This is a genomic window from Pseudomonas sp. GL-R-19 (assembly GCF_019956375.1).
GTDB lineage: Bacteria > Pseudomonadota > Gammaproteobacteria > Pseudomonadales > Pseudomonadaceae > Aquipseudomonas.
In genome coordinates this window covers 57672-115342 of the sequence record NZ_JAHBDJ010000055.1, presented here as the reverse complement: position 1 = coordinate 115342, position 57671 = coordinate 57672, and the positions used below count along the sequence as shown (strand labels likewise).

The 57671-nt window shown below is 59.8% G+C and carries 35 protein-coding genes and 4 tRNA genes (1 of these 39 only partly in view); 26 read left to right on the top strand and 13 right to left on the bottom strand.

Annotated elements, in window-relative coordinates:
- Positions 1 to 303: the 5' portion of a hypothetical protein gene (locus KGA83_RS23915; protein ID WP_108219146.1), read on the bottom strand. The gene continues 63 nt to the left of window position 1, outside the view; only the first 303 of its 366 coding nucleotides appear in the window; its start codon is at positions 301 to 303; its stop codon lies off the left edge, out of view.
- Between the two features lie 247 nt (positions 304 to 550).
- Here KGA83_RS23915 and KGA83_RS23910 point away from each other — a divergent pair, with 247 nt between their 5' ends.
- Positions 551 to 1369, top strand: coding sequence for a shikimate 5-dehydrogenase (locus KGA83_RS23910; protein ID WP_115948403.1), 819 nt, complete (start codon positions 551 to 553; stop codon positions 1367 to 1369).
- Between the two features lie 161 nt (positions 1370 to 1530).
- Here the strand turns inward: KGA83_RS23910 and KGA83_RS23905 are convergent, their stop codons facing one another.
- Positions 1531 to 2175 (bottom strand): YceH family protein, encoded by a 645-nt coding sequence (locus tag KGA83_RS23905; protein ID WP_108219144.1) that lies wholly within the window; start codon positions 2173 to 2175, stop codon positions 1531 to 1533.
- Positions 2176 to 2480: 305 nt separating this feature from the next.
- Here KGA83_RS23905 and KGA83_RS23900 point away from each other — a divergent pair, with 305 nt between their 5' ends.
- From KGA83_RS23900 to KGA83_RS23880, 5 genes are all read left to right on the top strand, one after another.
- Positions 2481 to 3221 carry a glycosyltransferase family 2 protein gene (locus KGA83_RS23900; protein WP_108219143.1) on the top strand — a complete coding sequence of 247 codons (741 nt, stop codon included), beginning with the start codon at positions 2481 to 2483 and terminating at the stop codon, positions 3219 to 3221.
- The gene (locus KGA83_RS23895; RefSeq protein ID WP_108219142.1) at positions 3218 to 3496 is read left to right on the top strand and encodes a lipid-A-disaccharide synthase N-terminal domain-containing protein; all 279 of its coding nucleotides are present in this window, start codon (positions 3218 to 3220) and stop codon (positions 3494 to 3496) included. The genes KGA83_RS23900 and KGA83_RS23895 overlap by 4 nt, the downstream gene beginning before the upstream one ends.
- Positions 3497 to 3499: 3 nt before the next feature.
- On the top strand, positions 3500 to 4909 hold the full coding sequence (locus KGA83_RS23890; protein ID WP_223531062.1) for an ArnT family glycosyltransferase: 1410 nt from the start codon (positions 3500 to 3502) through the stop codon (positions 4907 to 4909).
- Positions 4910 to 4971: 62 nt separating this feature from the next.
- Positions 4972 to 5298, top strand: coding sequence for an SDR family NAD(P)-dependent oxidoreductase (locus tag KGA83_RS23885; RefSeq protein ID WP_223531061.1), 327 nt, complete (start codon positions 4972 to 4974; stop codon positions 5296 to 5298).
- Positions 5299 to 5501: 203 nt separating this feature from the next.
- Entirely contained in the window at positions 5502 to 6011 is a 510-nt protein-coding gene (locus KGA83_RS23880) for a DUF1993 family protein (RefSeq protein WP_108219140.1), read from the top strand.
- A gap of 125 nt (positions 6012 to 6136) precedes the next feature.
- Here the strand turns inward: KGA83_RS23880 and sstT are convergent, their stop codons facing one another.
- Complete coding sequence (gene sstT / locus KGA83_RS23875) at positions 6137 to 7369, bottom strand: serine/threonine transporter SstT (RefSeq protein ID WP_108219139.1); 1233 nt, start codon at positions 7367 to 7369, stop codon at positions 6137 to 6139.
- 453 nt (positions 7370 to 7822) lie between these two features.
- Here sstT and KGA83_RS23870 point away from each other — a divergent pair, with 453 nt between their 5' ends.
- Positions 7823 to 8983 carry an MFS transporter gene (locus KGA83_RS23870; RefSeq protein ID WP_223531060.1) on the top strand — a complete coding sequence of 387 codons (1161 nt, stop codon included), beginning with the start codon at positions 7823 to 7825 and terminating at the stop codon, positions 8981 to 8983.
- Here KGA83_RS23870 and nhaR read toward each other — a convergent pair.
- Entirely contained in the window at positions 8970 to 9869 is a 900-nt protein-coding gene (gene nhaR, locus KGA83_RS23865) for a transcriptional activator NhaR (RefSeq protein WP_223531059.1), read from the bottom strand. The genes KGA83_RS23870 and nhaR overlap by 14 nt on opposite strands.
- 135 nt (positions 9870 to 10004) lie before the next feature.
- On the opposite strand from nhaR, the gene KGA83_RS23860 reads away from it, so the two are divergent.
- Positions 10005 to 10247 carry a hypothetical protein gene (locus KGA83_RS23860; protein ID WP_008048837.1) on the top strand — a complete coding sequence of 81 codons (243 nt, stop codon included), beginning with the start codon at positions 10005 to 10007 and terminating at the stop codon, positions 10245 to 10247.
- Positions 10248 to 10276: 29 nt separating this feature from the next.
- Positions 10277 to 11026, top strand: coding sequence for a TerC family protein (locus tag KGA83_RS23855; RefSeq protein WP_223531058.1), 750 nt, complete (start codon positions 10277 to 10279; stop codon positions 11024 to 11026).
- Positions 11027 to 11104: 78 nt separating this feature from the next.
- Here KGA83_RS23855 and KGA83_RS23850 read toward each other — a convergent pair whose 3' ends face one another.
- On the bottom strand, positions 11105 to 11272 hold the full coding sequence (locus KGA83_RS23850) for a hypothetical protein (protein ID WP_177413303.1): 168 nt from the start codon (positions 11270 to 11272) through the stop codon (positions 11105 to 11107).
- Positions 11273 to 11451: 179 nt separating this feature from the next.
- Between KGA83_RS23850 and KGA83_RS23845 the strand changes: the two genes are divergently transcribed.
- Entirely contained in the window at positions 11452 to 12186 is a 735-nt protein-coding gene (locus tag KGA83_RS23845) for a peptidase C39 family protein (protein WP_108219135.1), read from the top strand.
- 95 nt (positions 12187 to 12281) lie between these two features.
- On the top strand, positions 12282 to 12488 hold the full coding sequence (locus KGA83_RS23840; protein WP_108219134.1) for a DUF6021 family protein: 207 nt from the start codon (positions 12282 to 12284) through the stop codon (positions 12486 to 12488).
- Between the two features lie 212 nt (positions 12489 to 12700).
- Here KGA83_RS23840 and pbpG read toward each other — a convergent pair whose 3' ends face one another.
- Both pbpG and folD read right to left on the bottom strand, forming a co-directional pair.
- On the bottom strand, positions 12701 to 13639 hold the full coding sequence (gene pbpG / locus KGA83_RS23835) for a D-alanyl-D-alanine endopeptidase (protein WP_108219133.1): 939 nt from the start codon (positions 13637 to 13639) through the stop codon (positions 12701 to 12703).
- Positions 13640 to 13875: 236 nt separating this feature from the next.
- The gene (gene folD / locus KGA83_RS23830; RefSeq protein ID WP_008001570.1) at positions 13876 to 14730 is read right to left on the bottom strand and encodes a bifunctional methylenetetrahydrofolate dehydrogenase/methenyltetrahydrofolate cyclohydrolase FolD; all 855 of its coding nucleotides are present in this window, start codon (positions 14728 to 14730) and stop codon (positions 13876 to 13878) included.
- A 274-nt stretch (positions 14731 to 15004) separates the two neighbouring features.
- Here folD and KGA83_RS23825 point away from each other — a divergent pair.
- From KGA83_RS23825 to KGA83_RS23775, 11 genes are all read left to right on the top strand, one after another.
- Positions 15005 to 15081 (top strand) — tRNA-Arg (locus KGA83_RS23825).
- 32 nt (positions 15082 to 15113) lie between these two features.
- Positions 15114 to 15189 (top strand) — tRNA-His (locus KGA83_RS23820).
- 57 nt (positions 15190 to 15246) lie between these two features.
- Positions 15247 to 15331 (top strand) — tRNA-Leu (locus tag KGA83_RS23815).
- 77 nt (positions 15332 to 15408) lie between these two features.
- A tRNA-His gene (locus tag KGA83_RS23810) sits at positions 15409 to 15484 on the top strand.
- 386 nt (positions 15485 to 15870) lie between these two features.
- Positions 15871 to 17181: a trigger factor gene (gene tig / locus KGA83_RS23805; RefSeq protein ID WP_108219132.1), complete on the top strand. Its 1311-nt coding sequence runs from the start codon at positions 15871 to 15873 to the stop codon at positions 17179 to 17181.
- 93 nt (positions 17182 to 17274) lie between these two features.
- Positions 17275 to 17910 (top strand): ATP-dependent Clp endopeptidase proteolytic subunit ClpP, encoded by a 636-nt coding sequence (gene clpP, locus KGA83_RS23800; protein WP_108219131.1) that lies wholly within the window; start codon positions 17275 to 17277, stop codon positions 17908 to 17910.
- A 112-nt stretch (positions 17911 to 18022) separates the two neighbouring features.
- On the top strand, positions 18023 to 19306 hold the full coding sequence (gene clpX, locus KGA83_RS23795; protein ID WP_007982210.1) for an ATP-dependent Clp protease ATP-binding subunit ClpX: 1284 nt from the start codon (positions 18023 to 18025) through the stop codon (positions 19304 to 19306).
- Between the two features lie 161 nt (positions 19307 to 19467).
- Positions 19468 to 21864 (top strand): endopeptidase La, encoded by a 2397-nt coding sequence (gene lon / locus KGA83_RS23790; RefSeq protein ID WP_108219130.1) that lies wholly within the window; start codon positions 19468 to 19470, stop codon positions 21862 to 21864.
- A 149-nt stretch (positions 21865 to 22013) separates the two neighbouring features.
- Positions 22014 to 22286 (top strand): HU family DNA-binding protein, encoded by a 273-nt coding sequence (locus tag KGA83_RS23785; protein ID WP_002552737.1) that lies wholly within the window; start codon positions 22014 to 22016, stop codon positions 22284 to 22286.
- A 233-nt stretch (positions 22287 to 22519) separates the two neighbouring features.
- Positions 22520 to 24391 (top strand): SurA N-terminal domain-containing protein, encoded by a 1872-nt coding sequence (locus KGA83_RS23780; RefSeq protein ID WP_108219129.1) that lies wholly within the window; start codon positions 22520 to 22522, stop codon positions 24389 to 24391.
- Between the two features lie 203 nt (positions 24392 to 24594).
- Positions 24595 to 25398, top strand: coding sequence for a DUF2242 domain-containing protein (locus KGA83_RS23775; RefSeq protein ID WP_108219128.1), 804 nt, complete (start codon positions 24595 to 24597; stop codon positions 25396 to 25398).
- Positions 25399 to 25741: 343 nt separating this feature from the next.
- Here KGA83_RS23775 and KGA83_RS23770 read toward each other — a convergent pair whose 3' ends face one another.
- From KGA83_RS23770 to KGA83_RS23750, 5 genes are all read right to left on the bottom strand, one after another.
- Complete coding sequence (locus KGA83_RS23770; protein ID WP_223531057.1) at positions 25742 to 26782, bottom strand: AraC family transcriptional regulator; 1041 nt, start codon at positions 26780 to 26782, stop codon at positions 25742 to 25744.
- Between the two features lie 3 nt (positions 26783 to 26785).
- The gene (locus KGA83_RS23765) at positions 26786 to 27916 is read right to left on the bottom strand and encodes a carbon-nitrogen hydrolase family protein (RefSeq protein ID WP_108219126.1); all 1131 of its coding nucleotides are present in this window, start codon (positions 27914 to 27916) and stop codon (positions 26786 to 26788) included.
- Between the two features lie 231 nt (positions 27917 to 28147).
- A complete protein-coding gene (locus KGA83_RS23760) occupies positions 28148 to 29476 on the bottom strand; it encodes a TolC family outer membrane protein (protein WP_108219125.1) in 1329 nt (442 codons plus the stop codon).
- 1 nt (position 29477) lies between these two features.
- Complete coding sequence (locus KGA83_RS23755; protein WP_108219124.1) at positions 29478 to 30818, bottom strand: HlyD family type I secretion periplasmic adaptor subunit; 1341 nt, start codon at positions 30816 to 30818, stop codon at positions 29478 to 29480.
- Positions 30819 to 30824: 6 nt separating this feature from the next.
- Positions 30825 to 32561, bottom strand: a complete 1737-nt coding sequence (locus KGA83_RS23750; RefSeq protein ID WP_108219123.1) for a type I secretion system permease/ATPase — start codon at positions 32559 to 32561, stop codon at positions 30825 to 30827.
- Between the two features lie 669 nt (positions 32562 to 33230).
- Here KGA83_RS23750 and KGA83_RS23745 point away from each other — a divergent pair.
- Positions 33231 to 43772 carry a peroxidase family protein gene (locus KGA83_RS23745; protein WP_223531056.1) on the top strand — a complete coding sequence of 3514 codons (10542 nt, stop codon included), beginning with the start codon at positions 33231 to 33233 and terminating at the stop codon, positions 43770 to 43772.
- Positions 43773 to 43970: 198 nt separating this feature from the next.
- Here the strand turns inward: KGA83_RS23745 and KGA83_RS23740 are convergent, their stop codons facing one another.
- Positions 43971 to 44357 (bottom strand): hypothetical protein, encoded by a 387-nt coding sequence (locus KGA83_RS23740; protein WP_146176408.1) that lies wholly within the window; start codon positions 44355 to 44357, stop codon positions 43971 to 43973.
- Positions 44358 to 44873: 516 nt separating this feature from the next.
- On the opposite strand from KGA83_RS23740, the gene KGA83_RS23735 reads away from it, so the two are divergent.
- From KGA83_RS23735 to KGA83_RS23725, 3 genes are all read left to right on the top strand, one after another.
- Positions 44874 to 55511 carry a peroxidase family protein gene (locus KGA83_RS23735; protein WP_223531055.1) on the top strand — a complete coding sequence of 3546 codons (10638 nt, stop codon included), beginning with the start codon at positions 44874 to 44876 and terminating at the stop codon, positions 55509 to 55511.
- A 50-nt stretch (positions 55512 to 55561) separates the two neighbouring features.
- Positions 55562 to 56272, top strand: coding sequence for a hypothetical protein (locus tag KGA83_RS23730; RefSeq protein ID WP_317850600.1), 711 nt, complete (start codon positions 55562 to 55564; stop codon positions 56270 to 56272).
- Between the two features lie 606 nt (positions 56273 to 56878).
- Positions 56879 to 57526, top strand: a complete 648-nt coding sequence (locus KGA83_RS23725; protein WP_108219118.1) for a hypothetical protein — start codon at positions 56879 to 56881, stop codon at positions 57524 to 57526.
- Positions 57527 to 57671: the final 145 nt, after the last annotated feature.

Below are 57671 nucleotides of genomic sequence, written 5' to 3'. Positions count from 1 at the left end.
TCCGTAGTACATCGGGGCCGGGCGGTAGTAGATCGGTTGTTGCACGTAGACCGGGGCCGGCTGGTAGTAAACCGGAGGCGGTGGTGCGTAATAAACCGGCGCGGGCTGGTAGTAGACCGGTTGCGGTGCGACATAGACCGGGCGGTTGGCGTTGATCAGGGCCGAGCCGACAATGGCAGTACCGACGATCGCGCCAAACACCGCCGGGCCTTGCCAGTAATTGCCTCCACCATGGGCTTGCGCCTGTCCTGCGATAGCGAGGGCGCCGATCAGTAAGGCAACTGTGGGGACTTTACGGATCATGATAGTTCCTCGGTTCTTCAGCCCGGCGCTTGTGTCTGCAATAGACTCAAGGATTGTCGCGGGGATACTTCTAAGACAGCGTATTTCTGAAAAACAGCACGGCCGTTGAGTAAATTTTGTGTAAGGTCTGTACCGACTTTTTTACCGGCCTGTTTAAGCCCGTGTAATCAAGTTTATATGATCGATCAGAACCCGATGGAGGGCTAATCCCCGTCCATCCGAAAAGTGCATTTGAAGGAGCTTTCCCATGCAGATGAACCCCAACAAAGACACCCAGCTGTGCATGTCCCTTTCAGCGCGCCCCGGGAACTTTGGTCTGCGTTTTCATAATCATCTGTATGAACAGCTGGGCCTGAATTTTTACTACAAGGCCTTTGCCAGTCAGGACCTGCCGGGTGCCGTTGCCGGCATTCGCGCCCTGCGGATTCGGGGCTGTGGCGTGTCGATGCCGTTCAAGGAAGCCTGCATTGCCCTGGTGGATGAGCTCGACGCCTCGGCCGCCGCCATTCAATCGATCAACACCATCGTCAACACCGACGGTCATCTCAAGGCCTACAACACCGACTACATCGCCGTGGCCCAGTTGCTGGAAAAACACCAGGTGCCCAAGGACTCGACCTTTGCCTTGCGCGGCAGCGGCGGCATGGCCAAGGCCGTGGCGAGCGCCTTGCGCGATGGCGGCTATGAAAACGGCCTGATCGTGGCCCGTAACGAGCGCGCCGGTCAGGCGCTGGCGCAGTCGCTGGGGTATGAGTGGCAGGCAGAGCTGGGCAATCGTCGCCCGCAGATGCTGGTCAACGTCACCCCGATCGGCATGGCGGGAGGGCCGGAGGCCGATCAACTGGCCTTTGAGGCGGACGTGATCGAAAAAGCGGAAACTGTCTTCGATGTGGTGGCGATTCCCTCGGAAACACCGTTGATCGTGCGTGCTCGTGCCGCAGGCAAGCGGGTCATCACCGGCCTGGAAGTGATCGCGATCCAGGCACTGGAGCAATTTGTGCTCTATACCGGCGTACGGCCGACGGACGAGCAATTCCACAAGGCCGTGGCGTTTGCCCGCAGCTAGGCGATGTAGCCTCCGTAGGAGCTGGCTTGCCAGCGAAGAGGGCGGCCCATCCAACATCGATGTTGCCTGACAGGCCGCCTTCGCTGGCAAGCCAGCTCCTACAGGGGGTTGAGGTTGATCGCCGGTTTCGTGCCGGACACCAATCAATGCGGGGGCTGCGTTTACTCGAGGCGGGCCAGTCGTTCTTCCAGTGCGGCAATCCGCGCTTCCAGCTCTTCGATCCGTTCAACCGAAACCCCGCTGCTGCCACGTTCGGCCGGGTTGTTCCTTGCCGCCATGATCGCCTCGATATCCGCCGGATCACCCAGGGCGTGAGTATAACGGTCTTCGCGCTGGCCGGCCTGACGCGGAATCAGTACGGCCAGGCCCCGGGCAATCAGGCGTTCGAGTTGATGCACCACCTGTTCGGCATCTTCGAATTCATGCATGCGGCCGCTGCGGGTCAGCAGTTCATTGACGGTCTGCGGGCCGCGCAGGAACATCAGCCCGGTCAGGATGACCTGCGCCGGCACCAGTTCCAGGGCCTTGTCGACCCGGTGCTCCCAGCGATCGGCGCGGCTGCCCATCACCAGTCTGGTGAAACCGCGTCCTTCGAGGACGCGCAGGCTATGGCCGACCTGGCCTGGTGTGAGGTTCATCACCGGTTCGCGGCTGGTTTTCTGGTTGCAGGCAATCACCAGGGCATTGAGGGTCAGGGGATAGGTTTCCGGGCTGGTGGCCTGTTTCTCGATCAACGAGCCCAGAATGCGGATTTCCGTACTGTCGAGTCGCGGCTCGTCTAAAGTCGTTTCTTGCTCAGTGCTCATGGTTCTGCATCCTTACCCGATTCATGTTTTTCACTCGCGTGGATGCACTTTAGATGGGCCGGCGCCAATGGCAACCGAATTCGTTGTGTCATCAAGGGAATGATTACAAAAAGTGTATGAATTATTAACGCCATTTTTACAATTGGCCGGGCACCGTATGCGGGGTCGCGCGCGAGTGCGTCCACAGGGCGGGATATTGTTGGCGACTTCGCCCCAAATAGCTGAACCCTGCATCGAGTCGGCCGGTGTACGACACCTAAATTCGCCTCTGATAAAAGAAATCCAATAAAGGCGAGAGTGACTCCATGAGCCAAGACATTTTTGTATCCGTACTGATCCCGGCCAAGAACGAAGCGAACAACCTCAAGCCGTTGCTTGAGGAAATCCGCGTCGCATTGGCCGCTGAATCGTATGAAATCATCGTCGTCGACGATGGCAGCACCGACGCGACCCTGCATGAGTTGCGGCAGATCCGCCACGACGGCTTGAACACCCTGCGCATCCTGCATCACGAGCGCTCGCTGGGGCAGAGCACTTCGCTGTACCACGCCGCACGAGAGGCCCGCGGCCAATGGCTGGCGACCCTCGATGGCGACGGCCAGAACGACCCGGCGGACATTCCCGGCATGCTGGCGCTGGTGCGCGGCGAACCGGGCCAGGTCGACGTGCAACTGGTCGCCGGGCATCGGGTCAATCGCCGTGATACGGCGAGCAAGCGCTACGCCTCGCGGTTCGCCAACAACCTGCGCTGCCGCCTGCTCAAGGACGCCACCCCGGACACCGGTTGCGGCCTGAAGCTGATCGAGCGCGCGGCGTTCTTGCGCCTGCCGTACTTCGACCACATGCATCGCTACATTCCGGCGCTGATCCAGCGGCATAACGGCCGCATGATCGTGCACCCGGTCAATCACCGGCCGCGCACGGCCGGGGTGTCGAAATACGGCAACCTCGACCGCGCCCTGGTCGGTATTCTCGATTTGTTCGGTGTCTGGTGGCTGATCAAGCGCACACGGCTGAACACCATTGCCCAGGAGATTGAAGGATGAATCTCTCCCGCGAAGCCTTGTGGCTGATCGTCGGTTTTGCCGGCCAGATCGCCTTTACCGGGCGGTTTGTCCTGCAGTGGCTGTACAGCGAATACAAGAAGCGCAGCGTGATCCCCGTGAGCTTCTGGTACCTGAGCATCGTCGGCAGCACCTTGCTGCTTGCCTACGCCATTTATCGCGAGGACCCGGTGTTCATCGCCGGCCAGGCCTTTGGCTCCATCGTCTATTTTCGCAACTTGCAGTTGATCGCCAAAAGTAAAAGCCTGAAGGAGTAGGTTATGCGCGGATCGTTATCGACCCGAAATATTACGTTGCTCGTTGCCATTGCGCTGGCGTTGCTGTTTTTCTGGGGGCTGGGCAGCGTGCCGTTCCTCAGTGTCAACGAGGCCCGCCGCGCCGTTACCGTGCGCGAAATGCGCGAGGCAGGCAGCTGGCTGCTGCCTTACATGAACGGCGACTTGTACTTGTCCAAGCCGCCGTTTTTCTATTGGGCCGGCCTGGTTTCAACGGCGGTGCTGGGCAGCTTGTCCGAGTGGAGTGTGCGCCTGCCTTCGGCACTGGCCGCCGCCTTGTGCTGTGTGGGCACCTATCGGTACGGCGTTCGGCAGGCGGGGCGGCAGGTCGGTCTGTTCGCCGTGGTGTTCCTGGCCGCGAACGGTGCCTTCAGCCTGTTCGCACGGCGCTCGGAAATCGAGATGCTGTTGACCCTGCTGTGCTTCGGCGCACTGTTGGCGGCCTGGCAGTTCATCTTCCTGCAACGCCGGGTCTTGTGGAGTCGGCTCAGCTACGTGCTGCTGGGTTGCGCGCTGCTGACCAAAGGCCCCGTCTGCCTGTTGTGGGTGACAGCCCCGATCCTGGCTTACGCCTTGATCTACCGCGATGCCCGGGCCAAGGCTTATCTGTGCGACGGTTGGGGCTGGCTGATTGCCGTGGTGCTGGGCAGTTCCTGGTACGTGGCGGTGTCGGTGAGTCAAGGCTGGGGCATCTGGGCCTCGATCATCAGCGAAGACATCGTGAAGAAGATCGACGGGCAGGGCGCCGAGGCCTGGTATGCGTACCTGTTGTACCTGGCCGGTGACTTCTTCCCGTTCTGGCTGATCGCATTCGTGCAGCCGCGCAAGTTCTGGGCAATGATCCGCTCACGCCGCGAGGCGGGCATGTTGCTGATTTGCAGTCTGCTGCCGTTGCTGGTTTTTTCCTTGTTTACTGAAAAGCACGGCAAATACCTGTTGCCGGTTTATCCGTCGATGGCGTTGCTGCTGGCGATGCACTGGTCGGCGCTGCTCGAGGACCTGAAGGGGCGCTGGCGCACGGTCCTGGCCGTTGTGCCGTATGTGATGCTGGCCGGGTTCGTGGTGTTCTACATGTTCGTCGAGGCGCGGGTGCTGTCGCACCGGGTTGGCGGTCTTGAACAGGTGGCCACGCTGGCCAATGGGCAGCCGGGACAGAAGGCTTATACCCTCGGTGAACCGGATATCCGCCTGGTCTATTACATGGGTCGGCCGGTGGCGCCGCTGACGGTGGCGCAGTTGCAGTCCGAGTCCCGCCCGGCGGGTCTGCTGTTTGTGCAAGAACCCCTCGCACCGGAACTGCAGAACCTGGCGTCGTGCCAGGTCGGTGAAATCAACCCGTACCTCAAACCGCACCGTGCGGCGCTGCTGGTGCGCATGGGGGGAGACTGCCGCTGATCGGCTTCACGGCTGAGCAGTCAGCGCAGCACATTACCCGCTAGGACTCGGCGGGGCTGATCATGTGTCAGGTCATCGAAACCTTCGGCGACCTGAATGTGGTGGTCAACAACGCCGGCATCTGCCGCGACCGCATGTTCGCCAGCCCCAGCGAAGCCGACTGGGACGTCGTGGTGGCCGTGCACCTGAAGGGCCACTTCTGCATTTCCAGCCATGCCGTGAAGTACTGGCGTGGGCAGGTCGAGGGCGACAAGTTGTCGATCGCCGACGGCTGGCGCCGTGGTCCGCAACTGGATCGCCAGGGCCGCTGGGCGGTCGGTGAGATGGGCGATGCCGTCGCTCAACTGATGACGCAAGCGGTTCCGGCGGCCAAAGTGTACGGCAGCTGAAAAAGTCCGGTCTCGGGAGGGGCGTGCATGGCTATAATCGGCCCACGTCCCAAAGCCGATCACCTGTAGGAGCGAGCTTGCTCGCGAAGAACTCAAGCGCAGCGCGTTCATTCAGACAGGACACGTTATCGTTAACGTCCATCGCGAGCAGGCTCGCTCCTACAGATGCACATGACCCACGTTCCCTCCACACGAGACCTGCCATGACCATTTCCCTGTACGACGCTTCCATCCCTGTTCTCCAGCAAATGCTCAACGCCCTCAGCGGTGTGCTGAAAAAGGCCGAAGCCCACGCCACCGAGAAAAACATCGACCCGAACGCGTTCCTGCAAGCGCGCCTGTTCCCGGACATGTTCCCGCTGGTGCGTCAGGTGCAGATCGCCGTTGATTTCGCCAAAGGCATTTCTTCGCGTCTGGCCGAAGTCGAACTGCCGAAGTACGACGACACTGAAACCACCTTCGCTGAGCTGCAAGCACTGATCGCCAAGGTTCTGGCCTACATCGGCGAGTTCACGCCGGAGCAGATCAACGGCAAGGAAGGCATCGAGATCGTGACCCGTCCGGGCACGCCTAAAGAGAAGCGCTTCACCGGCCAGGCTTACCTGCTGACCTACGGCCTGCCGCAGTTCTTCTTCCACGTCACGACCGCTTACGCACTGCTGCGCCACAACGGCGTGGAAGTGGGCAAGCGCGACTACATGGGCGCGTTCTAAACCGTCCAGGTACTTGTAGGAGCGAGCTTGCTCGCGATGGACGTGAACGATAACGCGTAATTTCTGATTGAACGCGTTGTATTTGAGTCCATCGCGAGCAAGCTCGCTCCTACAGTGGGTGAGTGTCAGGCCAGACGCTCGGCTTTCTGCTCTTCACCCAGGCAAGCCGCCGCGGTGAACAGCACATCGGTGGACGAGTTCAGCGCGGTTTCCGCCGAGTCCTGCAATACGCCGATGATGAAACCGACCGCCACCACCTGCATGGCGATTTCGCTCGGGATGCCGAACAGACTGCACGCCAGCGGAATCAGCAACAGCGAACCACCGGCCACACCCGAAGCACCGCAGGCGCAGATCGCTGCGACGACACTCAGCAGAATCGCGGTCGGAATGTCCACGGCGATGCCCAGCGTATGCACGGCCGCCAGGCTCAGCACGGTGATGGTGATCGCCGCACCGGCCATGTTGATGGTCGCGCCCAGCGGGATCGATACCGAGTAGGTGTCTTCGTGCAGGCCCAGACGCTTGCTCAATTCCAGGTTGACCGGAATGTTCGCCGCCGAGCTACGGGTGAAGAACGCCGTGATGCCGCTCTCACGCAGGCAGGTCAGCACCAGCGGGTACGGGTTGCGACGCAGTTTCCAGAATACGATCAGCGGGTTCATCACCAGTGCCACGAACAGCATGCAGCCCAGCAGCACGGCCAGCAGGTGGGCGTAGCCGAGCAAGGCGCCGAAACCGGAGGTGGCCAGGGTCGAGGCCACCAGGCCGAAGATGCCCAGCGGGGCGAAGCTGATCACCAGGCGCACGATCACCGTCACGCCGTTGGACAGGTCGCCCAGCACTTCACGGGTGGTGTCGCCGGCGTGGCGAATGGCGATGCCCATGCCGATTGCCCACGCCAGAATGCCAATGAAATTGGCGTTCATCAGGGCGCTGACCGGATTATCGACCACGCTCAGCAACAGGCTTTGCAGCACTTCGCCAATCCCGCCCGGTGCAGTCACCGCGACGTCCTGGGTCGACAGCACCAGGCTCGACGGGAACATCATGCTGGCAACCACCGCGACCACGGCGGCGGCGAAAGTGCCCAGCAGATACAGGAACAGAATCGGACGGATGTGGGTTTCCTGACCGTGCTTGTGGTTGGCAATCGACGCCATAACCAGTACGAACACCAGAATCGGTGCGACGGCTTTCAGTGCCGAGACAAACACTTTGCCGATGAACGCCGTGGACTTCGCCACGTCAGGGGCAAACAGGGCCAGGGCAATACCGGCGATCAGGCCGATCACGATCTGCGTGACCAGGCTCAAGCGTTTCAGGCGTTGCAAGAGAGAAGGGGATGAAGCAGTCATAAAACGGCATCTCTGATTTTTTATAAGTGCATGATTTCGCCGCAGTTGCAGCAACAAGCAGGGCAGGCCGCAGACGGGAAACCGAGAGGTGAACACAGGGTGTAGAACGCCGCATTCCTTGTGGGAGCGAGCTTGCTCGCGATGACGGTGGCACAGTCGACACTTGCGTTGTCTGACAGTCCGCCATCGCGAGCAAGCTCGCTCCCACAGGTTTGCCCCTTAAATGATCGGCTTTGATCACAGGGTGTACGTTTTTCAGGGCGCGGACTTTATCACAGCGCAGGCACGATCTTTCAGACCTGTGACGAACTGCCACCATGCCATTCAACGAGATAGGCAGGTTCGTGCAACCGTGTGCGGAAACACTCTGTTAAGATTCGCCATCCTCATTTTCATGTCTGCCAGTGGGCCTTCGGGCTATCGCTGGTGTCGTCGTTTTTTCTGGAGTTCTGCATGCTGTTGCCCATTCTTCTGTTGTCTGCCGCCGGTTTCACGGTGCTGACCACGGAATTCATCATCGTTGGCCTGTTGCCGGCTATCGCCAGGGATCTGGAGGTCAGCATCCCGCAGGCTGGTTTGCTGGTGACGTTATTCGCCTTCACCGTGGCCGCGTTCGGGCCGTTCCTGACGGCATACTTCGCCCGCTTCGAGCGCCGCAAGCTGTTCATTTCGGTGCTGATAATGTTTGGCCTGGCCAACACGCTGGCGGCGCTGGCGCCGAACATCTGGGTGATGGCGTTTGCCCGGTTGATCCCGGCGCTGGGCTTGCCGGTGTTCTGGGCATTGGCCAGCGAGACGGCGGTGGACATCGTCGGGCCGGATTACGCCGGTCGCGCCATTGCCAAGATCGGTTTCGGCATTGTTTGCGCGACGGTGTTCGGGATTCCGGTGGGCACGCTGATTTCCGATGCGTTCGGTTGGCGCAGTGCCTTTGCCATTCTGGCGGTCATTGCCTTTGCCAAGGCGTTGCTGCTGTTTATCTATCTACCCAAGACCAACTTGCACCAGCATCAGGTGAGCTTCCGGTCGCAGTTCAAGATCCTGCGCAGCCCGCTGATGCTCGGTCACGTGCTGCTGTCAGTGATTGTGTTCAGCGGCATGTTCACCGCGTACACCTATCTGGCGGACATTCTTGAGCGGCTGGCCGGCTTCAACGGCACCGTGGTCGGTTGGTGCCTGATGGGCTTTGGCGCGGTCGGGTTGATCGGCAACTCCTTGGGTGGCCGGGCGGTGGACCGTCACCCGCTGATGGCGTCGATGATGTTCTGTGCGTTCATGATTGCCGGCCTGGTGGCGCTGGTGCCGAACATCCATTCGCCGCTCGGTCTGGCGGCGGCGATGGGCATCTGGGGCGTGACCCAGGCGGCGTTGTTCCTGGTCAGCCATGTGCGCCTGATGAAAGCGGCGCCCGAAGCACCAGCGTTTGCCGCATCGTTGAACATCGCGGGGGCCAACCTCGGTATTGGCCTGGGCGCGATGATCGGGGGGCGGGTGATCGACAGCGTCGGCCTGCAAGGCCTTGGCTTCGCCGCCGCCGCTTTCATTCTGGCTTCGATCCTGCTGGCCATCGCCCTGATGACCTTCAAGCCGCGCGAAGAGGTCACAGCGTTGTAAACAGCTCGCGTCGGGCACCTTCGGTAATGGCGACAATTCCGGGGTGCTTGACCTTGCGTTCCACCGAGATGGTATAGAACGACTCGCTCACCGCGTCGGTCTGGCCGATCACCTCCACGCCATATTGGCGTTGCACTTCATCGGCAATCACGCTCGGGCCGATGAAGATCCCGCTGCCGGATTGGCCGAAGGCCTGCATCAGGGCGCTGTCGTCGAACTCGCCGACAATTTTCGGCTGGACCTGCTGCTCAGCAAACCACCGTTGCAATCGGCTGCGCACCACGGTTTCCGGGCCGGGAATCAGCAGTGGCGCACCGTGCAGGTTGCGCGGAAAGTCGTGTCCATAACGTGCCGCCAGTTCCGGGGTGGCGAAGAAGCTGATCCCGCACTCACCGAGTTTCTGGCTGTAGCCCTTGATGTCCAGGTGCGACGGCATCGGGCTGTCGGAAATCACCAGGTCCAGACGCTGGATCGCCAGGTCGGCCAACAAACGTTCAAGCTTGTCTTCGCGACAGGTGATGCGCAGCGGTTCGCTCAGCTCCATGGTCGGTGCAATCAGGCGATAGACGATGGATTTTGGCACCACGTCGGCCACTCCGACACGAAACAGAATCTGCTGCTCATTGGGTTGTGCCCGCAGCATCAGTTCCAGTTCGCCGCCCAGCTGAAACATTTGCTCGGCGTAGGGCAGGGCCTGGCGTCCGGCCTCGGTCAGTTCGAGTTGCCGTCCGACGCGCCGAAACAACTCGATGCCAAAGGTCTGTTCCAGCAATGAAATCTGCCCGCTGATGGTTTGTGGCGTGAGGTTCAGTTGCTCGCAGGCGCGCACGATGCTGCCGGTCTTGGCCACCACCCAGAAGTAATGCAATTGCCGATAGTTGAGCATGGTGATCTACAGTTCGTAAAAATCGAAGTATAACCGCTGAAAATACGAATTTTCCTGAAGTGTTTGCTTCCCTAGAATGCATCGCTATCAACGGGCCATCGTTTAGGTCCCGTTCGTTCTATCGAGGAAAGCATCATGAAGCTTAAAGCCACGGCACTGTTGATCACGTCTTTACTGGTACTGGCCGGTTGCGACCAGGCCGAGAAAAGCGCGCAACAATTGATGGGCAAGGCTGCCGAAAGCGCCAAACAGGCGATTGACGATACCCACAAGGCCGCCGAGCAAGCACTCAGTGACGCCACCAGCGGGTTGATCAGCAAAAAAGAATCATCGGAAAAAGAATCGGAAAAAACCGAATCTTCCTCCCAGGAAATCTAAACCGTATTACAACGAGTCAGGACTGACCCATGGACTACCTTTTACAACTTGCCGCCAGCCCCACCGCCTGGGCCGCCCTTGCCACCCTGATCGTGATGGAAATCGTGCTCGGCATCGATAACCTGATCTTCATCTCGATCCTGACCAACAAGCTGCCCTTGCACAATCGACAGCGGGCTCGGCGCATCGGTATCGGCATGGCGCTGATCCTGCGTCTGGGCTTGCTGAGCACCATTGCGTTCATCGTCCAGTTGACCAATCCGGTGATCGAGATTCTCGGCCACGCGTTTTCCTGGAAAGACATGATCCTGATTGCCGGTGGCCTGTTCCTGTTGTGGAAGGCGACTACCGAGATCCATCACAGCATGGACCCGGCACCGGAAGATCCGAAGTCGGCGACCTCGACCGTGACCCTGGGCTTCGCTGCCGCGATCGGTCAGATCCTGATGCTGGACATGGTGTTCTCCATCGACAGCATCATTACCGCTGTCGGCATGACCGAGCATTTGCCGATCATGGTCATCGCGGTGGTGGTGTCGGTCCTGGTGATGTTGCTGGCGGCTGATCCGCTGGCCAAGTTCATCAATGACAACCCGACGGTGGTGATGTTGGCCCTGGGCTTCCTGATCATGATCGGCATGACGCTGATTGCCGAAGGCTTTGGCGCCCATGTACCGAAAGGCTACGTCTATGCGGCCATGGCATTCTCGGCTTCGATCGAGGTGTTGAACATGATGTCCCGCCGGTCCAGGCAGAAACGGGTAGCCACTGAGGCTTGACCCACGCTAAAAGAAACGGCCGCCTGAACTCCGTGGGGTGCAGGCGGCCGTTTTTGTTGGTAACGGGTAAGCGTGTTGTCAGTGAGCGTTGGCGTGCTGGCTCGGCGTCTCGTCCGCTTCTGGCGTGGGGACTGGCCGGACAGGGTTATGGTGGCGGCGGGTAATGCGCAGCACGCCCCACAGCATGGCGGCGGCTACCGCCAGCCAACCGCTAATCAACATCACAATGATCATGGTCAGGCTCATCTGTGCCTCCTCCTTGCCCTGCTGTGGGCACACGCGCTTCGCTGTCGTCCCTTCAGGGAACAGTCTAGCCGTTGCTGTATTTCAGGCTATTGACCGAAAGTCGACAGTCACCAACCAGTTCGCTCTATCGAATGCACGCGACTACCGTTTAGAGCTATACCGTAGCGGCGCGGCGACCTATGATCGACGACCAAGCCGGGAATGGGATTGCCTGGCGTCTGAACCTGAACAAGAGAGAGACGATGGTGCGGGTATTTTCTCGAATTTTGTCGACCATGCTCATAGCCGGTTGCGTGGCAAGCCTGGCGGGCTGTGCCGGTAGCGTTGCACCCGAGATCAAGCGTTTGCCGGAGCGTGTCGAACTCAGCGGCCGATTCTACCGGGGCGATGCGTATCAAAGCGGGCCACAGGTGCTGGCCAGCATGCTGTCCCAGCAGGGCATCGTGATTACCCCGGGGTTACTCGACAAACCCTTGCATTTGCCGGGGGGCGAAGCCCAGTTGCAACAGAACATGCAGAACCTGGCCCGCGAGTACGGGATGGTGGTTTATCCCCTCGACAGCAACCTGCCGGCCTTGTTGACGCAAGTCGCCGCCGGTTATCCGGTGATGGTGCGCTTTACCGAAGGCTCGGCCCTGTGGGCTGAACCGCGTTACGCCATTCTGGCCGGTTACAACCGCCAGAAGCAGACGGTCCTGCTGCGTGCCGGGATGAATCGCCGCGAGCTGATGAGCTTCGGCTCCTTCGAGTCGGCGTTCAAGGACGCCGGTGGTTGGGCCGTGCTGATCCAGAATCCGACGCAGATCCCGGCCCAGGTCGATCAACAGCGATGGCTCAAGGCCGCCAACGATCTGGCTCAGACCGGTCAGGAGCAAGCGGCTGCGAAGGCTAAAAAAGCCTTGGCCGCACAGTAAATCCGTTTGTCATCCGCCGGGCACCTTTGTCCGTCATCAGCCTCTGATTCTTAAGGGCCTGGAGCATTATTCCGGGCCGAGATCAGGAGGTGCCCATGGTTCGATCCACAACGCCCGTCGGTCCGCACTCATCTGAGCATTCATCTGGTAATGAACTGGGTTTCGATCCCGACTCCCCGGACCTTGCCGATCCACAGGTCGACCCGATCGGGCCTGCCAAGGCACCGAGGGACGTGAAACCGGGCGACAACCCCAAGGCTCCGGCCAAGCCCTATGATCCGCTGGGTAATCTCAAACCCTAGGCGCAACGACAGGCTGGCGAAAAAAAGCCCCGTTCGATCGGTAATGCTGTTGTAGGAGCGAGCTTGCTCCGGGCGGCGTTCCGACGATGGATTCAAGAGCGCCGCGTTTAGCCAGTAAACACGCGTTATCGTTAACGGCCATCGCGAGCAAGCTCGCTCCTACAAAGAACAGCATTTCGATCGATCGGGGCTTTTTGTGCGTTGCCATTACGTTACTTCGAGGCTTCAACCACGCCGCTCTGCCGCTGCTTGAGGTTCTTGTCTGCCTTGTACTGCAAGGCTACGGAAGGCACGTCCGCGCTCCTTCCGCTCTCTACCCAATTACGCATGCGCGTGGCATCGGCAAAATGGGTGTACTTGCCATAGGCGTCAAGGATCACCAAGGCCACCGGGCGGTTACTCATTCGGGTCACCAGCACCAGGCAGTGACCTGCTTCGTTGGTGAAACCGGTTTTTGTCAGCTGGATGTCCCAGTCCGGCTTGCGGACCAAATGATCGGTGTTGCGGAAACCCAGGCTGTAGTTGGGTTTACGGAACGAGACGGTTTTTTCCTTGGTCGTGCTCAGCTCGGTCAGAAGCGGGTACTTGTGCGCGGCGATCAACAGCTTGCTCAGGTCGCGAGCGGTCGACACGTTGCGCGGGGAGAGACCGGTCGGCTCGACGAAATGCGTGTTGGTCATGCCCAGTGCCCGGGCCTTTGCGTTCATTGCAGCAATGAACGCGGCATAGCCGCCCGGATAGTGGTGCGCCAGAGTCGCGGCGGCGCGGTTTTCCGAGGACATCAGGGCAATCAGCAGCATTTCCCGGCGCGGCAGTTCGCTCCGCAGCTTGACCCGGGAGAACACGCCTTTCATTTCCGGTGTGTCGCTGATGTTGACGTCGATGTATTCGTCCATGTTCTGCCGAGATTCAACCACGACCAGGCCAGTCATCAACTTGCTGACGGAAGCGATCGGCACCACCACGTCAGGATTGCTGGCATAGATGACTTTGTTGGTCTGCATGTCCAGCAGAAAGGAGCTGCCGGAAGCGAGCTTGAGTGTCTTCGTCTCTCGCGGCGCCGCGGTGGTCTCGTCAGCGCTGGCGATTGGCGTGAGGAAAGTCCCTGTAACTGCAAAAAATAGGCTCAGGATGGAAAGACGGATTTTCACGCTGGCAGACTCATAAAGGATGTTGATAAGCCGTTTTGTAACGGGCTGTTTCCTGAAAAGCGCGACATTCTGGAGTATGGCTGAATAACTGTCGATGGTTGTTCAAGTAACAGGTGAAAGTCCTGAGAACATGAAAAAAAAGTCATTTTCCGGCGGATGGTCGGTGTATTTCGCGGGCGAAAAAAACCCCGCCAGGGCGGGGTTCCTTGTCACGCTGTCAGCGTCCGTGTTGAAACTTAGCTGTGCAGGGTTTCAGCAGCGTACAGGGTGTTTTCCAGCAGGCAGGCACGAGTCATCGGGCCTACGCCGCCCGGTACCGGAGTAATCCAGCCGGCGCGGGGCAGGGCGGTTTCGTAGATCACGTCACCGACCAGCTTGCCGTCGTCCTGACGGTTGATGCCGACATCGATCACGATCGCGCCTTCCTTGATCCATTCACCCTTGACCAGGCCCGGCTTGCCGGCGGCCACGACGACCAGGTCCGCACGACCGACATGGCCGGCCAGGTCCTTGGTAAAACGGTGGGTGACCGTCACGGTGCAACCGGCCAGCAGCAGTTCCATGGCCATCGGGCGACCAACGATATTGGATGCACCGACGACCACGGCATTCATCCCGTAGAGATCGACCCCGGTGCTTTCCAGCAGGGTCATGATGCCTTTGGGGGTGCAGGGGCGCAGCAGCGGGATGCGCTGGGCCAGGCGACCGACGTTATAAGGATGGAACCCGTCGACGTCTTTATCCGGACGAATGCGCTCCAGCAATCTGGAGGCGTCCAGGTGTTCGGGAAGCGGAAGCTGGAGCAGAACGCCGTCGATTGCAGGATCGTCGTTCAGGCGATCGATCAGTTCGGTCAGCGCTTCTTGAGTGGTTTCGGAAGGCAGGTCATAAGCTTGGGATAGAAAGCCGACCTCTTCACAGTCTTTACGCTTGTGCGAGACATAAACCTGAGAGGCAGGATCGCTGCCGACCAGGATCACCGCAAGCCCGGGCGTGCGCAGGCCTTGCTGGCGACGCTCGGTGACACGTTGGGCGATCTGCTGGCGCAGGCTGGCGGCGATCGATTTGCCGTCGATTAGTTGTGCAGTCATTGCGCGTGATTAACCATCGAGAGGGGAAAAAAAGAGAACGCATTCTCGCATGTCATGCGGTGAGGGCAAAGGCGCTTGGTCTGCAAATTCCCCTAACTCCTTTAATTAAATGAATTTTTTTTAAAAAGGATTTGACGACCTTCGGGGGGCTCTATACTATTCGTCGCACTTGTCGGGCACAGCCTAGCACTGGTTAAGAAGGTTGAGCGGGATTTTGGTTCTGCGAGACTGGAAAGCACTTAGTTTGTAGTCCTCCAAGGGTACAGCTAACAAGGCGCCCGTAGCTCAGCTGGATAGAGCATCCGCCTTCTAAGCGGATGGTCGCAGGTTCGAGTCCTGCCGGGTGCGCCATTAGGCAGCTTTGGCACAAGTAACGCGATATGGTGGGCGTAGCTCAGTTGGTAGAGCACGGGATTGTGACTCCCGTTGTCGTGGGTTCGATCCCCATCGTCCACCCCATATTTCGAAAGGGCGCCAGATTAACAGTCTGGCGCCTTTGCTTTAAAGGCTTCATCCGCGGATGTGGTGGAATTGGTAGACACACTGGATTTAGGTTCCAGCGCCGCGAGGCGTAAGAGTTCGAGTCTCTTCATCCGCACCAATTAAAGCTTCACTCAGGCTGCTGGCCTGGCTGGAGCTTGATAAAGAAGTTGTTTGGCTTCTTTAACAGGCAATATGGTGGGCGTAGCTCAGTTGGTAGAGCACGGGATTGTGACTCCCGTTGTCGTGGGTTCGATCCCCATCGTCCACCCCATATTTCGAAAGGCGCCAGATTGAAAAGTCTGGCGCCTTTTTTGTTTCGGTGGCCGCAGGTTCCGGGCTGCAGGGGCAGGGCGTTTCGTCGTATTTATGTTTCTCGATGATGCCGTCCTGTCCGCCGGCCTTGCTTGCGAGATCGGCTGTCAGGGAGGTGATTGGCGATCTCTTCTATATATGGAAGGGTCGGCGCAGAGCCCTGGCGTGATTGGTAGTATTTGCCATCGGAGCGAGGTGCATTCGTGCATCCGCACCTATAAATTGCCTGCTGCGTTTTTACCCGTTTTCAGTAGGGTGACTTCTTGAGTTTGACCCACTAGAATGCATGCCCTTGATTCTGGGGTCGGAAACGGCCGGCTAACGTCTGTGCAACGAGGAATATCCATGCAAGTTTCTGTTGAAAATACTACTGCTCTTGAGCGCCGCATGAGCGTCACCGTGCCGGCTGAGCGCATCGAGAGCCAGGTCAACAAGCGTCTGCAGCAGACCGCACAAAAGGCCAAGATTGCTGGCTTCCGTCCAGGCAAAGTGCCAATGAGCGAAATCAAGCGCCGTTTCGGTGCCGACGCTCGCCAGGAAGCTGTAGGCGACGTGATCCAGTCTTCCTTCTACGAAGCTGTGGTTGAGCAGAAGCTGAACCCGGCTGGCCAGCCTTCGATCGAGCCTAAGTCCCTGGAAGCGGGCAAGGACCTGGAATACGTTGCCGTATTCGAAGTGTTCCCTGAGTTCACCGTTGCCGGTTTCGAAGGTATCACCGTCGAGCGCCTGAGCGCTGACGTGGCTGATGCCGATCTGGACAAAATGCTGGAAATCCTGCGCAAGCAGAACACCCGTTTCGAAGTGGCCGACCGCGCCGCTCAAAACGAAGACCAGCTGAACATTGACTTCGTCGGCAAGGTCGACGGTGAAGTGTTCGCTGGCGGTTCCGCCAAGGGTACTCAGCTGGTACTGGGTTCCGGCCGCATGATCCCTGGTTTCGAAGATGGCCTGGTTGGCGCTAAAGCCGGTGAAGAACGCGTTCTGAACCTGACTTTCCCAGAGGACTATCAGAACCTGGACCTGGCTGGCAAAACTGCCGAGTTCACCGTGACCGTCAACACCATTTCCGAGCCAAAGCTGCCAGAACTGACCGAAGAATTCTTCGCTCAATTCGGTATCAAGGAAACCGGTCTGGATGGCTTCCGTGCCGAAGTTCGCAAGAACATGGAGCGTGAGCTGCGTCAGGCGATCAAATCCAAGGTCAAGAATCAGGTAATGGACGGTCTGCTGGCCACCAACCCGATCGAAGTGCCAAAGGCTCTGCTGTCCAACGAAGTTGACCGTCTGCGTGTGCAGGCTGTCCAGCAGTTCGGCGGCAACATCAAGCCTGACCAGCTGCCGGCCGAGCTGTTCGAAGAGCAAGCCAAGCGCCGCGTAGTGCTGGGCCTGATCGTGGCTGAAGTGGTCAAGCAATTCGACCTCAAGCCTGACGAAACCCGCGTTCGCGAGATGATTCAGGAAATGGCTTCGGCTTATCAAGAGCCTGAGCAAGTTGTGTCCTGGTACTACAAGAACGACCAGCAACTGAACGAAGTTCGTTCGGTTGTGCTGGAAGAGCAAGTTGTGGATACTGTTCTGCAGAAAGCTAGCGTGACCGACAAATCGGTCTCTTACGAAGAAGCGGTCAAGCCGGTAGAAGCTCCACAAGCCGACTGATTGTTTTTGCGGTAAGAAGCAAACACCATAAGCCAGCCTTCGAGCTGGCTTATGCGTATTCAAGACATAACTATTTGGGAGTGACTGCAGAGCATGTTCCGTAATTCGTATATTCAGCAGAACTCTGATATCCAGGCCGCAGGCGGCCTGGTCCCGATGGTTGTCGAGCAGTCCGCTCGTGGCGAGCGCGCCTACGACATCTACTCGCGTCTCCTCAAGGAGCGAGTGATCTTTCTGGTTGGTCCGGTAGAGGACTACATGGCCAACCTGATCTGTGCGCAATTGCTGTTCCTTGAAGCGGAGAACCCGGACAAGGACATCCATCTCTACATCAACTCCCCGGGCGGTTCGGTGACGGCAGGCATGTCGATCTACGACACCATGCAGTTCATCAAGCCCAACGTGGCGACCACCTGTATCGGTCAGGCGTGCAGCATGGGCGCGTTTCTGCTGACGGCCGGTGCCGCTGGCAAGCGTTACTGCCTGCCGAACTCGCGAGTGATGATTCACCAGCCACTGGGCGGTTTCCAGGGGCAGGCGTCGGATATCGAAATCCATGCCAAGGAAATCCTCTTTATTCGTGAGCGTCTCAACACGCTGATGGCCCTGCATAGCGGGCGCACTCTTGAAGAAATCGAGCGCGATACCAACCGCGACAATTTCATGAGTGCAGAAGCCGCGCGTGAGTACGGGTTGATCGATGAAGTGATCACCCAGCGCCCTGCCTGAAATAAGCAGCTCAAAATAGGGTTGGTCGGCGGGTCCGATCACCAGCGGGCTTGAAAAAGCCCGCAATAGCCTTCATCTTGTGTTGCAAGCCTATCGGATTTGGATCGAACGAATGACTGACACCCGCAACGGCGAGGACAACGGCAAGCTGCTCTATTGCTCCTTCTGTGGCAAAAGCCAGCATGAAGTACGCAAATTGATTGCCGGCCCCTCGGTCTTTATCTGCGACGAGTGCGTCGACCTGTGCAATGACATCATCCGCGAGGAGGTGCAGGAGGCACAGGCCGAAAGCAGCGCGCATAAATTGCCTTCGCCTAAAGAAATCAGCGGCATCCTTGATCAATATGTGATTGGTCAGGAGCGTGCGAAAAAGGTTCTGGCCGTAGCGGTGTACAACCACTACAAGCGCCTGAATCAGCGTGACAAAAAGAATGACGACGTCGAACTCGGCAAGAGCAACATCCTGCTGATCGGCCCGACAGGCTCGGGTAAAACCCTGCTTGCCGAAACACTGGCCCGCTTGCTGAACGTTCCGTTCACCATCGCTGATGCAACCACCCTCACTGAGGCGGGTTACGTGGGTGAAGATGTCGAGAACATCATTCAGAAGCTGCTGCAGAAATGCGATTACGACGTGGAAAAAGCCCAGATGGGTATTGTCTACATCGATGAAATCGACAAGATTTCGCGCAAGTCTGACAACCCGTCGATCACACGGGACGTATCCGGTGAAGGCGTGCAGCAGGCCCTGCTCAAGTTGATCGAAGGCACGGTCGCTTCCGTTCCGCCTCAAGGTGGTCGCAAGCATCCGCAGCAGGAATTCCTTCAGGTCGACACCCGTAACATTCTGTTCATCTGCGGTGGTGCGTTCTCTGGTCTGGAAAAGGTTATTCAAAACCGTTCCACCAAGGGCGGCATCGGCTTCAACGCAGAAGTGCGCAGCAAGGAAGAAGGCAAGAAAGTCGGTGAGTCCCTGCGTGAAGTCGAGCCTGACGATCTGGTCAAGTTCGGTCTGATCCCGGAATTCGTCGGTCGTCTGCCGGTACTTGCCACGCTGGACGAGCTTGACGAGGCTGCATTGATGCAGATTCTCACCGAGCCGAAAAATGCTCTGACCAAGCAGTATGCCAAGTTGTTCGAGATGGAAGGCGTTGATCTGGAATTCCGTTCCGACGCACTGAAATCGGTCGCCAAGCGTGCCCTGGAGCGTAAAACCGGTGCCCGTGGCCTGCGTTCGATTCTCGAAGGTGTATTGCTCGACACTATGTATGAAATCCCCTCGCAATCGGAGGTGAGTAAAGTAGTGATCGATGAAAGCGTGATAGAAGGCAAGTCCAAGCCACTGTATATCTACGAAAACAGTGAGCCGACCGCCAAGGCCGCGCCGGACGCTTAAGCGTCACGCAGCTTGAATAAAGAAGGGGCCTTCGGGCCCCTTTTCTTTTAGTGCGTTTTAACACTGTCTTTGCGCTTGTTTTTTTTGAAGGCAGCCCCCATCTTGGTTTCAAGTTTACTTCCATCTGTTTACGGCCTTACGGCCGCCGTAGAGGCGAAATCATGAAGACGACCATCGAATTGCCTCTCCTGCCATTGCGTGATGTCGTGGTTTATCCGCACATGGTTATCCCGCTGTTCGTGGGGCGCGAGAAATCCATCGAAGCCCTCGAGGCTGCGATGACGGGTGACAAGCAGATTCTTCTGCTGGCCCAGAGAAACCCGGCTGACGACGATCCCGGTGAAGATGCCCTGTATCGCGTAGGTACGATTGCCACCGTTCTGCAGCTGCTGAAGCTGCCTGACGGTACGGTCAAGGTTCTGGTCGAGGGTGAGCAGCGGGGCGCCATTGAGCGCTTCAGCGAAGTGGACGGCCACTGCCGTGCCGAAGTCTCCCTGATCGACGAAGTCAACGCGCCAGAGCGTGAGTCGGAAGTATTCGTACGCAGTCTGCTATCCCAGTTCGAGCAATATGTGCAGTTGGGCAAGAAAGTCCCGGCCGAAGTCCTGTCATCGCTTAACAGCATCGATGAGCCAGGCCGCCTGGTGGATACCATGGCCGCGCACATGGCCCTGAAGATCGAACAGAAGCAGGAAATCCTCGAAATCATCGATTTGTCGGCCCGGGTCGAGCACGTTCTGGCGTTGCTGGATGCCGAGATCGATCTGCTGCAAGTCGAAAAGCGCATTCGTGGTCGCGTCAAAAAGCAAATGGAACGCAGTCAGCGCGAGTACTACCTGAATGAGCAGATGAAGGCCATTCAGAAAGAGCTCGGCGACAGCGATGAAGGTCACAACGAAGTCGAAGAGCTGAAGAAGCGTATCGATGCCGCCGGCCTGCCAAAAGACGCGCTGGCCAAGGCCACGGCCGAACTGAACAAGCTCAAGCAAATGTCGCCAATGTCCGCAGAAGCGACCGTGGTGCGTTCGTACATCGACTGGCTGGTTCAGGTGCCGTGGAAGGCCCAGAGCAAAGTGCGCCTGGATCTGGCGCGTGCAGAAGACATTCTGGATGCCGACCACTATGGCCTGGAAGAAGTCAAAGAGCGCATCCTCGAATACCTCGCCGTGCAAAAACGCGTGAAGAAAATTCGTGGTCCGGTGTTGTGCCTGGTCGGTCCTCCCGGGGTGGGTAAAACGTCCCTGGCGGAGTCGATCGCTCACGCCACCAACCGCAAATTCGTGCGCATGGCCCTCGGTGGCGTGCGTGATGAGGCGGAAATTCGTGGTCATCGCCGTACTTACATCGGTTCGATGCCAGGAAGATTGATTCAAAAGATGACAAAAGTGGGTGTCCGCAATCCGCTGTTCCTGCTCGATGAAATCGACAAAATGGGCAGCGATATGCGTGGCGATCCGGCATCGGCGTTGCTGGAAGTGCTCGATCCCGAGCAGAACCACAATTTCAACGATCACTATCTGGAAGTCGATTACGACCTGTCCGATGTGATGTTCCTGTGCACCTCGAACTCGATGAATATCCCGCCGGCGCTGCTGGACCGGATGGAAGTGATCCGTCTGCCGGGCTACACCGAAGACGAGAAGATCAACATCGCCGTCAAATACCTTTCGCCAAAGCAGATTACGGCCAACGGCCTGAAGAAAGGTGAGCTGGAGTTTGACGCAGAAGCGATCCGCGACATCATCCGCTACTACACCCGTGAAGCCGGTGTGCGTGGGCTCGAGCGCCAGATTGCCAAGGTTTGCCGCAAGGCCGTCAAGGAACATGCGCTGGAAAAACGCTTCTCGGTGAAGGTCACTGCGGACGATCTGGAGCACTTCCTGGGCGTGCGCAAATTCCGCTACGGCCTGGCCGAGCAGCAGGATCAGATCGGTCAGGTGACCGGGCTGGCGTGGACTCAGGTAGGTGGCGAATTGCTGACCATCGAAGCCGCTGTCGTGCCGGGCAAGGGCCAGTTGATCAAGACCGGTTCCCTGGGTGACGTGATGGTCGAGTCGATCACCGCCGCATTGACCGTTGTTCGCAGCCGGGCGAAGAGCCTGGGCATTCCCCTGGACTTCCATGAGAAGCGCGACACGCACATCCATATGCCAGAAGGGGCGACCCCGAAAGACGGTCCTAGCGCCGGTGTGGGTATGTGCACGGCCCTGGTTTCGGCATTGACCGGCATTCCGGTGCGCGCGGATGTTGCCATGACCGGCGAAATCACGTTGCGTGGCCAGGTGCTGGCCATTGGCGGCTTGAAAGAAAAACTGCTGGCTGCCCATCGTGGCGGAATCAAGACGGTGATCATTCCTGAAGAGAATGTGCGCGATCTCAAAGAGATTCCGGACAATATCAAGCAGGATCTACAGATTAAACCGGTTAAATGGATTGACGAGGTCCTGCAAATTGCGTTGCAATACGCGCCGGAGCCCTTGCCGGACGTGGCTCCGGAGATAGTCGCGAAGGATGAGAAGCGCGACGCAGATTCTAAGGAAAGAATTAGCACGCATTAGTACGTATTTGCCTGGGGGGCTTTCTTGACAGCTTTTTAGAGCCCTTGTTATAAAGCGGCTCTTAAGTGTCTGTAGGCCATTCAGCACTCGTTTTTGCTTTCACCAAAAAAACTTAGAATCATACTCAAATAGATATAAGGGGACTTAGAGTGAACAAGTCGGAACTGATTGATGCTATCGCTGCATCCGCTGATATCCCGAAAGCTGCTGCTGGCCGTGCGCTGGACGCTGTAATCGAATCCGTCACTGGCGCTCTCAAGGCTGGCGACTCTGTTGTTCTGGTTGGTTTCGGCACTTTCTCGGTAACTGATCGTCCAGCTCGCATTGGTCGTAACCCACAGACCGGTAAGACGCTGGAAATCGCGGCAGCCAAAAAACCAGGTTTCAAAGCCGGTAAAGCACTGAAAGAAGCTGTCAACTAAGTTCTATTCAGGCTTTTACCCATCCGGGTCGGGGTCATGCCTGACTTGGCAGCGGAGCGGCAGTCCTGACTGCAGGTCGCCGGTTCAAGACACCGAGGGTCGCCAGTTCGAGTCCTCGATCCGCTCCGCCAGTTACGAGAAGGCGCATCCTCGGATGCGCCTTTCTTCTATCCGGATTCTACCCACGCTCCACGGTTGCCTAATTTTGAAGTTCAACCGTTTCTGGGGGACGCATGCTGCAGAATATCAGGGACAATTCACAAGGCTGGATTGCCAAGACTATTATCGGGGTCATCGTTGTTCTGATGGCCTTGACCGGTTTCGACGCCATTTTCAAGGCCACGTCGCACAGTAATGATGCGGCCAAGGTCAATGGCGATGAAATCAGCCAGAACGAGCTGAGCCAGGCGGTCGATATGCAACGCCGCCAGCTCATGCAACAGCTGGGCAAGGATTTCGATGCATCCTTGCTGGATGAAAAAATGTTGCGCGAATCGGCGCTCAAGGGCCTGATCGATCGCAAACTGCTGCTGCAAGGCGCAGAAAATTCGAAATTCGCTTTCTCCGAAGCGGCGCTTGATCAGGTCATCCTGCAAACACCAGAGTTTCAGGTCGATGGCAAGTTCAGCTCTGAGCGTTTCGACCAGGTGATTCGTCAACTCGGCTATAGCCGCATGCAATTCCGCCAGATGCTGGCTCAGGAAATGTTGATTGGTCAGCTGCGTGCCGGCCTGGCCGGTAGCGGTTTCGTGACCGATGCACAGGTACTGGCGTTTGCCCGTCTGGAAAAACAGACCCGCGATTTCGCTTCCCTGAACATCAAGGCCGACCCGGCGGCTGTGAAGCTGACCGACGATGAGGTCAAGGCTTATTACGACGAACACGCCAAGGAATTCATGACGCCGGATCAGGTGGTCATCGATTACCTCGAGCTGAAGAAGGCTTCCTTCTTCGACCAGGTCAGCGTCAACGACCAAGACCTGCAAGCGGCCTATCAGAAAGAAATCGCGAACCTGTCCGAGCAACGTCGGGCTGCGCACATTCTGATTGAGGTGAATGACAAGACCACCGAGGCGCAAGCCAAGGCGAAGATCGAAGAGATCCAGGCCCGTCTGGCCAAGGGTGAGAAGTTCGAGGCGCTGGCCAAGGAGTTCTCCCAGGATCCGGGGTCGGCGAACAACGGCGGTGACCTGGGTTATGCCGGTCCTGGCGTCTACGACCCGGCGTTCGAAAAAGCCCTGTATTCGTTGGCCCAGGACCAGGTCTCTGGTCCGGTTCGCACCGACTTCGGTTTCCACCTGATCAAGCTGTTGGGCGTGGAAGCTCCAGAAGTGCCAACGTTCGCCAGCCTGAAAGACAAGCTGACCCATGCTCTGAAGACCCAGCAGGTCGAGCAGCGTTTCGTCGAGGCGAGCAAGCAACTGGAAGACGCCTCGTTCGAAGCGTCCGATCTGGCTCAGCCAGCGCAGGACCTGAAACTGACCGTGCAGACGTCCAAGCCGTTCGGCCGTGAAGGCGGTGAGGGTATTACATCCAACCGTGCCGTAATCACTGCTGCGTTCAGCCCGGAAGTCCTGGATGAGGGGGCGAACAGCGCCGCCATCGAGCTCGATCCGGAAACCGTGGTCGTGTTGCGTGCCAAGGAGCACCTGAAACCTTCGCAATTGCCACTGGAAAGCGTTTCTGCCGCGATCCGTGTGCAATTGGCCAAGGAGCACGCCAGCGCCGATGCCAAGACCAAGGCTGAGGCCCTGATTGCCAGCCTGCGCGATGGCAAGACCCCGCTGGATCAGGCGATCGATGGCCAGGCCTGGAAAGTCACCAAAGCGGCGACCCGCGCTCAGGAAGGGGTTGATCCTGCGGTGCTGCAGGCGCTGTTCCGTATGGCCAAGCCTGCGGCCAAGGACAAGCCGACCTTCACCAGCGTGACGCTGGCGGATGGCAGCCTGATGATCCTGCGCCTCAATGGCGTGAACGAAGCTGCGGCGCCGACTGAAGAAGAGAAAGCACAGTATCGTCGCTACCTCGCTTCCCGCATCGGCCAGCAAGACTTTGCGGCTTACCGCAAGCAGCTGGAAAGCCAGGCGGACATCAAGCGTTACTGATGCCTGACCAGGTTTAGCGCTGCACAGGAGACCCCGGCCGAAAGGCCGGGGTCTTTTTATTTGGCCGTACGTCATTTGCCGTGGTGACTTTTCCGTAAAACCGGGGTCAATCAGCCTGTAATCGTTTTAAGACACGATCGATGCTCCGCTAAGCATCGATCTGTTGCACAATATGCCCCGAACCGTTTTCCTCAGGATGTTCAATGTTTAAATCACTTCCCATGCGGGTTGTCGGGCTGGCAGCCATGCTTGCCGCTGCGGCCGGTTGTTCATCGAACAAGGCCGCCATCTACGAGCATGAGAACTTCGACGACTCCGGAACCTTTTCCCGCAACTATCCGGTGACCGATACCCAGAGCTGTGAAGCCGCCCGTCGTGCCTTGCTCAGCCAGGGTTACATCATCACCAGCAACGATTCGAAGCTGGTCAGCGGTCACAAGAGTTTCCAGCAGACCGGCGAGAACCACATGGAGATCAGCTTCAGTGTGGTCTGTACCGATGACGGCAGCGAAGGGCACCACGCGACCGTATTCGCCAACGCCCTGCAGGATCGTTATGCACTGAAGAAGACCAACAACTCCGCCAGTCTCGGTGTGGGTGTGCTGGGCTCGGTGTCGATGCCGATCGGCTCCTCCGATGACTCGATGGTCAAGGTCGCCAGCGAAACCGTATCGTCTGCCAAGTTCTACGAGCGTTTCTTTGCGCTGGTCGAGCTGTTCCTGCCGCCAGAAGCGAAAAAGGCTGCGCACATCACCGAAAAGCCGAAAACCGATCTGGGTATGCCTGAAGCCAAGGCTGCGCCGGCACCGCTTGCACCTGTCCCGGCACCTGCTGCAGAGCCTGCGGCCTCCGAGCCGGTTACCCCGCCTCCTGAGGCGCCGCCGATCACGCCGACCGAGAGTGTAGTGCCGGCACCGTCCCCGGAAATCGTCACGCCACCGTCGAACCCGAGTGACTTGCCGCCACCGAGCGAACCCATTCCGGCGATGCCTGTCTCCGGCCAGTGAGGGTGACACCACAGGGTCGGATCAAATGCCCCGACCCTGTGATCAGCCAAAAGATTGACCCGCATCAAGCAAGACCGCTGTTCTGCGGTCTCCCGCGAAAAAACCAATGAAAAATTCCTGACCAGCTGCTACGTTTTATTCAGTAGCGACAGAGTGTCGTGTCCGCGTCATTTTTCCTTCACGCTGGCACTTTATGCTCAAGGAATGGGTCATTTATTCAGGCGTTTTTCACTACGGGTTGGGGGATTTAAAAATGGACGATTATCAAGAAGAACTGCTCGAGTACCAGGCTTTCGAACTGGACCCACTGGAGCCGGCGGAAGACGCTACCGAGTTGTAGGCATCAGGCGGATTGGCGATGGCTGCGGCGAAATTCGCCGGGTGTCTGCCCGTTCCAGCGTTTGAAGGCGCGTTGAAACGCTTCGGCTGAGGCGAAGCCCAGCAGGTAGGCGATCTCTCCGAACGCCAGTTCGGTGTCGCGTATGTAAGTCATGGCCAGGTCGCGGCGGGTGTCGTTGAGAATCGCACGAAATTGTGTGCCTTCATCGGCGAGCTTGCGGCGCAAGGTCCAGGTGGGCAGCTTCAGGCGTGTCGCCACCTCTAGCAGGTCGGGCTCCCGGCCACCATTGAGCAAGGGTCCCAGCAGCGCGATGATGCGTTCACGCAGGCTGCGGGTGCGTGTCAGTTGTTCCAGTTCCCGCTCACACAGTTGCAGCAAATGCCGCCAGGTGCTCGGGCAATGCTCGGGGTTGCGCTGGGCGAGACTGGAAAGGCTCAAGCGCAGTTGATTGTGCTCGCCGCCAAACTGAATCGGACAGTCACCCAAAACATCATAGGCCGCGCGGTAACCGGGCTCCTCGAATTCGATCTCGATACGTTCGGCGCGCAGTGGGGCAGGGCTGACACTGGATAATTGATGCAACCAGCCAGCGATGATCGAATCCACCACGAAGCGGTTGTAAGCGTTGTAGGGGCTGATCGAATAGAAGCGCAGCCAGGCGCCCTGGGCGTCTTCGTGAAAGCTTGATTGGCCCCGATAATTCGAACCATACAGGGCTTCGAATCGAATCAGGCAGCGCGCGGCTTCACGTACGGTCGGCGCCTGCGCCGCAGTGACGCCAGCGAGGCCGGCCTGGCTCAGGCGACTGAGCTGGCCCATGCGCAAGCCAAGGGCCGGGTCGTCGGTCAGTTGAATGGCACCGTGGCCCAGGCGCATGTAGCGCGGAATCGACAGCCGTGCACCGGCTTCGCTCAGGCGCGCGGCATCGAGGCCGTATTGATCGAGCAGTGGCTGCGGATCGATACCATGACTGCGCACGGCATCGGCCAGGCTATGAACAAAACCCACCGACAGATCGCCGAGGCGCATTGGCTGCGGTTTCATGGCTTACAACCAGAGGTTCAGCAAACGCGCACCCTGGGCGTTGCCGTCGGCAAAGTGCTGGCCGTTGCTGCTGAGGAAACTATGTCCGGCGCTGCCCTGATCCCAGAACTGACCTCGCAGGAACACACTTATGCCAGCGACAGCCTGACTGGCCGGTATCCGGGTCGTGAGGGTCAGGCGCTGCCAGGCCTGGCCTTCACTGACTTCTCCAGGCTTCAAGTTGACCGACGCCGGTTCCGGCGATCCCCTGTAGCCGTGCCACGGTTGTTCCCAGGTGCCACGGCCGGCGACAAAGGCCGGTACTGCAACCAACTGTGCGCTTTGGTCGTTGAGCTTGAGGTAGTTTTCCGGGTACCAGCTGTCGTGGCCGATCAGTACGCCCAGTCTTCCTGCTGGGGTATCAACGACGTTGAACGAGTGGTCGCCGTTCGCCTTGATCCCGTTCTGTACTGCGAAGAGCGGGTGCATCTGGCGCTGGGGCTGGCCGATCGGCACGCCTTCGCTGTTGAACACCACGCTGCTGTTGTACAGCGCACCGCGACCGATTTTCAGGGTGCCGTCGATGATGCTCGGTTCGGGCAGCACGATGGAGCCCGCCACCAGCGTTACGTGGAATTCCCTGGCCAGCCCTCCGAACAATGCCTGGTAGTCCCTGGCCATTGCCTTGGCTTTCATGCGCAGGTGGGCATCGTCCAGGCGGTTGCCGCCCTCGGCGCTGATCAACGCCTTGGCGAACTTCAGGGGGTTGCTCACCGCCAGCCAGTTCATGGCCTCCTTGAGAGTGCTGGCCTGATACAACTCATCCTTCTCGCCGCTGACCATCAGCCAGGTACCGATGTGTTCCGGCAACACGACGACGGTCTTGCCGTTCAACAATCCCTGGTCCCGGGCTGCCTGCAGATAGGCCGCGAGCTTGCGGTGCAGACGCTCGGGACTTTGATAATCGGTAGGAAACAGCTCGGGCTGAATGCCCAGCAGATTGCCACGGTCCGCAGGCGTACCCTGGTCGACTGCCAGGTTGATCCGCAGGTCCGAAAGGTAATGACCCACCGGCCGGTCCGCGGCCCACATCGCATAGGTCGTGAGGGCGGCGAGCAACGCCATGGAGAATGTCAGGTACAAGAGTTTGCGCATGGGGACACAGTTTACAGTCTGGAGCCGGGCGTGGCTTTTGATTTGGAACTGGATCGAGCATAAAGGGAATCAAGGGCTTAGTGGACGCGTTTCAACGTTGACTGTTTTTTCGCCGGCGGCTGCCTGTCTGCGCCGAGATGGAGCGATGAAGGGCCGGGTTAAAGGTAGGTGAGTTGACGGAGGGGAACGCCGGTCGGCCATCATTTGGCTCGACCGGCCGGCAGGTGAGCGTTATTTGGTGACCAGCAGTTCCGGGCCGAGGTACTCGTTGATCTGGTTGATATCGTCGTCGCCCAGGCTGCCCACCGATGAGGCCAGGCGCAGGCGCGACATCAAATAGCGCAACTTGGCGTCGAACAGATCGTGGCGCGCAACGAAGAGCAGCTCTTCTGCATTGAGGACGTCCGAGTTGGTGCTGGTGCCACCCTCTTTGAAGCCCTTGCGTGACGATGCCAGTGAGCGTTCGTTGGATTCCACTGCCTTCTCCAGCGCGCGAATGCGTTTGGCGCCGCTCAGGATGCCTTGATACTCACGGGTGGTTTCGGTGATGACTTCCTGTCGCGCGGCGTCGAGTTCATCCATGGCCTTATCGCTATTGGCACTGGCCTGGCGTGTCAGCGCGCTGACGCCGCCACCGCTGTACAGCGGGATATTGACTTCCAGCCCGATCGAGCCGTAGTGGTTGCGTTGATTCAACTCGGAGAGTGATTGGCTCTCACCCGCGGTGTAGCCGGCAATGAAATCCAGTGTTGGCCAGTGGCCAGCGCTGGCGCGCTTCACTTCTTCTGCTGCGAGGTCGCTGCTATAACGGCGCGCATGGATCAGCGGGCTATCGACCTGGGCTTTGACCAACCAGTCCTGCAGGTTGCTCGGTAGCAGCGGTGGTGTATCGAAGCTCGGGCGCAAGGTGGTCAGCGACTCGGGGGTTTCACCGATATATTCCTCGAGCTTGGTGCGCGCGTTGATCAGGTTGTCTTGCGCTTCGATCAGTTCGGCGTCGGCGAGGTCGCGGCGAGCGGTCGACTCGTCAATGTCGGTGACGGTGCCGGCCCCCAGCTCCATGCGCCGTTTTGCCGAGGCGAGCTGTTCTTCGAAGGCGTTCAGCTTGGACTTGGCCAGGACGATGGTTTCGCTGGCCAGGAGCACATCGAAATAGCTTTCGGCCAGGCGCACCGCGGCGTCCTGGGTTTTGGCATCGAACACCGCGACGCTGTAGTCGGCACGCTGCTGACCCTGGCGGTACTCGGCCATCTTCTGTTTGTTGAACAGCGGCTGGCGCAGGCGCACGTTGGCGCCCTTGGAGTCGTAATGGAGATCTCTGTCGACGTTGTTCTGGCTTTGGGAGCCATTGACCTTGTTGTGGTAGCCCGAGGCATTGATCTGCGGTAGCAGGCCGGCCTTGCCAATGGCGCGGTTTTCCTCGCCAGCCTCTTTTTCATGCACGGAGGCCTGGTAGATAGGGCCCTGGAACAGCAACAGATCCCAGGCTTGCTTGAGGTCCATGGCACTGGCCGGCAGGGCCAGTCCCAGCAGGCAGAAGAGCAGGCAATGACGTTCCATCTCATTGTTCCTTGAATGAGCTGTCCACACGATCGAGCATTGGTTTAAGAAGATAGCTGATCATGTTGCGTTCGCCTGTCTTGATGGTGACGCTGGCGGGCATTCCGGGGCGAATGTGATTGCTGCCGAGCAGGCCCATGCCATCGGGCGTGACTTCCACCTGGGCCAGATAGAACGGTTGCTTGCTTTCCTCGTCCATCAGGCGGTCGGCAGAGATAGTCTTCACGCGGCCGGGGATGTTGGGCGTCTTGGCATGGTTGAAGGCCGGGAAGGAAATGTCCACGGGCAGGCCGGGGACCATTTTGTCGATGGCCTGCACGGGAATCATCGCGTCGACCTGCAGCGGTTCGTTGACCGGGACGATTTCCATGATCTTGAAGCCGGGCTGAATGACCCCGCCAACGGTGGCAATGCTCAGGCCCTGGACCATGCCATCGATCGGCGACCGAATCACCGTGTGGGTCACTTCATAGTCCAGCGAGCGCAAGCGGTCGGCCAGGGTGGTGTTTTCCTTGGCGGTGTCGGTCAGTTGCGATTCGACTTCCTTCAGGTAGTCGTGCTGGCGCTGCAGGATGCGCAGCTTGATTTCGGTGGTCTGGCTACGCACGCGGGCGATGTTGTTGAGGTTCTCGGCCTGACCGGCGGAGAGGTCGGCATTGCTGCGTTCCAGCTCAAGCAGGTGGTTGCGCGGCACATAGCCTTCGGCTGTCAACACGCGGGTGCCTTGCAGTTCCTGGTTGAGGAAGTTGATCTGCGAGGCGCGGGCGCTATAGACCTGCTGCAGGCCCTTGAGCTGCACCGCCGACGCGGCCAGGTTTTCCTGCAGGATGCTGATTTCGCCAGCGAGCCCAGCACGCCGGGTGTCCAGCAGGCGCTGTTGCAGGTCCATGGCGGCCTCCAGGCGGTGATCACCCTTGAAGCGCGTGAGCAACTCGGGATCGAAGTTCACCACAGCGCGGCCGTCACGTTCCGCTTCCAGGCGGTTTTCCACGGTCTTGCTGACGATGTACTGGGCGCTGACCGCACCCTCTTCGGCAGCGGCACGCAACGAGTCGAGGCGGACCACCTCCTGACCTTTTGTCACCAGATCGCCTTCGCGAACGAGAATGGCTTCCACGGTACCGCCGCTCAGATGCTGCACGGCTTTGCGATTGTTGGTGACCTTGACCGTGCCTGTCGCGACCACGCCGGCATCCAGCGGCGCCAGCCAGGACCACAGGAGGAAGCCGCCGAAGCCGGCGAGCACCAGCCACACGCCCCATCGCGCGGGCCTGCCGACGTCCAGATCTACCATGCTCCTGGTATCGGCTTTGATTATCTCGGTGTGTTGGCTCATTTGCATGATCGGTCACTCCCGCGCTTTGACGGAGGCCAGAGGGGTCGACGCGCCTGCCGGCATCACACTGGCCTTGCGCAGCGCTGCGAATACTTCATCGCGCGTGCCGAGCATCTGCACGCCGCCGTCGCGCAGCATCAGCACCTTGTCGACGGCGCAGAGTACGTTGGGACGGTGGGAAATCAGAATGACGGTGGCGCCACGGCCCTTGAGTTCGGCCAGGGCATCGACCAGGGCCTTTTCGCCAACGTCGTCGAGGTTGGCGTTCGGTTCATCCAGCACGATCAGATTAGGTTCGCCATACAACGCCCGGGCCAAGGCAATGCGTTGCTTCTGGCCACCGGAAAGCGGGCTGCCATCGGTGCCCAGGCGGGTGTCATAACCCTGCGGAAAACGTAGGATCATCTCATGCACGCCAGTGATCTTGGCGGCGCGGATGACGGCTTCGCTGTCCACTTCGCCAAAGCGCGCAATGTTGTCGGCGATGTTGCCTTCGAACAGCTCCACGTCCTGTGGCAGGTAGCCGAGCCAAGGGCCAAGTTCGCCCTTGTTCCAGGTGAATATGTCCGCGCCATCCAGGCGCACCTTGCCCGCCTGCGCCGGCCAGACGCCAACCAGCAGGCGGGCGAGGGTGGATTTGCCCGAGGCGGATGGACCGATAATGCCAAGGCTTTCGCCGGGGACAAGGCTGAAGCCCACGCCGCGCAGAATCGTGTTGTTGGTACCGGGGGCGCCGGCATACACATTCTCCACCGCGAGCATGCCCTGCGGCCGCTGCAGCGACATGCTCGGTGGCCGGCGCGGATAGTCGTGCAGCATCTCGTTGAGCCGGCCCCAGGCCGAACGGCAGCCGAGCAGTTGCTTCCACGACGCGATGACCTGTTCCACCGGGCCCAGTGCGCGGCCGGTGAGAATCGAGCAGGCAATCATCATCCCCGGAGTGATCTTGCCTTCGATCGCCAGCAGCGCGCCAGCGCCGAGGATCAGTGACTGCAAGGTGATCCGCACGAAGCGCCCGGTGCTGCTGATCAAGGCCGCGCGGTCGGAGGCCAGCGTCTGCATTTCCAGAATGCGCAAATGGCTTTGGAACCAGCGCTTGCTGATCGACGGCAGCATGCCCATGGCCTCGATGACCTCGGCGTTGCGCAGGTTGTTGTTGGCGTATAGGGAGGAGGACAGGGCGGCCTGATTGGCTTCGGCTAGCGGCTTCTGCGTCGCCTTTTCAGTGAGATAAGCCAGACCCATCAGAATCAGCGAGCCGATCAGGGTGAGCAGTCCGAGCAACGGATGGATCAGATAGGCGACCAGCAGGTAAATCGGCGTCCACGGTGCATCGAAGAAAGCGAAGAGGGAGTTGCCGGTGACGAACTGACGAACCTGCGCGAGATCTTGCAGCGCCTGGGCCGGATTACCTCCGGCGCGGCTCAGGTTGCGCTCGAATGCAGCGGTGAAAATGCGCTGGTTGAGGTCCATGTCGAGGCAGTTGCCGACCCGGATCAGCACGCGGGTGCGGACCATTTCCAGCGTGGACATCAGCAAGAACAGACCTACCACCAGTACAGTCAACATCGCCAGGGTCGTGACGTTGCGACTGACCAGGGCTCGATCATAAACCTGCAGCATATAAACGGCTGGCGTCAACATCATGACGTTTATGACGCCGCTGAACGCTGCCAGCGAGTAAAAACTGCGGCGCAGGCGAAAAAGCGCGTCGGCCAGTTCGGAACGGATGCTCGACTGCTTGGGCATGTTGGTCCTCCCACTTCGAAAAGCCGGTTGCCCCTGAGGCGCAACAGTTAACGGTAAATGTCGTTCCGTAAACAGCTTATGGACACGCAGGCTGGTCGCTCTATGGATGGCGAGTCTTGCGAAATCGCTGCGTTGCTCCCTTATGCAGCAGCGTAGGTGGCGGCGAAACAGTTCGAAATAACATTTTGCTCTATACCTGCGCTCAACTTCCTATATGTCTTTTAAAAACAGCTAGTTGAGAGGCGTGACACCAGTCGTCTGTTTTAACGACGTAATATTGACAAAGATTTGCTATGGAACTTTAGTCTTAGTTATCGGGGGGTCCGCCCGCTGAAGCTTGCCATCGCTTTGGCAATGCAAAGCACGGTGATTCTCCCGAGAGGAGCCGAATCATGTCGTTCATTTCGTTCTTTTGCAGAGGAAAGGGACTGTCCAGGACGTTCGCCTTCACTTCCAGATTCCATGGCCCGCCCAGGGCTCGAATTCGCTCTGCCTGATCACCCGGCGAGCAACTCATTTCGCGAATTCCAGACGTGTATCCCGGGTCCCGGGTAACGCCAGCTCTCGCTAAAAAACATAACCAACAAACTGCGCAAGCCAGCACTTGACTTGGCGCGGCGGGACTTTCTCGTCCCGCGCCTTTACCCAGACATATCGAGGGCAATCCAAATGGCCAACTTTAATCAATCCGATCTTGAGTTCATTCTCCAGCAGATTTTCATCGCGGAGGCAAACTCGGCTGGTCAGTTGCTTGTCGACCTGATACCGAGTCCGGAATTCGCTTTCGGTCTGCGTACGGTCGACGGGACGTTTAACAACCTGAGTCTGCATCAGAGCGAGTTCGGCGCAGCCGACAACTTTTTTCCGCGCTTGACCACTCCAGTCTTCAGCCCGGCTGAGGCGGGCACCTCTTACACCCAGACCAGCGGCCTGGTGATCGACTCGCAGCCGCGCACCATCAGCAACCTGATCGTCAACGATACCGCCACCAACCCGGCGGCGGTCGCGGCCACGTTCGATCCCGGTCTGGATGGCATCCTCGGCACGGTTGACGATGTCTTGAAGGCTGGTGCGCAGGTCGTTACTGGAACCCGTACCGACGGCACGACGTTCCAGACCTTTTTCATTCCTAACGTGGCGCCGGACGCGGGCCTGTCCGCGCCGTTCAACTCGTGGATGACCTTCTTCGGTCAGTTCTTCGACCACGGCCTCGACCTGGTGACCAAGGGCGGCAGCGGCACGGTGTTCATCCCGCTGCAGCCGGACGATCCGTTGTTCGTTCCGGGTAGCCCGACCAACTTCATGGTGTTGACGCGGGCCACCAACCTGCCCGGGCCCGATGGCATCCTCGGCACCGCCGACGACATCCACGAGGCTTCAAACACCACCACGCCGTTCGTCGACCAGAACCAGACCTACAGCTCGCATCCCTCGCACCAGGTATTCCTGCGCGCCTATGAACTCGATGCCGCCGGCAAGCCGATGGCGACCGGCGAACTGATCACCAATCGTGACCTGGGCGCCGATGGCCTGTTCGGCACGGCCGACGACGTCGCAATCGGCGGGATGGCCACCTGGAAAGTGGTAAAAGCGCAGGCGCGCGACCTGCTTGGCATTAATCTTACCGATGCCGACTTCGACAACGTGCCGCTGCTCGCCACCGATGCCTACGGCAATTTCCTCAGGGGCCCGAACGGCTTCCCGGTGGTCATGATGAGGGGCGCGGATGGTATTGCCGATACCGCCGATGATATTCTCGTCGAGGGTAATCCTGCTGCGCCGATCAGCCTGGTCAATGCCGTGCGCACCGGCCACCAGTTCCTCATCGATATCGCCCACACCGCGGTTCCGGTGGACAGCCAGACCGGTGCGCCACTGACGGCCGATGCCGACCTCGTTGCCGGCGGCCCGGTGGCCGCTGGCTTCTACGACAACGAGCTGCTCGACGCGCACTACATCGCCGGCGACGGCCGGGTCAACGAGAACATCGGCCTGACCACCGTCCACTCCATCTTCCACTCGGAGCACAACCGGCTGGTCCAGCAGACCAAGGACACGGTCCTCGCCTCAACGGCCGCCGGCGACCTGACGTTCCTGAACCAGTGGCTGCTGACGCCCGTCACGGCTGTTCCTGCTGATCTGACGACCTTGAACTGGAACGGTGAGCGCCTGTTCCAGGCGGCGAAATTCGGCACCGAGATGCAGTATCAGCATCTGGTGTTCGAAGAGTTTGCGCGTACCGTTCAACCGCAAGTCGACGCCTTCCTGGACTTCGATGACACGATCAATCCGGCGATCGTCGCCGAGTTCGCGCACACGGTCTTTCGCCTCGGCCACTCGATGCTGACCGAGACCATCGACCGGCTGGACCCCAACTTCGTCTCCAGCGAGATCGGCCTGATTCAGGCCTTCCTCAACCCGCTGGCGTTTGCGACCAGCGGCCTGACCCCGCAGCAGGCGGCCGGCGCCATCGTCCGCGGCTTGACGCGCCAGGTCGGCAACGAGATCGATGAGTTCGTCACCGAAGCGGTGCGCAACAACTTGCTGGGCCTGCCGCTCGACCTGCCCGCCCTCAACATCGCGCGCGGCCGCGATACCGGCATCCCGTCCTTGAACGAGGCGCGCCGTGAGTTCTACGCCGGCACCGGCGACAACCAGCTGAAGCCCTACACCAGCTGGGCCGATTTGGTGCAACACCTGAAGCACCCGGAATCGCTGATCAACTTCATCGCCGCCTACGGCACGCACGCCTCCATTACCAGCGCCACCACGCTCGACGCGAAACGCGTAGCGGCCTCTCTCCTGGTGTTGGGCGGCGTCGGTGAGCCGGTGGATCGCCTGGACTTCCTCAACAGCACCGGCGTCTATGCCAACCTGGCAAATGGGGCAACCATTACCGGCGTTGATGACATCGACTTCTGGGTCGGCGGTTTGGCCGAGGAAAAAATGCCGTTCGGCGGCATGCTCGGCTCGACCTTCAACTTCGTCTTCGAGGACCAGCTTGAGAAGCTGCAGAACGGCGACCGGCTCTACTACCTGCACCGCACCCAGGGACTCAATTTCCTGAGCGAGCTCGAGAACAACTCGTTCGCCAAGATGGTGATGCTCAACACCGACGCGACCCATCTCCCGGCGCTCATCTTCTCGACCCCGACCTTTACCCTTGAGGTCGACCCGACAAGGCAGTTCAACCGGAGCGTGATTGCCGGTCCGGACGGCATAGTGGGCACCGTCGACGACCTGCCCGGCAATGCCGATCCCACTGGCGGCATCATCGTCAACGGCGTCGTGATCACGCCGCTGGTCATCCGCGACAACCCCAACACGGTTGGTCCCGATACCAACTACCTGCAGTACACCGGCGAAGACCATGTGGTGCTCGGTGGCACGGCTGGCAATGACATTCTCGTCGCTGGCGACGGCGACGACACGCTCTGGGGCGACGCCGGCAATGATCGCCTCGAAGGCGGCTATGGCAACGACGAGCTCGAGGGTGGCGATGGCGACGACATCATCACCGACATGGGCGGCGACGACGTCATCCACGGAGAGGCCGGCAACGACGTCATCCACGGCGGCAACGGCACCAATATCATCCTCGGCGGCGCCGGCAACGATTTCATCGTCACCGGCGAGGACTTTTCGGAGGTCTTCGCTGGCGCCGGCAATGACTTCATGCTTGGCAGCCGGCTGAACTTACAAATGATGGGCGGCGATGGCGACGACTGGATCGAGGTCGGGACCCAGGACGGCGCCCCCGGCGACAATTTCGCCGGTAACTTGCCACTGGCTTTGCTGGCAGAGTTGATCAGCGGCAACGACGTCTTCAGCGGTGACGGCGGCTTCGATGAAATGATCGGTGAAGGCGGCGATGACATCTTCATCGGCAGTGAGGGCCCGGACAAGATGTTGGGCATGTCCGGTTTCGACTGGGCCACCTACAAGGATGATCATTACGGCGTGACTGTGGACATGAGCCGTATCGCCTTCGAACAATCGGCCCTGTCGCCTTCAGTTGCAGGCGTGCATACCACATTCCCCCAGGTGGAAGGTCTGTCGGGGTCGGTGTTCAGCGACATGCTGACCGGCGATGATGCCGACGCGCTCACGATCGCCGCTGCCGGTGTCCAAGGCAGCGTGCTCACCAATATTGACCTCGTCGCCGGTCTGCGGGCGTTTCTTGGCGCGGCTGCAGCCGGCCCGGACGGTATCGTGGGCACGGTAGACGATCAGTTCGGCGCGGGCAACATCCTCCTCGGCGGTGGTGGCAGCGATATCATCGAAGGCCGCGGCGGTGACGACCTGATCGACGGCGACATGTGGCTGAATGTGCGCATCAGCGTACGCCAGAACCTCGACGGAACCGGGCCGGAGATCGCCACCTTCGACAGCATGGAGCCCATGATCCCGTTCATGCTCGATGGTACCTTCAACCCCGGTCAGCTCGTCATCGTCCGCGAGATCCTGACGGCTGCCCCCGCCTTTGACACGGCCTTGTTCACGGGCAACCTGCTCGACTATACCGTCACCACTGTGGGCGGAGTGACCACCGTGGCCGACAGCGTCGTCGGTCGCGACGGCACCGACCGCCTGACCAATATGGAGCGGCTGCAGTTCAACGATCAGTCGCTCACCCTGCCAGGCGGGGTCGGGCTCAACAACGACCCGGTGGGCTTGCTGACTATACTCGATGCTGCCAGCAACACCCCGGACGCTACGCCGACCACGGGTCAACTGCTGAGGGTATCGGCTGCCGACGTGACTGATGCGGACAACGTCGCTACCGGCGGTGCGATCGCCGGACCGATCGCCTTCTACTGGCAGTTCGAAGCAGTCCCGGGTACGGGCGTCTTTCAGGACATCACCCGTCTTGCAGACGGGGGCGCAGCATTGGCGCACATAACCGGGCCGACCTTCAGGGTGACCCCGGATCTCGCCGGGCTGGAATTGCGCGTCAGGGCCGTCTATAAGGATGAAAATGGCGTGCTCGAGACGGCGTTCTCTGCTCCAACCGCAGCGGTCGTAGCCGGCGTTGCTCCGCCACCGGCAGCCCCGCTGCCGGTCGAGACTCCGGTCGCCAGCACCGGTGTGCACTATATCCGGGCCGATCTGCAGTTCATTCTCGATCAGATTCAGATCGCGGAAAGGAATGCGGCCGGTGAGGATCTCCTCAGCATGCTGCCAAATGCACGGGTGCCTTTGGGCCTGCGCACGGTCGACGGGTCGTTCAACAACCTGGTGGTGGCTCAGAACGAGTTCGGTGCAGCCGACACGATCTTCCCGCGACTGGTTCCGGCGCAGTTCGATACGGCGGAGGCGGGCACCACTTACGCCCAGACCAGCGGCCTGGTGAACGACTCGCAGCCGCGCACCATCAGCAATCTGGTCGTCGACAACACCGCCACCAACCCGGCGGCGGTCGCGGCCACGTTCGATCCCGGTCTGGATGGCATCCTCGGCACGGTTGACGATGTCTTGAAGGACGGTGCGCAGGTGATTACCGGAACCCGTACCGACGGCACGACGTTCCAGACCTTTTTCATGCCAAACGTGGCGCCGGACGCAGGTCTGTCCGCACCGTTCAATACCTGGATGACCTTCTTCGGTCAGTTCTTCGACCACGGCCTCGACCTGGTGACCAAGGGTGGCAGCGGCACGGTGTTCATTCCGCTGCAGCCGGACGATCCGCTGTTCGTTCCGGGCAGCCCGACCAACTTCATGGTGTTGACGCGGGCCACCAACCTGCCCGGGCCCGATGGCATCCTCGGCACCGCCGACGACATCCACGAGGCTGCAAACACCACCACGCCGTTCGTCGACCAGAACCAGACCTATACCTCGCATCCCTCGCACCAGGTGTTCCTGCGCGCCTATGAGTTCAATGCCGCCGGCGCGCCGGTGGCGACCGGCAATCTGATCACCAATCGTGACCTGGGCGCCGATGGCGTGTTCGGCACGGCCGACGACGTCGAAATCGGTGGGATGGCTACCTGGAAAGTGGTCAAGGCGCAAGCTCATGATCTGCTCGGGATCAACCTCACCGATGCCGACTTCGACAACGTGCCGCTGCTCGCCACCGATGCCTACGGCAATTTCATCAAGGGCCCGAACGGCTTCCCGATGGTCATGATGACGGGCCCGGATGGTATTCCCGATACCGCCGATGATGTTCTCGTCGAGGGTAATCCTGCTGCGCCGATCAGTCTGGTCAATGCCGTGCGCACCGGCCACCAGTTCCTCATCGATATCGCCCACACCGCCGTTCCGGTGGACAGCCAGACCGGTGCGCCACTGACGGCTGATGCCGACCTCGTTGCCGGCGGCCCGGTGGCCGCAGGCTTCTACGACAACGAGCTGCTCGACGCGCACTACATCGCCGGCGACGGCCGGGTCAACGAGAACATCGGCCTGACCACCGTCCACTCCATCTTCCACTCGGAGCACAACCGGCTGGTCCAGCACACCAAGGATGTGGCCATCGCCTCCAACGATGTCAGCTTCCTGAACCAGTGGCTGATGCCCGATGCCCAATTGTTGGTGTTGCCAACAACCGCGGCTGAGATCGCTGCCCTGCACTGGAACGGAGAGCGCCTGTTCCAGGCGGCGAAATTCGGTACCGAGATGCAGTACCAGCACCTGGTGTTCGAAGAGTTCGCGCGTACCATTCAGCCGAATATCGATCCCTTCCTTGGCGAACACCAGAATTATCAAACCGAGATCGACCCGGCGATCGTCGCCGAGTTCGCGCACGCGGTCTACCGCCTCGGCCACTCGATGCTGGTCGAGACCATCGATCGGCTGGACCCCAACTTCGTCTCGAGCGAGGTCGGCCTGATTCAGGCCTTCCTCAATCCGCTGGCGTTTGCGGCCAGCGGCCCGACCCCTGCGCAGGCGGCCGGTGCCATCGTCCGCGGCGTGACGCGCCAGGTCGGTAACGAGATCGATGAGTTCGTCACCGAAGCGGTGCGCAACAACTTGCTGGGCCTGCCGCTCGACCTGCCCGCCCTCAACATCGCGCGCGGCCGTGATACCGGGCTTCCGACCCTGAACGAGGCGCGTCGTGAGTTCTACACCGCGACCGGCGACAGCAACCTGAAGCCCTACATCAGCTGGGCCGATTTGGTGCAACACCTGAAGCACCCGGAATCGCTGATCAACTTCATCGCCGCCTATGGCACGCACGCCTCCATTACCAGCGCCACCACGCTCGACGGGAAGCGCGCCGCGGCCTCTCTCCTGGTGTTGGGCGGCGCCGGCGAGCCGGCGGACCGACTGGACTTCCTCAATAGCACCGGCGCCTGGGCGAGTGGCCCGACCGGCGTCACCATTACCGGTCTGGACAACATCGACCTCTGGATCGGCGGCCTCGCCGAGGAAAAAATGCCGTTTGGCGGCATGCTCGGCTCGACCTTCAACTTCGTGTTCGAGACCCAGATGGAGAAGCTGCAGAATGCCGACCGCTTCTACTACCTGGAACGCAACGCGGGGCTTAACTTCGTCACCGAGTTGGAGAACAACTCGTTCGCGAGACTGGTGATGGCCAACACCGATGCGACCCACCTCCCGGCCGTCATGTTCTTGACTCCGGCCTTTACCCTGGAGGTCGACCCGACCAGGCAGTTCAACGAGAGCGTGATTGCCGGTCTGGACGGCATAGTAGGCACCGTCGACGACCTGCCCGGTAATACCGATCCTGTCGGCGGCAGCGCCCTGACTCCACTGGTGATTCGGGACAACCCCGCGACGGTCGGCGCCGATACCAACTACCTGCAGTACACCGGCGAAGACCATGTGGTGCTCGGTGGCGCGGCCGGCAATGAAGTTCTCATCTCTGGCGACGGCGATGACACGCTCTATGGCGACGGTGGCAATGACCGCCTCGAGGGTGGCAACGGCAACGACTTCATGGTCGGGGGCGACGGCGACGACATCATCACGGACATGGGTGGCGACGACACCATTCATGGCGGCGACGGCAACGACGTCATCCACAGTGGCAACGGCATCAATCTGAACCTCGGCGGCTTCGGCAAGGACTTCATCGTCACCGGTGAGGACTCCTCGGAGGTCTTCGGTGGCGCGGGCGACGACTTCATCATGGGCAGTATCGCCGACGAACAACTGATGGGTAACGAAGGTGACGACTGGATCGAGAGGGGAACCGCCGATGGTGCTCCCGGCGACAATTTCGACCCGAACGGGCTCGACTTGATACGCGGTAACGACATCTTCATCGGCACCGGCTCGCCCGACAGATTCATGGCCGAAGGCGGCGACGACATCATGTTCGGCAACGGCGGCGCGGGCGACCGCTACCTGGGTGGTTCCGGTTACGACTGGGCCGGCTTCAAGGACGACCCGTTCGGCGTGAGCGTCGACCTGGGCCTCGCCGACATCGCTCTCGCGCCGCCACTGCCGGAGTTGGCCGCAACCGTGGCTCGGTTCCGCCAGGTGGAAGGTCTGTCAGGATCGCACTTCAGCGACATCCTGCGCGGCAATGATGCCGATGCCACCGTGATCGCGGCTGCCGGTGCTCAGGGCAGCGTGCTCACCAACTTCGACCTGGTCAGCGGCCTGCGCTCGTTCGTCGGCACCGCAGCAGCCGGCCCGGACGGCATTGTGGGCACGGCAGACGATCAGTTCGGCGCCGGCAACATCGTCCTCGGCGGCGGCGGCAGCGACATCATCGAAGGCAATGGCGGCGATGACCTCATCGACGGCGACAAGTGGCTCAACGTACGTATCAGCGTGCGGCAGAACATCGATGGCACAGGTCCGGAGATCGCAACGTTCGACAGCATGGTCCCGTTGGTGCCACTCATGCTCAATGGTACCTTCAACCCCGGCCAACTCGTCGCCGTCCGTGAGATCCTGACGGATGCGCCTGACCCCCTTAACCCTGGCCATTCCTTCGACACGGCCCTGTACACCGGCCTTCTGGCCGACTACACCGTCATCGAGAACGTCGACGGCACCGTTACGGTCACCGACAGTGTCGTTGGCAGGGACGGGATCGACACCCTCAGCAATATCGAGCGGCTGCAGTTCGCCGATCAGTCGCAGGTTCTCGTCGCTGGCTTGAACGCCGAGCCGGTGGGCTTGCTGAGGGTCAGCGATGGCACGCCGGCCGTTGGCCAAGTGTTGACGGTGTTGGCCGACACCGTCCGCGATGCGGACAATGTCACTACGGGCGGTGCGATCACCGGTCCCATCGCCTTCGTATGGCAGGTCGAAACGAACCCAGGCACCGGTATCTTCGACGACATCGGTATTGTGCTCGGAGGCGGACTAGGAACCGCGACCGGCTCGACCTTCACGGTGACCGCGGCTGAGCTGGGACTGGCGCTACGTGTCAGGGCTATCTATCAGGACGGCCAGGGCGTGCTGGAAAGTGTGTTCTCGGCGCCGACCGCGCCAACTGCGCCGCTCGGCGGCAGCCCCGTCAACGCCCTACCGGTCGGCACTGTGCTGATCAGCGATACGACCCCCACGTTAGGCTCGACCTTGACCGCCACGGATGCGTTCACCGACGCCGACGGGACCACAACCTCGGTGATCAGCCATCAGTGGCAGGTGGGGAGCGGTGCGATCTTTGCCGACATCGCCGGTGCGACGGGCACGACCTTCACGCTCAGCCCGGCGCAGGTCGGTCAGCAACTGCGTGTCGTCGCGAGTTACACCGATGACCTCGGCACACTCGAGCTAGTCACCTCTGCCGCAACGACAGTGGTCGGTAATCTGTTTGTCGGTACCGCCGGTGCCGACATATTCACCGGCACGGCAGGCGACGACATTGCCAGCGGAGGTGATGGCAACGACATCCTGAACGGCTTGGGCGGCAACGACATCCTCAATGGTGACGCGGGCAATGACATGCTCATCGGGGGGGTGGGGGCCGATACGATGGCCGGCGGTGTTGGCGACGATATCTACGAAGTCACCGACCTTGGGGACGTGGTGACCGAGCTCGGCGGTGAGGGTATTGACACGGTCTGGACCTCGCTCTCGGGCTACACCCTGAGTGCCAACGTCGAGAATCTGTTTTTCGGCGGCAGCGGCAACTTTGCGGGCACCGGTAACGCGCTCGACAACACGCTCGTGGGCGGTGCGGGTATTGATGTCCTGATCGGTGGCGCAGGTGCCGACACGATGGCTGGCGGTGGCGGCAGCGATGTCTACGAAGTCACCGACCTTGGGGACGTGGTAAGCGAGCTCGCCGGTGCCGGCAGCGACACGGTCTGGACCTCGCTCGGGAGCTACGTCCTGGGTGCCAACGTCGAAAACCTGTTTTTCGGCGGCAGCGGCGACTTTGCGGGCACCGGTAACGCGCTCGACAACACGATCGCGGGGGGGGCGGGTAATGACATCCTCGTCAGTGACGCAGGTAACGACATCCTCATCGGTGGCGCAGGTGCCGACACGATGGTCGGTGGCGTCGACAACGATGTCTACGCAGTCGACAACCTCGGGGACGTGGTAACCGAGCTCGCCGGTTCTGGTAGCGACACGGTCTGGACCTCGCTCGGGAGCTACGTCCTGGGTGCCAACCTCGAAAATCTGTTTTTCGGCGGCAGCGGCGACTTTGCGGGCACCGGCAACGCGCTCGACAACGTGATCGTGGGGGGGGCGGGTAATGACATCCTCGTCAGTGCCGCAGGTAACGACCTCATCATCGGTGGCGCAGGTGCCGACACGATGACCGGCGGTGTCGGCAACGATGTCTACGAAGTCTCCGACCCTGGGGACGTGGTGAGCGAGCTTGGCGGTGAGGGTATTGACACGGTCTGGACCTCGCTCGGGAGCTACGTCCTGGGTGCCAACGTCGAGAATCTGTTTTTCGGCGGCGGCGGCGACTTTGCGGGCACCGGCAACGCGCTCGACAACACGATCGCGGGGGGGGCGGGTAATGACGTCCTCGTCGGTGGCGCAGGTAACGACGTGATGAGTGGCGGCGTCGCCGGCAACGATATCTTCGCGTTTGCCCCAGGCTTCGGCACCGATACGATCCTGAACTTCGGAGCCAATCCGGGCGCAGGGCAGGACTTGCTGAATATCACGGGGATGGGGGTCACCAGCGCGGTGTTCGCGACCAACGTGAGCATAACGGCTGACGGGGCGGACACGGTGGTCGGGATCGGGGCGGACTCCATCCGCCTCGTGGGTGTCAACAGCGCGGCCGTTGATCAGACGGACTTCATACTAGTCGTCTGAGGTCCTGGTCAGTACCGTCGCAGGAGGGCGGAACAGTAGAGGGGAGGGCAATGGATGCCCTCCTTTTCTCCTTCCACTCAATTGCCTCATGAATGCATTCGGTGTGGGAATTCAGGGAGGGTTGAATCGACCAGGGTTTTGCAGCGATAGCGATGACATGGCGTTGCGAGCTGCTCTCGCATAGTCGGAGACGTTTTTCTATTTTTCCGGCGTGAAATAGCTCTTTTCAATAGCTTTGCGGGTAGAGGCAATGATTTCCTTGTGAGTTCGTTCTTTCTCGACTGCTCGGGACAGGACTGGCGCTCCCACACATTGAGCGATGACGGCCCATGCCGCATCAGGGCTACGGAGACTATCGGCCCAGGCTTTCTGTATTTGCTTCAGACCTTTTTCGACGGCCAGCCGTACCTCCGGTTCGGCGCGCGCAATCTCTCCACCCAAGGCCGGAAGGACACAGCCTTTTTCTGGATGAAGGACATGAAAGGTAGTCAGGTAGTTGCGTAAACATTGCTCCAGCTGTTCGCCTGATGCGTTTTGTCCACCCGCCAGCATTTCGCTGCTTTTTCTAATCTCATCCTCGATCACTGCCTGAAGCAGCGGCTAGAAATAACATTTCGCTCTATACCTGCACTCAATTTCCTATATGTCTTTTAAAAACAGCTAGTTATGACTCCTAAAGCCGGTCATCTTTTTTAACGACATAATATTGACAAAGACTTGCGATGGAACTTTAGTCTTAGTTATCGGGGGACCCGCCCGCTGAAGCTTGCCATCGCTTTGGCAACGCAAGGCGCGGTGCCTTTCCCGAGAGGAGCCGATTCATGTCGATCATTTCGTGCTTTTGCAGAGGGAAGGTGGTGTCCAGGACGTTCGCCTTCACTTCCAGATTCCATGACCCGCCCAGGGCTCGAATCCGCTCTGCCTGATCGCCTGGCGAGCAATTCATTTCGCGAATTCCAGGCGCGTATCCCGGGTCCCGGGTAGCGCCAGAGCTCTCGCAAAAAAACATAAAAAACAAACTGCGCAAACCAGCACTTGACTTGGCGCGGGAGGATTTTCTCGTCCCGTGCCTTTACCCAGACAGATCGAGGGCAATCCAAAATGGCCAATTTCAGCAAGTCGGACCTGGAGTTCATCCTCAAGCAAATCTTTATCGCAGAAGCGAATGCCGACGGCACCAGCCTCATTGATTTGCTTCCCAACACTCAGGTGCCATTCGGCCTGCGTACCGTCGATGGCAGCTTCAACAACCTGGTCACCAGCCAGAGCGAGTTTGGCACCGCGGACAATGCCTTCCCGCGCTTGCTCGATCCCTCGTTTCTGGATGCTTACGCCGGGACAGGCTCAGTGACCGATCCGCAACCACGGATCATCAGTAACCTGATCGTCGACCAGACCGCCAATAACCCGGCGGCCTATGCCGCAGCGTTCGACCCGGGCCTGGACGGTGTGCTCAACTTCGGCGTGGTGGGTGCGGGTAATGACGACGTGCTCAAGGAAGGCGTACAGATAGTCACCAGCCCCGGGCTGGATGGCGTGTTCGGCACGGCCGATGACAAGGACGTGTTCTTCATGCCCAACGTGTCGCCGGACGTCGGCCTGACCGCCAGCTTCAACTCGTGGATGACCTTCTTCGGCCAGTTCTTCGACCACGGTCTCGACCTGGTCACCAAGAGCGCTACCGACTTCGTGTTTATTCCGCTGCAACCGGACGATCCGTTGTTCGTAGCAGGCAGCCCGACCAACTTCATGGTGCTGCCACGTGCGGTGCGTACTGCCGGCGCGGACGGAATAGTCGGCACCACCGATGATGGCCAGACCAACACCACCTCGCCTTTTGTCGACCAGAGCCAGACCTACAGCTCGCATCCTTCGCATCAGGTGTTCCTGCGCGAGTACGTGCTCAATGCGGACGGCGATCCTGTTGCAACGGGGCGCTTGATTACCAACCGCGATCTCGGCGCCGATGGCCTGTTTGGCACTGCCGACGATGGCAGCGGCGAAAATGGCGGCATGGCGACCTGGAAGGTGGTCAAGGCCCAGGCCCGTGACATTCTGGGCATCAACCTGACTGACGCCGATGTACACAACGTGCCATTGCTGGCAACCGATGCGTACGGCAACTTCATCCGCGGGCCGAACGGCATGCCGCAAGTGGTGATTCGCATCAGCAACGGCGCTGACGGCATCGCCGGGACAGCTGACGACGTCACTCAACTGGTCGAAGGCAACCGGGCAGCTCCGATCAGTCTGGCCAACGCCGTGAGTGCCGGGCATGGCTTCCTCGACGACATCGCCCACAATGCCGCGCCGGTCGTCGTTGGCGGGGTTCTGCAGGCGGATGCCGACATCGCTGTCGGCAATGCGCAGCCCGTTGACGCGGGCGGCAACAACCTGACCTATGACAACGAATTGCTCGACGCCCACTACATTGCCGGCGACGGTCGGGTCAACGAGAACATCGGCCTGACCACCGTGCACCATGTGTTCCACTCCGAGCACAACCGCCTGGTCCAGCAAACCAAGGACACCCTCATAGCCGCTGGCGATCTGGCCTTCCTCAATGAGTGGCTGGCGGTCGACGTGGCCGCGATTCCGACTACACCCGCCGAGATCGCAGCATTGGTGTGGGACGGCGAACGCCTGTTCCAGGCCGCCAAGTTCGGCACTGAAATGCAGTATCAGCACCTGGTGTTCGAGGAGTTCGCGCGGACCATTCAACCGCAGGTCGACGAATTCCTTGCGCCCAATGGCTATGACACCTCTATCAACCCGGCGATCTTCGCCGAGTTTGCCCATGTGGTGTACCGCTTCGGTCACTCGCTGTTGACCGAGACCGTCGATCGCTTCGACCCTGCGTTCAATCCGCTCCTCACTGACCCGGCCAACCCGGACTCGCAACTGGGCCTGATCGCAGCCTTCCTCAACCCGCTGGCGTTCGCCGGTAGCGGGGTGACTGCGGACCAGGCGGCAGGGGCAATCGTTCGTGGTGTGACCCGTCAGGTCGGCAACGAGATCGATGAGTTCGTCACTGAAGCGTTGCGCAACAACCTGCTCGGTCTGCCGCTCGATTTGCCGAGCCTGAACCTGGCGCGTGGTCGCGACACTGGCATCCCCACCTTGAACGAGGCGCGCCGTGAGTTCTACGCATCCACCGGCGACAGCCAACTCAAGCCGTACATCAGTTGGGCTGACTTGGCGGACAGCCTCAAGCACCCCGAGTCGCTGGTCAACTTCATTGCGGCCTTTGGTACGCATGCCTCGATCACGGCGGCGACCACGCTGGCAGACAAACGCGCTGCAGCCTTTGCGCTGGTATTCAATGTTGCGGGTTCGCCGGCTGACCGCCTGGACTTCCTCAACAGCACCGGTGCCTGGGCTAACGTAACGACGGCCGGCAGGGATGGGGTATTGGGTACTGCCGATGACCAGACAGGTGTGACGGTCACGGGCGTCGATGACATCGACTTCTGGGTCGGCGGCCTCGCCGAACAGAAGATGCCGTTCGGCGGCATGCTCGGCTCGACGTTCAACTTCGTGTTTGAAACCCAGATGGAGGCGTTGCAGAACGGCGACCGCTTCTACTACCTGTCGCGTACCGCGGGCCTGAACTTCGGCACTGAACTTGAGAACAACTCCTTTGCCAAGCTGATCATGCTCAACACCGATGTCACCCACCTGGCGAACACCGTGTTCCTGACGCCGACGTTCACCCTCGAAGTGAATCAGGCCGCCCAGTTCACCGGCCTGGGCCTGGACAGCCGTGCCGATCCGACGGGCGGCATCCTGATCAACGGCGTGGAAGTCGTGCCGCTGGTGATTCGCGACAACCCCGACACCGTGGGGCCGGACACCAATTATCTGCATTACACCGGTGAAGACCATATCGTCATGGGCGGCACCGCCGGCAATGACATCATCATTTCCGGTGACGGCGATGACACCCTTTACGGCGACGCCGGCAACGACCGCCTCGAAGGCGGTGCCGGGAACGATGCGGTACTGGGCGGCGCGGGTGATGACATCATCTCCGACTCGTTCGGCGACAACCGTCTGGAAGGCAATGCCGGTAACGATGTGATCGTGGTTGGCAGCATGCTTGCTGCAGGCAACCTGATCCTGGGTGGCGATGGCCAGGACTTCATCATCACCACCGAAGACATCAGCACCACCTTCGGCGGCCAGGGTGACGACTTTATCCTCGGTGCCAAGACCAACCTGCCACCGACCGGCAACGAAGGTGATGACTGGATCGAGAAGGGTACCCAGGACGGTGCGCCTGGCGATAACTTCTCGCCATTGCTCCTTGACGATGTGATCGGCAACGACATCTTTGTCGGTGGTGGCGGCTTCGACGAAATGATCGGTGAGGGTGGCGATGACATCTTTATCGGCAGTGATGCCCAGGACAAGATGGACGGCATGTCCGGTTTCGACTGGGTCTCCTACAAGAATGACAAGGTCGGCGTGACCGTTGACCTGAGCCTGGCGGCGTTGGCGCAGCCACATGGTAATGCGCCAAACCAGAATGCTGGCGTGTTTAATCCGGTCGGTGCCTCGCCAGCCTCGATTCTCGACCGTTTTGCCGAGGTCGAAGGCTTGTCCGGTTCGGCTTTCGGCGATGTGCTCAAAGGCGATGATGTCGATGCAGTCACTATCGTCAACCACGGTGGTGCCACGGGCAGTGCGCTGACCAATGTGGCATTGATCCGCGGACTGGACCAGTTCCTGGCCGATGCCGGTTTGCCGGTCACTGGCTTTGCCACTGGCAACATCATCCTCGGCGGCAATGGCAGCGACCTGATCGAGGGCCGCGGTGGCGATGACCTGATCGATGGCGACAAATGGATCAATGTCAGGATTGCCGTTTATGCCGCCGGCGACGTCAACCATACCGGTCCCGAGATTGCCAGCTTCGACAGCATGGTCGATATGATCCCGCTCATGCTGGACGGCACCTTTAACCCTGGCCAGCTCAAGGCCGTACGGGAAATCATGCCCGGCACCTCGACGGGCGGGGCGGCCTTCGACACCGCCATCTACTCCGGGCTTCAGGCCGAGTATACGGTTACCGTTGACGACCGCGGCACGGCCACTTTGGCGGACGATGTCTATACAGTGATCGATAGCGTAGCGGGTCGCGACGGCACCGATACCCTGCTGCATATCGAACGCCTGCAATTCGCCGATGACCAGCTAGTGCTGGTGCCGGGGCAGAATGCCCAACCGGTTGGCAGTCCTACCGTCACGGATGGAAACGGCGGAGCGATAACAGTGGGGGATACGCTGACTGTCAGCGTGGCCGGGGTGCGCGATGCCAACAACGTCGCGGCGGGTAATCCGCAGGGGCTTATCACCAACTCCTCGGTGTCCTACATCTGGCAGTTCGAGGCAACCCCAGGCAGTGGCGTATTCGAGGACATCATCCTGTTGCCGGCTGGCGACCTGGCGTTCCAAAGCGCCGACGGTACCGCGTTCAAGGTCTCTCCTGACCTCGCCGGGTTGTCGTTGCGGGTCAAGGCGATCTATCAGGATGGTCATGGCACCACGGAGCTCCTTTTCTCCACGCCGACGGCTGCCATCGTTGCCGGTGCACCGGTCACGCCAACGGCGCTGGTACCTGTAGTCGATGCCACCGCGGGTGGTGCAGGCCTGCACATGGTCCGCTCCGACCTCAACTTCATTCTTGACCAGATCAAGATTGCCGAGGCTGATGCGGCCGGTCAGGACATCCTCTCGCTGATCCCGAACATCCGCGCGCCATTGGGCCTGCGTGCGGTCGACGGGTCGAACAACAACCTGATGAACCTCAACGGCATTAACAACACCGAGTTTGGTGCCGCCGATAACGTCTTTCCGCGCTTGACCGATCCGGTCTTCAATCCGGCGGAAGGGGGAACGTCGTATGCGCAGAACAGCGGCCTTGTGATTGACTCGCAGCCACGCACCATCAGTAACCTGATCGTCGATCAGACGGCGAACAACCCGGCGGCCTATGCCACGGCTTTCAACCCGGGCCTGGACGGTGTGCTGAACTTCGGCGCGGTGGGTAACGACGACGTGCTCAAAGATGGCGTACAGATTGTCGCCAGCCCCGGCCTGGATGGTCAGTTCGGTACTGCCGATGATCACGATGTGTACTTTATCGAGAACGTCGCGGCGGATGCGGGGTTGTCCGCGCCGTTCAACGCCTGGATGACATTCTTCGGGCAGTTCTTCGATCATGGTCTGGACCTGGTCACCAAAGGTGGTTCGGGCACTGTCTTCATCCCGCTGCAACCGGATGATCCACTGTTTGTCCCAGGTAGCCCGACTAACTTCATGGTCCTGACCCGCGCGACCAACCTGCCGGGGCCGGATGGCGTTCTCGGTACGGCCGACGACATCCATGAGCAAACCAACACCACCTCGCCGTTCGTGGACCAGAACCAGACCTATAGCTCGCACCCGTCGCACCAGGTGTTCCTGCGCGCTTATCAACTGACCGACACTGGCCCTATAGCGACCGGCAGGCTGATCACCAACCGTGATCTGGGCGCGGATGGCCAGTTTGGTACCGCGGACGATGTCGAAATCGGTGGCATGGCGACCTGGAAGGTGGTCAAGGCGCAAGCCCGTGACATTCTCGGTATCAACCTGACCGATGCCGACGTCGACAACGCCCCGCTGTTGGCGACTGATGCCTATGGCAATTTCATCAAGGGGCCGAACGGCTTCCCGATGGTGGTGATGAAGGGCGTTGACGGTCTTGGCGGCACGGCGGATGACGTCCTTGTCGAAGGCAATCCGCTTGCTCCCCTTGACCTGACCAATGCTGTGCGCACCGGTCATCAGTTCCTCGTCGACATTAACCATAATGCCGCGCCGGTAATCGTCGGTGGGGTTCTGCAGGCGGATGCCGACACCGCTGTCGGCAATGCGCAGCCCGTTGACGCGGGCGGCAACAACCTGACCTATGACAACGAACTGCTCGACGCTCACTACATCGCCGGCGACGGCCGGGTCAACGAGAACATCGGCCTGACCGCGGTGCATGCGATCTTCCACTCCGAGCACAACCGGCTGGTTGCGCAGACCAAGGACACCGTGCTCGATTCGGGTGACGTGGCCTTCCTCAACGAGTGGCTGCTCAATCCGGTGGCTGCATTGCCAACCACCCAGGCTGAGTTCGATGCGCTGCAGTGGAATGGCGAGCGCTTGTTCCAGGCGGCCAAGTTCGGCACCGAAATGCAGTATCAGCACCTGGTGTTCGAGGAGTTTGCGCGGACCATCCAGCCCAGAGTCGACCTGTTCTTCGCACCGACCCAGGTCTATGACGTCGACCTCGATGCCTCGATCGTCGCCGAGTTCGCCCACACCGTGTACCGGTTTGGCCACTCGATGCTGACCGAGACCGTCGATCGATTCGATATCAATTTCAACGCGGTGGGCGATCCGGCCAGCGCTGATCCCAATCAGCAACTGGGCTTGATCGCAGCGTTCCTCAACCCGTTGGCGTACGCCGCCAGTGGCGTGTCGCCAGAGGATGCGACCAGTGCGATCATCCGTGGGGTGACTCGGCAAGCCGGTAACGAAATCGACGAGTTCGTCACTGAGGCGCTGCGCAATAACCTGCTCGGCCTGCCGCTCGACCTGCCGGCGATCAACATCGCCCGTGGCCGCGACGTGGGGATTCCCTCGCTCAACGCGATCCGCCGCGACATCTACAGCCAAACCGGTGATACCCAACTCAAGCCGTACACCAGTTGGGTCGATCTGGTGCAGTACCTCAAACATCCGGAGTCGTTGATCAACTTCATCGCCGCCTATGGCACGCATGACACGATCACGGGGGCGACCACGATGGAGGGCAAACGCGCTGCAGCCCTGGCGCTGGTCTTCGGTGGTGCGGGTGCGCCGGCTGACCGCCTGGAGTTCCTCAACGGCAGCGGTGCATGGGCCAACGTGACGTTGGCCGGCAAGGATGGGGTGCTGGGGACTGTCGACGACCTGAAGGGTGTGACGATCACGGGCGTCGATGCCATCGACCTGTGGATCGGCGGTCTGGCCGAACAGAAAACCCCGTTCGGCGGTATGCTCGGCTCGACCTTCAACTTCGTGTTCGAGAACCAGTTGGAAAAACTGCAGGACGGCGACCGCTTCTACTACCTGGAGCGTACCTCTGGCCTGTCGATGAATGCCGAACTTGAAAGCAACTCGTTCGCCAAGCTGATCATGGCCAACACCTCGGCCACGCACTTGCCTGGCCTGGTGTTCTCGGACCCAGGGCTCTACCTGGAAGTGGACCTGAGCAAGCAATACAACGATGGCCTGCTCGCCGCCGATCCGCTCGGCCCGAATGGCGAGCAGGTGGTGTTCCGCGACAACCCGCTGACCGTGGGGCTGGACACCAACTACATCCGGTACGGTGGTGAAGAGCACATCGTGCTGGGTGGCACCGACAACGCAGACATCCTCATCTCCAGTGATGGCGATGACACGGTCTGGGGTGATGGCGGCAACGATCGCATCGATGGCGGTAACGGCAACGACCAACTGCGTGGTGGCGCTGGCGACGACATCATCACCGACATCGGCGGCGACGATAACATCCAGGGTGGCGACGGCAACGACGTGCTGCACGGAGGCAACGGCATCAACCTGATCATTGGCGGGTTCGGCAACGACTTCATCGTGACCGGTGAGGATGCCTCCGAGGCCATTGGTGGTCAGGGTAATGACTTCATCCTGGGCAGCAAAGCCAACGAACAGGACATGGGTAACGAAGGCGACGACTGGATCGAGAAGGGCACTTCGGATGGTGCGCCTGGCGACAACTTCGATCCGCTCGGCAACGACCCGGTGATCGGCCACGATGTATTCATCGGCGGTAACGAGAACGATAAGTTCAACGGCGAAGGCGGCGACGACATCATGGTCGGCAGTCTCGGCTTCGGTGACCGCTATATCGGCGGCTCCGGCTATGACTGGGCAACCTTCAAGGATCTCGCCCAGGGCGTGACCATCGATTACAGCGACCGCTTCTTCGATGTGCCACCGATGCCAGGTTCGGGCGCCTCGGCGCTGGTGCGTTTCGACATCATGGAAGGGCTGTCGGGTTCGTCCCACGGCGACTTCCTGCGCGGTGATAGCGAAACTGCCGCAACGCTACCCGTTGCGGGTGCAACCGGCAGTGTGCTGACCAACATCAGCCTGATCGACGGTCTGGCGGGCCTGCTGCCAGTCGGAGCGACGTTCTTCGACGGCGGTAACATCATCCTCGGTGGCAGCGGCAGCGACCTGATTGAAGGTCGCGGTGGTGACGACATCATCGACGGTGACAAGTGGCTGAACGTACGCATCAGCGTACGGGCGAACGCCGATGGCACTGGCGCGGAAATCGCCACGTTCGACAGCATGGCGCCGATGGTTCAGGCGATGCTCAACGGTACTTACAACCCGGGCCAGCTGGTCATCGTGCGGGAGATTCTGACCGGCACTGACAGCTTCGACACCGCGGTGTTCTCCGGTAATGCGTCGGAGTACACAGTCGCTGTCGATGGCAACGCCGTCGTCGTGACCGACCTGGTGGACGGGCGTGATGGCGTCGATCGCCTGACAGGCATCGAGCGTCTGCAGTTCGCTGACCAGGCGCAGGCGTCCGGCGTTGGTACCGTCTCGAACAGTGGTCCTGTGGGGCGTCTGGCAATCTTCGATGCTGCCACCGGTGCGCGTACCGATACGTCTGTCGCCGGCCAACTGCTGCGCGTCAGCGATCAGTCGATCCGCGACGCCGACAACGTCAGTGCGGCCAATCCGACCGGCGCGGTTACCGGTCCCGTGGCTTACTACTGGCAGGTCGAAAACATCCCTGGTTCGGGTGTCTTTGAAGACATCTCCTTTGTCGCCGCTGGCGAGGTATCGCGGGCGACTGGCGCCACCTATCTGGTAGCGGACGATGTCGCCGGTCTGAACATCCGCGTTCGGGCGGTGTATCAGGATGCCCAGGGTACGCTGGAGATCGTCGATTCTGGCGGGAACAGCGCACCGACTGCAGGGCCGACCATCCTCGGGGTTGCGTTTCCGGACCAGGTGTTGACCGCCGACACGTCGTCCATCATCGACGTCGATGGCCTCAGCAATGCGCAGTTCACCTTCCAGTGGCAGGAGACCAACGGGGTCACCTTCGTCGACATCGTCGGAGCCACCGCCAGCACGTTCACGCTTGGCCAGGCTCAGGTCGGCGATCAAGTGCGCGTGGTGGTCAGTTACGTGGATGACTTCGGTGCGGCCGAAAGCATTGCGTCCGACGCTACGGCCCCGGTGGCCGCCGGTGATGTGTTTGTCGGTACTGCCGGTGTCGACATATGGACCGGTACGTCAGGCGACGACATTGCCAGCGGAGGTGCTGGCAACGACATCCTGAATGGCTTGGGCGGCAACGACATCCTCAATGGTGACGCAGGCAATGACATGCTCATCGGGGGGACGGGGGCCGATACCATGGCCGGCGGTGTTGGCGACGATGTCTACGAAGTCACCGACGCTGGGGACGTGGTGACCGAGCTCGGCGGTGAGGGTATTGACACGGTCTGGACCTCGCTCTCGGGCTACACCCTGAGTGCCAACGTCGAAAATCTGTTTTTCGGCGGCAGCGGCAACTTCGCGGGCACCGGTAACGCGCTCGACAACACGCTCGTGGGCGGTGCGGGTAACGACGTCCTGATCGGTGGCGCAGGTGCCGACACGATGGCTGGCGGTGGCGGCAGCGATGTCTACGAAGTCACCGAGCTTGGGGACGTGGTAAGCGAGCTCGCCGGTGCCGGCAGCGACACGGTCTGGACCTCGCTCGCAAGCTACACCCTGGGTGCCAACGTCGAGAATCTGTTTTTCGGCGGCAGCGGCAACTTCGCGGGCACCGGTAACGTGCTCGGCAATACGATCGCGGGCGGTGCGGGTAACGACGTCCTCATCGGTGCCGGAGGTGCCGACACGATGGCCGGCGGTGCTGGCAGCGATATCTACGAAGCCACCGACCTTGGGGACGTGGTGATCGAGCTCGCCGGTGCCGGAAGCGACACGGTCTGGACCTCGCTCGCGAGCTACAGCCTGGGTGCCAACGTCGAGAGTATGTTTTTCGGTGGCAGCGGCAACTTTGCGGGCTCCGGCAACGAGCTGGACAACACGCTCGTGGGCGGTACGGGTAACGACGTCCTCATCGGTGGCGCAGGTGCCGACACGATGGCCGGCGGTGCTGGCAACGATGTCTACGAAGTCACCGACCTTGGGGACGTGGTAGGCGAGAACGCCGGTGGCGGCAACGACACGGTCTGGACCTCGCTCGCGAGCTACACCCTGGGTGCCAACGTCGAAAATCTGTTTTTCGGCGGCAGCGGCAACTTCGCGGGCACCGGCAACGCGCTCGACAATAATATCGTGGGTGGTGCGGGTAACGACGTTCTCATCGGCGGTGGCGGTAACGACGTAATGAGTGGCGGCGTCGCCGGCAACGATACGTTCGTGTTTGCTGCCGCGGGTTTCGGCAACGATACGATCCTGAATTTCGGAGCCAATTTGGCCGCAGAGCAGGACTTTCTCAATCTCACGGCGCTGGGGATCAACAGCGCGACGTTCGCTGCCAACGTGACCATAACGGCTAACGGGGCGGACACGGTGGTAGGGATCGGGGCGGATACCATTCACCTTGTCGGCGTCAACAGCGCGGCCATTGATCAGACGGACTTCATTCTGGCCACTTGAGGTTCTGGTCAGTACTGACGCAGGGAGCGTGGACAGCGGAGGGGAGGGCAATGGATGCCCTCCCTTTCTCCTTCCATTCAATTGCCCATCAGCTATCGGAGTGCCAGCAGCGTACTGGAGCTCATCAAGGCAGGTTGGAACCGAACTGCAAAATCAAAGAAACAGTGGAAAAAGGAAACCCGGCCTTGAACATTTCAGCCATCTGCCTCTTGAGCAGCCTATTGGTTGCGGTCGCGGCTTCTGCTAGCGGGATCACTTCGGTCTTCGACCTGGGCTTCACCAGGTCAGCCACAGAAACGCTGAAAAAACTGGACATCAACGACGCTTTTATTATCGCCGTCTCAAGTCCTGCAGCGTTTACCTTCTGCCGCAGTGGTTCGTCAACGCTCTGGAAGTATCAGGTGTTGGATCTAGAGCAACAGGCGGCGATCCAGATGGGCCAAAAGCGGCCTTCGTCGGACTATCAACTCATTACCGTTGCGCAAGTCAATAGCATTGCCTGCGAACAGGATCACCTTGCACCATGGGTTAAACCGCCTGTCAGGCGTGGACTTGTCCTCGGCCTGATCACCCTGTTTCTGTTAGTCGGCCTGCGATATACCTACCGCGCAATCATGGATTGCCGATATGACCAAACCGGGTTTTCCAAGCCAGGCTTGCAGCGCTTGAGCGAATCCCGATTACCGTACAATTCAACAGTCATGGCGTTGGCCGCATGGGGTATAGCGGTAGCTACGGCATTTGTTTACTTCGGGTTTTGAGCATAAGCGCAGAGACTTGGTTTACACCCTTATTGTTTAAGTTAATCCTGCGTTGCCATCTGCCTGGAAGGCTGGCCGAATCACCGTGGGATTCGCAGTCGGAGTTTGCTCTGGATGAGAGTTGCTCGCTATTGCGCATGTTATGGGATGTATAACAACTAGTGGATCCAATAAGCGGCTGCCGAAGTGTATCTAGTCAAGCAGACCAGTTGTGGTGGGGCATAGCGTGAAAGTTGTCTTGTCACTATCGCTTCAGGCGCACTTGCGCTACGCACCGTTTGTCGGTGGTTTGCTCGAGAAATGAACATTGGAGCGTCTGTGCCCTCTGACTCCTAAGCACGTCAGTCATGACCTGCCCCTGCAATCGCAAAAAAGAAGTGGAAGTTGAATCTCAAAAGCAGTGAATGCAAATGGGGGTTTTATCTGAAACTCAGGGAGGTAATAAACAAGCCGGTCATTGATTTGCCGAGCGAGTCAATGAGGTTAACAGTGCCGAGTCCGTGACTTGGCTTATCTTTTAGAAGTAAGGTCGCACAGGATATTTGAATAAGTAAAAATCCTGTCAAGTAGTCGATCTGTACTGTCGAATAAGGTGGGGGAAATACCGTGGCGATAAATACAATTATGAGCCTGCTGGAAAATAAAGAATTCCTGGAGTTTTTACGTCTGGGTGTTATTTACGTTCATTTAGTGGCGTGTTGTGTCGCCATTGGTTTGGTGTTGACCAGTGATGTCGCTATGGTTAAAGACCTTATAAGGCGCAACGTAGCCACTGAGCATGATAATGCTCACATGGAAAGTCTTCAAAAATCTGTCGTCGTTGCACTGATAGCGCTGTGGGTAACGGGTGTCGCTGTCGTCGGTATTGATTACCTGGACAAAGGTCTCGATTACTTCATGAATCCAAAGCTTCAAGCCAAAGTCATTATTGTGGCATTGCTGAGTTACAACGGTGTCTTGTTGCATCGCATGGTACTGCCGGCGCTGCAAAAGGCAGGCTCCTTGCTCAACCTCGGATTCAGTGCACGGATGCTGGCGTTGGCCTGCGGCTCGTTGTCGGCAGTGTCCTGGATGTATGCCGCCATGCTGGGTGTCGGACGCCCTTTGGCCTGGAAGTTTTCCCTTTCCGAACTGTTGATGGCTTATCCGGTACTGATTGTGCTCGGGTTCCTGGCGATGCTGGTGTTGACTCAGCGAGCGAAAAAACAGGACGACTACGTTGCGCCTCGGCGGACAGTTGCAAGCGCATGCTAAACAGGTCATGCGCGTAAATCCTGCGGGCTTGTCCCGAGTCCGAAAGATGGCGACCTTCATGGTGCAGGTTTCAATCCGGACCTGCGCCATGAAGGTCGTTTTCGTTTTGAGTCATTCCCGTTTGCCGAATACTCCTGCTCATTTC

Excerpts from the sequence above, each read along its gene's own strand:
- KGA83_RS23910 (WP_115948403.1), top strand. The coding sequence starts at position 551 with ATGCAGATGAACCCCAACAAAGACACCCAGCTGTGCATGTCCCTTTCA.
- KGA83_RS23905 (WP_108219144.1), bottom strand. The coding sequence starts at position 2,175 with ATGAGCACTGAGCAAGAAACGACTTTAGACGAGCCGCGACTCGACAGT.
- KGA83_RS23900 (WP_108219143.1), top strand. The coding sequence starts at position 2,481 with ATGAGCCAAGACATTTTTGTATCCGTACTGATCCCGGCCAAGAACGAA.
- KGA83_RS23895 (WP_108219142.1), top strand. The coding sequence starts at position 3,218 with ATGAATCTCTCCCGCGAAGCCTTGTGGCTGATCGTCGGTTTTGCCGGC.
- KGA83_RS23890 (WP_223531062.1), top strand. The coding sequence starts at position 3,500 with ATGCGCGGATCGTTATCGACCCGAAATATTACGTTGCTCGTTGCCATT.
- KGA83_RS23885 (WP_223531061.1), top strand. The coding sequence starts at position 4,972 with ATGTGTCAGGTCATCGAAACCTTCGGCGACCTGAATGTGGTGGTCAAC.
- KGA83_RS23880 (WP_108219140.1), top strand. The coding sequence starts at position 5,502 with ATGACCATTTCCCTGTACGACGCTTCCATCCCTGTTCTCCAGCAAATG.
- sstT (WP_108219139.1), bottom strand. The coding sequence starts at position 7,369 with ATGACTGCTTCATCCCCTTCTCTCTTGCAACGCCTGAAACGCTTGAGC.
- KGA83_RS23870 (WP_223531060.1), top strand. The coding sequence starts at position 7,823 with ATGCTGTTGCCCATTCTTCTGTTGTCTGCCGCCGGTTTCACGGTGCTG.
- nhaR (WP_223531059.1), bottom strand. The coding sequence starts at position 9,869 with ATGCTCAACTATCGGCAATTGCATTACTTCTGGGTGGTGGCCAAGACC.
- KGA83_RS23860 (WP_008048837.1), top strand. The coding sequence starts at position 10,005 with ATGAAGCTTAAAGCCACGGCACTGTTGATCACGTCTTTACTGGTACTG.
- KGA83_RS23855 (WP_223531058.1), top strand. The coding sequence starts at position 10,277 with ATGGACTACCTTTTACAACTTGCCGCCAGCCCCACCGCCTGGGCCGCC.
- KGA83_RS23850 (WP_177413303.1), bottom strand. The coding sequence starts at position 11,272 with ATGAGCCTGACCATGATCATTGTGATGTTGATTAGCGGTTGGCTGGCG.
- KGA83_RS23845 (WP_108219135.1), top strand. The coding sequence starts at position 11,452 with ATGATCGACGACCAAGCCGGGAATGGGATTGCCTGGCGTCTGAACCTG.
- KGA83_RS23840 (WP_108219134.1), top strand. The coding sequence starts at position 12,282 with ATGGTTCGATCCACAACGCCCGTCGGTCCGCACTCATCTGAGCATTCA.
- folD (WP_008001570.1), bottom strand. The coding sequence starts at position 14,730 with ATGACTGCACAACTAATCGACGGCAAATCGATCGCCGCCAGCCTGCGC.
- tig (WP_108219132.1), top strand. The coding sequence starts at position 15,871 with ATGCAAGTTTCTGTTGAAAATACTACTGCTCTTGAGCGCCGCATGAGC.
- clpP (WP_108219131.1), top strand. The coding sequence starts at position 17,275 with ATGTTCCGTAATTCGTATATTCAGCAGAACTCTGATATCCAGGCCGCA.
- clpX (WP_007982210.1), top strand. The coding sequence starts at position 18,023 with ATGACTGACACCCGCAACGGCGAGGACAACGGCAAGCTGCTCTATTGC.
- lon (WP_108219130.1), top strand. The coding sequence starts at position 19,468 with ATGAAGACGACCATCGAATTGCCTCTCCTGCCATTGCGTGATGTCGTG.
- KGA83_RS23780 (WP_108219129.1), top strand. The coding sequence starts at position 22,520 with ATGCTGCAGAATATCAGGGACAATTCACAAGGCTGGATTGCCAAGACT.
- KGA83_RS23775 (WP_108219128.1), top strand. The coding sequence starts at position 24,595 with ATGTTTAAATCACTTCCCATGCGGGTTGTCGGGCTGGCAGCCATGCTT.
- KGA83_RS23770 (WP_223531057.1), bottom strand. The coding sequence starts at position 26,782 with ATGAAACCGCAGCCAATGCGCCTCGGCGATCTGTCGGTGGGTTTTGTT.
- KGA83_RS23765 (WP_108219126.1), bottom strand. The coding sequence starts at position 27,916 with ATGCGCAAACTCTTGTACCTGACATTCTCCATGGCGTTGCTCGCCGCC.
- KGA83_RS23760 (WP_108219125.1), bottom strand. The coding sequence starts at position 29,476 with ATGGAACGTCATTGCCTGCTCTTCTGCCTGCTGGGACTGGCCCTGCCG.
- KGA83_RS23755 (WP_108219124.1), bottom strand. The coding sequence starts at position 30,818 with ATGCAAATGAGCCAACACACCGAGATAATCAAAGCCGATACCAGGAGC.
- KGA83_RS23750 (WP_108219123.1), bottom strand. The coding sequence starts at position 32,561 with ATGCCCAAGCAGTCGAGCATCCGTTCCGAACTGGCCGACGCGCTTTTT.
- KGA83_RS23745 (WP_223531056.1), top strand. The coding sequence starts at position 33,231 with ATGGCCAACTTTAATCAATCCGATCTTGAGTTCATTCTCCAGCAGATT.
- KGA83_RS23735 (WP_223531055.1), top strand. The coding sequence starts at position 44,874 with ATGGCCAATTTCAGCAAGTCGGACCTGGAGTTCATCCTCAAGCAAATC.
- KGA83_RS23730 (WP_317850600.1), top strand. The coding sequence starts at position 55,562 with ATGGATGCCCTCCCTTTCTCCTTCCATTCAATTGCCCATCAGCTATCG.